This is a genomic window from Labrenzia sp. 5N (genome assembly GCF_012395805.1).
Taxonomy (GTDB): domain Bacteria; phylum Pseudomonadota; class Alphaproteobacteria; order Rhizobiales; family Stappiaceae; genus Roseibium; species Roseibium algicola.
In genome coordinates this window covers 1-56129 of the sequence record NZ_JAAZTM010000019.1, presented here as the reverse complement: position 1 = coordinate 56129, position 56129 = coordinate 1, and the positions used below count along the sequence as shown (strand labels likewise).

At 57.6% G+C, this 56129-nt stretch carries 59 protein-coding genes, 4 tRNA genes and 1 pseudogene (1 of these 64 running past the window's edge); 10 read left to right on the top strand and 54 right to left on the bottom strand.

Annotated features, from left to right (window positions below):
* The 3 genes from HEP89_RS20170 to HEP89_RS20160 form a co-directional block, all read left to right on the top strand.
* Window positions 1-782, top strand: partial view of a DUF2778 domain-containing protein gene (locus HEP89_RS20170; protein WP_168692912.1) — the 3' portion only. The gene continues 508 nt to the left of window position 1, outside the view; the window shows 782 of its 1290 coding nt (coding positions 509-1290); its start codon lies off the left edge, out of view; the stop codon is at window positions 780-782.
* A 162-nt stretch (window positions 783-944) separates the two neighbouring features.
* The gene (locus tag HEP89_RS20165; RefSeq protein ID WP_022998263.1) at window positions 945-1115 is read left to right on the top strand and encodes a hypothetical protein; all 171 of its coding nucleotides are present in this window, start codon (window positions 945-947) and stop codon (window positions 1113-1115) included.
* A 47-nt stretch (window positions 1116-1162) separates the two neighbouring features.
* Window positions 1163-1669: an ATP-binding protein gene (locus HEP89_RS20160; protein WP_168692911.1), complete on the top strand. Its 507-nt coding sequence runs from the start codon at window positions 1163-1165 to the stop codon at window positions 1667-1669.
* Window positions 1670-1695: 26 nt separating this feature from the next.
* Here HEP89_RS20160 and HEP89_RS20155 read toward each other — a convergent pair whose 3' ends face one another.
* The 6 genes from HEP89_RS20155 to HEP89_RS20130 all read right to left on the bottom strand — a co-directional run bounded on the left by HEP89_RS20155 (window position 1696) and on the right by HEP89_RS20130 (window position 8230).
* Window positions 1696-2715, bottom strand: coding sequence for an RluA family pseudouridine synthase (locus HEP89_RS20155; RefSeq protein ID WP_035909367.1), 1020 nt, complete (start codon window positions 2713-2715; stop codon window positions 1696-1698).
* 123 nt (window positions 2716-2838) lie between these two features.
* Window positions 2839-3222 carry a fluoride efflux transporter CrcB gene (gene crcB / locus HEP89_RS20150; protein WP_077292688.1) on the bottom strand — a complete coding sequence of 128 codons (384 nt, stop codon included), beginning with the start codon at window positions 3220-3222 and terminating at the stop codon, window positions 2839-2841.
* A 102-nt stretch (window positions 3223-3324) separates the two neighbouring features.
* Window positions 3325-4113, bottom strand: a complete 789-nt coding sequence (locus HEP89_RS20145; protein ID WP_077292687.1) for a sterol desaturase family protein — start codon at window positions 4111-4113, stop codon at window positions 3325-3327.
* A gap of 56 nt (window positions 4114-4169) precedes the next feature.
* Window positions 4170-4952: a sterol desaturase family protein gene (locus HEP89_RS20140; protein ID WP_031268323.1), complete on the bottom strand. Its 783-nt coding sequence runs from the start codon at window positions 4950-4952 to the stop codon at window positions 4170-4172.
* The gene (locus HEP89_RS20135; protein ID WP_055654709.1) at window positions 4949-5734 is read right to left on the bottom strand and encodes a sterol desaturase family protein; all 786 of its coding nucleotides are present in this window, start codon (window positions 5732-5734) and stop codon (window positions 4949-4951) included. Before HEP89_RS20135 ends, HEP89_RS20140 begins: the two co-directional genes overlap by 4 nt.
* A gap of 102 nt (window positions 5735-5836) precedes the next feature.
* Window positions 5837-8230, bottom strand: a complete 2394-nt coding sequence (locus HEP89_RS20130) for a patatin-like protein (RefSeq protein ID WP_168692910.1) — start codon at window positions 8228-8230, stop codon at window positions 5837-5839.
* A 476-nt stretch (window positions 8231-8706) separates the two neighbouring features.
* Between HEP89_RS20130 and HEP89_RS20125 the strand changes: the two are divergent.
* Window positions 8707-9540: pseudogene (locus tag HEP89_RS20125) on the top strand (adenylate/guanylate cyclase domain-containing protein); the annotation flags it as partial.
* A gap of 18 nt (window positions 9541-9558) precedes the next feature.
* Here HEP89_RS20125 and HEP89_RS20120 read toward each other — a convergent pair.
* The 47 genes from HEP89_RS20120 to HEP89_RS19890 form a co-directional block, all read right to left on the bottom strand.
* A complete protein-coding gene (locus tag HEP89_RS20120; protein WP_208997915.1) occupies window positions 9559-10800 on the bottom strand; it encodes a replication-associated recombination protein A in 1242 nt (413 codons plus the stop codon).
* Between the two features lie 71 nt (window positions 10801-10871).
* Entirely contained in the window at window positions 10872-12323 is a 1452-nt protein-coding gene (locus HEP89_RS20115; RefSeq protein WP_055656607.1) for a DegQ family serine endoprotease, read from the bottom strand.
* 127 nt (window positions 12324-12450) lie between these two features.
* Entirely contained in the window at window positions 12451-14553 is a 2103-nt protein-coding gene (locus tag HEP89_RS20110) for a methyl-accepting chemotaxis protein (protein ID WP_168692908.1), read from the bottom strand.
* A 261-nt stretch (window positions 14554-14814) separates the two neighbouring features.
* Window positions 14815-15240 carry a 50S ribosomal protein L17 gene (gene rplQ, locus HEP89_RS20105; RefSeq protein ID WP_055654713.1) on the bottom strand — a complete coding sequence of 142 codons (426 nt, stop codon included), beginning with the start codon at window positions 15238-15240 and terminating at the stop codon, window positions 14815-14817.
* An 81-nt stretch (window positions 15241-15321) separates the two neighbouring features.
* A complete protein-coding gene (locus tag HEP89_RS20100; RefSeq protein ID WP_006936426.1) occupies window positions 15322-16344 on the bottom strand; it encodes a DNA-directed RNA polymerase subunit alpha in 1023 nt (340 codons plus the stop codon).
* Between the two features lie 90 nt (window positions 16345-16434).
* The gene (gene rpsK / locus HEP89_RS20095) at window positions 16435-16824 is read right to left on the bottom strand and encodes a 30S ribosomal protein S11 (protein WP_006936427.1); all 390 of its coding nucleotides are present in this window, start codon (window positions 16822-16824) and stop codon (window positions 16435-16437) included.
* A 71-nt stretch (window positions 16825-16895) separates the two neighbouring features.
* Window positions 16896-17264 carry a 30S ribosomal protein S13 gene (gene rpsM, locus HEP89_RS20090; RefSeq protein WP_031268319.1) on the bottom strand — a complete coding sequence of 123 codons (369 nt, stop codon included), beginning with the start codon at window positions 17262-17264 and terminating at the stop codon, window positions 16896-16898.
* Window positions 17265-17443: 179 nt separating this feature from the next.
* On the bottom strand, window positions 17444-18040 hold the full coding sequence (locus tag HEP89_RS20085) for an adenylate kinase (RefSeq protein WP_022998251.1): 597 nt from the start codon (window positions 18038-18040) through the stop codon (window positions 17444-17446).
* Entirely contained in the window at window positions 18037-19368 is a 1332-nt protein-coding gene (secY, locus tag HEP89_RS20080; protein ID WP_022998250.1) for a preprotein translocase subunit SecY, read from the bottom strand. The genes HEP89_RS20085 and secY overlap by 4 nt, the downstream gene beginning before the upstream one ends.
* 47 nt (window positions 19369-19415) lie before the next feature.
* Window positions 19416-19883, bottom strand: coding sequence for a 50S ribosomal protein L15 (gene rplO, locus HEP89_RS20075; protein WP_077292683.1), 468 nt, complete (start codon window positions 19881-19883; stop codon window positions 19416-19418).
* A gap of 23 nt (window positions 19884-19906) precedes the next feature.
* Complete coding sequence (gene rpmD / locus HEP89_RS20070) at window positions 19907-20104, bottom strand: 50S ribosomal protein L30 (protein WP_006936433.1); 198 nt, start codon at window positions 20102-20104, stop codon at window positions 19907-19909.
* Window positions 20105-20145: 41 nt separating this feature from the next.
* Window positions 20146-20712, bottom strand: coding sequence for a 30S ribosomal protein S5 (gene rpsE, locus HEP89_RS20065; protein ID WP_006936434.1), 567 nt, complete (start codon window positions 20710-20712; stop codon window positions 20146-20148).
* A 41-nt stretch (window positions 20713-20753) separates the two neighbouring features.
* A complete protein-coding gene (gene rplR / locus HEP89_RS20060; RefSeq protein WP_022998248.1) occupies window positions 20754-21116 on the bottom strand; it encodes a 50S ribosomal protein L18 in 363 nt (120 codons plus the stop codon).
* A 12-nt stretch (window positions 21117-21128) separates the two neighbouring features.
* Window positions 21129-21662, bottom strand: a complete 534-nt coding sequence (gene rplF, locus HEP89_RS20055; protein ID WP_022998247.1) for a 50S ribosomal protein L6 — start codon at window positions 21660-21662, stop codon at window positions 21129-21131.
* 41 nt (window positions 21663-21703) lie between these two features.
* The gene (gene rpsH / locus HEP89_RS20050) at window positions 21704-22102 is read right to left on the bottom strand and encodes a 30S ribosomal protein S8 (RefSeq protein ID WP_006936438.1); all 399 of its coding nucleotides are present in this window, start codon (window positions 22100-22102) and stop codon (window positions 21704-21706) included.
* A 12-nt stretch (window positions 22103-22114) separates the two neighbouring features.
* Entirely contained in the window at window positions 22115-22420 is a 306-nt protein-coding gene (rpsN, locus tag HEP89_RS20045) for a 30S ribosomal protein S14 (protein WP_006936439.1), read from the bottom strand.
* Between the two features lie 21 nt (window positions 22421-22441).
* Complete coding sequence (gene rplE, locus HEP89_RS20040; RefSeq protein ID WP_022998246.1) at window positions 22442-22999, bottom strand: 50S ribosomal protein L5; 558 nt, start codon at window positions 22997-22999, stop codon at window positions 22442-22444.
* Window positions 22992-23309: a 50S ribosomal protein L24 gene (rplX, locus tag HEP89_RS20035; protein ID WP_006936441.1), complete on the bottom strand. Its 318-nt coding sequence runs from the start codon at window positions 23307-23309 to the stop codon at window positions 22992-22994. The genes rplE and rplX overlap by 8 nt, the downstream gene beginning before the upstream one ends.
* Window positions 23309-23677, bottom strand: coding sequence for a 50S ribosomal protein L14 (rplN, locus tag HEP89_RS20030; RefSeq protein WP_006936443.1), 369 nt, complete (start codon window positions 23675-23677; stop codon window positions 23309-23311). The genes rplX and rplN overlap by 1 nt, the downstream gene beginning before the upstream one ends.
* A gap of 69 nt (window positions 23678-23746) precedes the next feature.
* Window positions 23747-23977: a 30S ribosomal protein S17 gene (gene rpsQ / locus HEP89_RS20025; protein WP_022998245.1), complete on the bottom strand. Its 231-nt coding sequence runs from the start codon at window positions 23975-23977 to the stop codon at window positions 23747-23749.
* A 10-nt stretch (window positions 23978-23987) separates the two neighbouring features.
* Window positions 23988-24188, bottom strand: coding sequence for a 50S ribosomal protein L29 (gene rpmC, locus HEP89_RS20020; protein WP_006936445.1), 201 nt, complete (start codon window positions 24186-24188; stop codon window positions 23988-23990).
* A 21-nt stretch (window positions 24189-24209) separates the two neighbouring features.
* On the bottom strand, window positions 24210-24623 hold the full coding sequence (gene rplP, locus HEP89_RS20015; RefSeq protein WP_022998244.1) for a 50S ribosomal protein L16: 414 nt from the start codon (window positions 24621-24623) through the stop codon (window positions 24210-24212).
* A 47-nt stretch (window positions 24624-24670) separates the two neighbouring features.
* Window positions 24671-25399 (bottom strand): 30S ribosomal protein S3, encoded by a 729-nt coding sequence (gene rpsC, locus HEP89_RS20010; protein WP_006936448.1) that lies wholly within the window; start codon window positions 25397-25399, stop codon window positions 24671-24673.
* Window positions 25399-25779: a 50S ribosomal protein L22 gene (gene rplV, locus HEP89_RS20005; protein ID WP_168692907.1), complete on the bottom strand. Its 381-nt coding sequence runs from the start codon at window positions 25777-25779 to the stop codon at window positions 25399-25401. The genes rpsC and rplV overlap by 1 nt, the downstream gene beginning before the upstream one ends.
* Window positions 25780-25781: 2 nt before the next feature.
* A complete protein-coding gene (rpsS, locus tag HEP89_RS20000) occupies window positions 25782-26060 on the bottom strand; it encodes a 30S ribosomal protein S19 (RefSeq protein ID WP_022998243.1) in 279 nt (92 codons plus the stop codon).
* Window positions 26061-26072: 12 nt separating this feature from the next.
* A complete protein-coding gene (gene rplB / locus HEP89_RS19995; protein ID WP_055654715.1) occupies window positions 26073-26903 on the bottom strand; it encodes a 50S ribosomal protein L2 in 831 nt (276 codons plus the stop codon).
* 18 nt (window positions 26904-26921) lie between these two features.
* On the bottom strand, window positions 26922-27215 hold the full coding sequence (locus HEP89_RS19990) for a 50S ribosomal protein L23 (RefSeq protein ID WP_006936452.1): 294 nt from the start codon (window positions 27213-27215) through the stop codon (window positions 26922-26924).
* Window positions 27212-27832: a 50S ribosomal protein L4 gene (gene rplD / locus HEP89_RS19985; RefSeq protein ID WP_055654717.1), complete on the bottom strand. Its 621-nt coding sequence runs from the start codon at window positions 27830-27832 to the stop codon at window positions 27212-27214. The genes HEP89_RS19990 and rplD overlap by 4 nt, the downstream gene beginning before the upstream one ends.
* The gene (rplC, locus tag HEP89_RS19980; protein ID WP_031268311.1) at window positions 27832-28542 is read right to left on the bottom strand and encodes a 50S ribosomal protein L3; all 711 of its coding nucleotides are present in this window, start codon (window positions 28540-28542) and stop codon (window positions 27832-27834) included. The genes rplD and rplC overlap by 1 nt, the downstream gene beginning before the upstream one ends.
* A gap of 23 nt (window positions 28543-28565) precedes the next feature.
* Window positions 28566-28874 carry a 30S ribosomal protein S10 gene (gene rpsJ, locus HEP89_RS19975; RefSeq protein WP_006936455.1) on the bottom strand — a complete coding sequence of 103 codons (309 nt, stop codon included), beginning with the start codon at window positions 28872-28874 and terminating at the stop codon, window positions 28566-28568.
* Window positions 28875-28947: 73 nt separating this feature from the next.
* Complete coding sequence (gene tuf, locus HEP89_RS19970) at window positions 28948-30138, bottom strand: elongation factor Tu (protein ID WP_006936456.1); 1191 nt, start codon at window positions 30136-30138, stop codon at window positions 28948-28950.
* 47 nt (window positions 30139-30185) lie between these two features.
* Entirely contained in the window at window positions 30186-32261 is a 2076-nt protein-coding gene (fusA, locus tag HEP89_RS19965; protein ID WP_055654719.1) for an elongation factor G, read from the bottom strand.
* Window positions 32262-32286: 25 nt separating this feature from the next.
* Window positions 32287-32757, bottom strand: coding sequence for a 30S ribosomal protein S7 (gene rpsG / locus HEP89_RS19960; protein WP_023001588.1), 471 nt, complete (start codon window positions 32755-32757; stop codon window positions 32287-32289).
* Between the two features lie 12 nt (window positions 32758-32769).
* Window positions 32770-33141 (bottom strand): 30S ribosomal protein S12, encoded by a 372-nt coding sequence (rpsL, locus tag HEP89_RS19955; protein WP_006936459.1) that lies wholly within the window; start codon window positions 33139-33141, stop codon window positions 32770-32772.
* 676 nt (window positions 33142-33817) lie between these two features.
* The gene (locus HEP89_RS19950) at window positions 33818-34111 is read right to left on the bottom strand and encodes a hypothetical protein (protein WP_023001587.1); all 294 of its coding nucleotides are present in this window, start codon (window positions 34109-34111) and stop codon (window positions 33818-33820) included.
* A 78-nt stretch (window positions 34112-34189) separates the two neighbouring features.
* Window positions 34190-38389, bottom strand: coding sequence for a DNA-directed RNA polymerase subunit beta' (gene rpoC, locus HEP89_RS19945; protein ID WP_168692906.1), 4200 nt, complete (start codon window positions 38387-38389; stop codon window positions 34190-34192).
* A 92-nt stretch (window positions 38390-38481) separates the two neighbouring features.
* A complete protein-coding gene (gene rpoB, locus HEP89_RS19940) occupies window positions 38482-42621 on the bottom strand; it encodes a DNA-directed RNA polymerase subunit beta (protein WP_031269576.1) in 4140 nt (1379 codons plus the stop codon).
* A gap of 289 nt (window positions 42622-42910) precedes the next feature.
* Window positions 42911-43288 carry a 50S ribosomal protein L7/L12 gene (gene rplL, locus HEP89_RS19935; protein WP_023001584.1) on the bottom strand — a complete coding sequence of 126 codons (378 nt, stop codon included), beginning with the start codon at window positions 43286-43288 and terminating at the stop codon, window positions 42911-42913.
* Window positions 43289-43348: 60 nt separating this feature from the next.
* On the bottom strand, window positions 43349-43867 hold the full coding sequence (gene rplJ / locus HEP89_RS19930; RefSeq protein WP_023001583.1) for a 50S ribosomal protein L10: 519 nt from the start codon (window positions 43865-43867) through the stop codon (window positions 43349-43351).
* 324 nt (window positions 43868-44191) lie between these two features.
* Window positions 44192-44890: a 50S ribosomal protein L1 gene (gene rplA, locus HEP89_RS19925; protein WP_055654723.1), complete on the bottom strand. Its 699-nt coding sequence runs from the start codon at window positions 44888-44890 to the stop codon at window positions 44192-44194.
* 4 nt (window positions 44891-44894) lie between these two features.
* Window positions 44895-45323, bottom strand: a complete 429-nt coding sequence (gene rplK, locus HEP89_RS19920; protein ID WP_023001581.1) for a 50S ribosomal protein L11 — start codon at window positions 45321-45323, stop codon at window positions 44895-44897.
* Between the two features lie 175 nt (window positions 45324-45498).
* Window positions 45499-46029, bottom strand: a complete 531-nt coding sequence (nusG, locus tag HEP89_RS19915) for a transcription termination/antitermination protein NusG (RefSeq protein WP_006936469.1) — start codon at window positions 46027-46029, stop codon at window positions 45499-45501.
* Window positions 46030-46095: 66 nt separating this feature from the next.
* Window positions 46096-46293 (bottom strand): preprotein translocase subunit SecE, encoded by a 198-nt coding sequence (gene secE / locus HEP89_RS19910; RefSeq protein WP_006936470.1) that lies wholly within the window; start codon window positions 46291-46293, stop codon window positions 46096-46098.
* 103 nt (window positions 46294-46396) lie between these two features.
* Window positions 46397-46472, bottom strand: a tRNA-Trp gene (locus HEP89_RS19905).
* A 108-nt stretch (window positions 46473-46580) separates the two neighbouring features.
* A complete protein-coding gene (gene tuf, locus HEP89_RS19900; RefSeq protein WP_006936456.1) occupies window positions 46581-47771 on the bottom strand; it encodes an elongation factor Tu in 1191 nt (396 codons plus the stop codon).
* Window positions 47772-47941: 170 nt separating this feature from the next.
* Window positions 47942-48015 (bottom strand) — tRNA-Gly (locus HEP89_RS19895).
* A 22-nt stretch (window positions 48016-48037) separates the two neighbouring features.
* Window positions 48038-48122: transfer RNA gene (locus HEP89_RS19890), tRNA-Tyr, on the bottom strand.
* A 526-nt stretch (window positions 48123-48648) separates the two neighbouring features.
* Here HEP89_RS19890 and HEP89_RS19885 point away from each other — a divergent pair.
* The 3 genes from HEP89_RS19885 (at window position 48649) to HEP89_RS19875 (ending at window position 50459) form a co-directional block, all read left to right on the top strand.
* Window positions 48649-49071, top strand: a complete 423-nt coding sequence (locus HEP89_RS19885; RefSeq protein ID WP_168692905.1) for a MarR family winged helix-turn-helix transcriptional regulator — start codon at window positions 48649-48651, stop codon at window positions 49069-49071.
* On the top strand, window positions 49068-49571 hold the full coding sequence (locus HEP89_RS19880) for a PaaI family thioesterase (RefSeq protein ID WP_055654727.1): 504 nt from the start codon (window positions 49068-49070) through the stop codon (window positions 49569-49571). The genes HEP89_RS19885 and HEP89_RS19880 overlap by 4 nt, the downstream gene beginning before the upstream one ends.
* Before the next feature lie 72 nt (window positions 49572-49643).
* On the top strand, window positions 49644-50459 hold the full coding sequence (locus HEP89_RS19875; RefSeq protein WP_055654729.1) for an RNA methyltransferase: 816 nt from the start codon (window positions 49644-49646) through the stop codon (window positions 50457-50459).
* Window positions 50460-50484: 25 nt separating this feature from the next.
* On the opposite strand, the gene HEP89_RS19870 is transcribed toward HEP89_RS19875, so the two are convergent.
* Window positions 50485-51675 (bottom strand): MFS transporter, encoded by a 1191-nt coding sequence (locus tag HEP89_RS19870; RefSeq protein ID WP_168692904.1) that lies wholly within the window; start codon window positions 51673-51675, stop codon window positions 50485-50487.
* Window positions 51676-52353: 678 nt separating this feature from the next.
* On the opposite strand from HEP89_RS19870, the gene HEP89_RS19865 reads away from it, so the two are divergent.
* From HEP89_RS19865 to HEP89_RS19855, 3 genes are all read left to right on the top strand, one after another.
* Window positions 52354-52429, top strand: a tRNA-Thr gene (locus tag HEP89_RS19865).
* Window positions 52430-53011: 582 nt separating this feature from the next.
* A complete protein-coding gene (locus HEP89_RS19860; RefSeq protein ID WP_168692903.1) occupies window positions 53012-55060 on the top strand; it encodes an AAA family ATPase in 2049 nt (682 codons plus the stop codon).
* Window positions 55042-56007 (top strand): UvrD-helicase domain-containing protein, encoded by a 966-nt coding sequence (locus HEP89_RS19855; RefSeq protein WP_168692902.1) that lies wholly within the window; start codon window positions 55042-55044, stop codon window positions 56005-56007. Before HEP89_RS19860 ends, HEP89_RS19855 begins: the two co-directional genes overlap by 19 nt.
* The last annotated feature ends 122 nt before the right edge of the window (window positions 56008-56129 follow it).

Sequence of the window (56129 nt, the reverse complement as noted above, 5' to 3'; positions counted from 1 at the left end):
ATGACACTGCGCCGAACGTCGAGTTCGCAGCGTTACAAAGCGTCGGCACCACGGCTGAAGCAGAGACGAATGTTGCTGCAAAGCCTGAACAGACGGCCGTGAACATTGCCATGGCTGCGGGTAATCCGGCCAAACCCGGCGCCATTCTGCCGCCGACCCCGGACATGAAACCCGAACCGCCGCGCCGCAGCGCGCCTGTGGTTGCAGAAAACCGTCCTGAAGGTAGGGAAAAGCCTGAACAAGCGTCTCCCGTTCTGGCCTATGCAACGCCAGGAAATCCCGAAGAAGATGAAAACGGAGTGTTCGGCGGTCTCGGCAAATTATTCGGCAGCGCCAAGCCCGGACTTCCCGGTGCAGGCAGCAAGATCGCCGTCTATGACATCAGCGCCGCAACCGTTCACATGCCGGACGGCACCAAGCTGGAGGCTCATTCCGGCATTGGACACCGGATGGACAATCCGAAGTTTTCGCACGTGAAGATGCTCGGCCCGACGCCGCCCAATATCTACAACTTGAGAATGCGCGAACGGCGCTTCCATGGCGTGGAGGCCATTCGCATGCTGCCGCAGGACCGTGCTGCCATGAAAGGCCGTGACGGCATGCTGACCCATACGCGTCTGCTGCGCCGCTCCATCGGGTCCCATGGCTGTGTTGCCTTCAAGGACTACAACAAGTTCCTGAACGCATTCAAACGCGGCCACGTGAAGACCTTGATCGTCGTTCCGTCGATGGAAAAGCTGCCGACCTATATGGCAAAACTTCAGCGGAGCACCGGAGCCTGACCTTGCAGGCAACTGCCGGATTGGATATGCCTTCTAAACATCCCGTTTTCAGTCGAGAGCGGGATGTTTCATCGTTTTGAGGCCGCCAGCACGTTCTGGTCTGACGGCGTCAATCAGGCAACTGCCGTTGCAGCATAGCGCCCAGCCCGCCCGGAGCTTTTCTTGACCAAGATCATCCTGCTGCTGCTGTTCATGATTGCCGCGATCCAGGTGATCAAACCGCTTGGCTGGCCTGGTCTCAGGAAACGCTCGGATGCCTGGAAACTGGTGGCGGGCGTTGTGTGCATCACCTTTGCGTCGGTGATCCTGGGTGCACTGTTTCAGGGCGTTTGATTACGTCCAGCAGGTTTGCAAACATCCGACAGCGAGCTCCCCATCAAATGCTACGATCTGACGACGCTCCAACTCTTCATCTGTTTTGCGGCAAGGTTGCTTCCGGCAAGTCGACATTGGCGGATCGCTTTGCCGAACGTCCCGGCAACATTCTCCTGCGGGAAGACGTCTGGCTGTCCGGTCTCTACACCGACCAGATGTCCAGCCTCGCAGATTTTGTCCGCTGTTCGTCACTCTTGAGAAAAACGATAGCGCCGCATGTGGCAGCCCTGCTGGAAAGCGGTCTTTCCGTGGTACTGGACTTTCATGCCAACACGAAAGAAAGCCGGCAATGGATGCGCGCCATTGCCGACAAGGTCGAGTGCAAGCATCAGCTTCATTTTCTCGATGTGCCGGATGAGGTCTGCAAAGAACGCCTTCGCCAGCGCAACGCCGCCGGCAAGCACGAGTTCTCGGTGTCCGAGGCCGAATTCGACCGGATCTCAAACCACTTCCAGCCACCAGCGGAAGACGAGAGCTTCAATCTGAAGATCTATCCCGCCGCCGGCAGCTAGGCTTCTGGCAAAGCAGAGAACCACTATCAGCGCTTGTTGAGCGCGTCGTCCGGATCATCCACTTCCGGATCATAGTCCGTTGCATCAAATCCGAGCAGATTCCAGGTCTGCTGCATGTGCGGCGGCAGCGGTGCCGAAACATCGATCGTGCCATGGCCCGATGGATGCGGGATCACGATCCGGCGCGCCAGCAGATGCAGGCGGTTCTGGATACCACCCGGTAGCTCCCAGTTCTCGATATTGAAATACTTGTCGTCACCGATGATCGGATGACCGATATGAGCCGCATGTGCGCGCAACTGGTGCGTTCGGCCCGTCACCGGTTTCATCGTCACCCAGGAAAGCTTCTGCCCGGACTTTTCGAAGACGGAATAGAGCGACACGGCGTGCTGTGCCTCATCATCGCCCTGACGCACGATCTGCATGCGTTCTTCGCCGTCATTCCTTGCCAGGAAGGTGGAAATGCGGCCCTGAAACGGCTTCGGAACCCCCGCCAGGATTGCCCAGTAGATCTTTTGGGTATTCCGGTGACGGAAGGCCTTTGTCAGTTCCTGCGCGGCCTGACGTGTACGGGCAACCAGAATGATGCCGGAGGTCTCACGGTCAAGACGGTGCACCAGACGCGGCTTGTTGCCCTTGCGGTCGGTATAGGCGTCCAGCATGCCATCCAGGTGGCGCTTGAGGCCTGAACCGCCCTGAACAGCAAGACCTGCCGGCTTGTTGAGCACCATTACCTGGCTGTCTTCAAACAGCAGCATGTCCTCAATGGCCTTGCGGTCGTCAGCAATCAGCTTGGTGGATTTCGGCTTGGCATTCTTCTTGTCGTCCGCCGGAAGTTCCACCCCGAGAGGTGGAATACGGATCATCTGCCCCTTGGCGATACGGGTGTTCGTCTCGGCACGCTTGCCGTCGACGCGGACCTGCCCCGTACGCAGCAGTTTCTGCAGATGACCGAATCCAAGGCCCGGGTAATGGGACTTGAACCAACGGTCGAGGCGCATGCCCGCCTCATCGGCGGACACTTGTTTCTGTTCAATCGCGGACATGTTTTTCTCAAATTCGGCATCCGGCCTGCCGCCGTGACGCGCATCCATCGCCCCTGCATCAAGGCGGGGGGAAAATTCGTTCCGCAGCGTATAGGCGGAATCGGCCCGAAAGGGAAGGAATTCTTAAGTTGCAACCTGGCGCATGATCATCAGTCCGGCAAACACGGCAAGAATGGACAAGGCGACAGAGGCAAGAACATACACGAGTGCCAGATGCGTGTCGCCGCGCTCCCATAGCACTGAGGTGTCGAGCGAAAACGCGGAGAACGTCGTGAAGCCGCCGAGGAAGCCGGTCGCCACGAAATAGCGCAATGACTGCAGGTTGCCGGTCTCATGGCGAACCAGCCAACCGATGAAAAGCCCCATGGCCAGTGAGCCGACGACATTGACAGTAAGAGTCCCGACAGGAAAACCCGGCCCAAACAAACGGAGCGTCGCAAGCGACACCAGATGCCGTCCGCCCGCCCCCAGACCACCGCCCAGCATCACCAGCAAAAGATGTTTCAAACCGTCGCCCCGCTTCTAACTGGTCCCAGCCGTCCCTGAATACGCCGAGTTCAATCCATGCATGGGTGAACCATCACGGAATCTGCCGGGCCAGGGAAAGCCCTATTCGCCGGGAGCCGCCGGCTTTGCAGCCGATTTTTCGCCCATCTGTTCGAACACCTTGACCTGTTCATCGTACTTCGGGTCGATGGTGCCGCAGACACGGTCCCAGAACGAAAAGAAATTGGCGTAATTGTAGCGGAAGCGCGAATGGTGCTGGTCGTGAAAAGTCACGCAGACCATCGGCGAAGGCATACGCGACATCGGCGACGCCCAGAATTCGAAACCGGAATGGCCGATTGTGCCATTGAAATGGTCCCAAAGCCGGTGAACGATCAGCACGGGGATCGGGATCGGCAGGAGGATGACCGCCCACAGATAATAACTCTGCATGACAAAGGCATCGACCAGATCGTCGGAATAGGTACTCCAGACAGTCGGCGCGACCGAGCGGTGATGCTCGGCATGAAAGCGGTACATCGCCTTCGTGTGCATGAACCGGTGGCCCCAGTAGAACCAGGTGTCGAAAGCTAGGATGGAAACGACAAACATCAGGATTGCCGACCACCAGGTCAGCTCCAGCGGCGCGACCAGGGTCCAGCCCTTCATCGAAAGGAAGATGCCGCCGGCAAGACAGCCCGCGGTCACGGTCAACGAATAGACGCTGGCCCGGATTTCCTTCCACATGCGCTTTTCACCACGCCGATTCTGCTGAATACGCCGCTCCGGGTGCCGGTCCTGTATCTTCACCAGCACCCAGCCGGTCGCAAAATACAGGAACACGTTCACAGCGTAGCACGCCGCGTAAATCGGCAGGAATTCAAGCAATATCGTCAGCGCCTGATCGAGCATATCTCTTCATACATCCATTTGGTCGGTTGGCTGACACATGTTAGTACTGTGCGGGCTTACCCGGTTGCCTTGACTTTCGTTTCTTCCGAATCCGGAATTTCCCCGGTCTCTTCCATGGACCGTACCAGCACATCGTACTTCGGATGCACCGTTCCGCAGATCCGGTCCCAGAACGAGAAGAAGTTACCGTAATTGTAGTGAAACTGCGAATGATGCAGATCATGGAACGTCGTGCAAATCAGCGGCGAAGGGAATCGCGACGACTTGGACGCGAAATATTCAAAGCCCGAATGGCCGACCATGCCTGAAATCTGGTCGAACAACCGAAGGGCAAAAACGCTCAAGGCCGGCACCGGCAGCACGAACCAGACCAGAAAATAGAAAAAATGCTCGATCAGGGTGTCGACCGTGGTCGAGCTGTCGTTGCTCCAGACCGTCGGTGCGATCGAGCGGTGATGAGGTACGTGGAATTTGTAGAGCGACGGCCAGTGAAGAATCCGGTGCCCCCAATAGAACCAGGCATCAAACAGGACGAAGCAAACGGCGAACATCAGCGGAAACGACCACCAGCTGAGTTCCAGCGGAGCGAACAGCGTCCAGCCCTGGGTCTGAGCGAAATATCCGGACGACAGCAGGACGGAAGATGTCGCCAACGCCTTCATGGAGGCACGGATTTCCTCTGCCTGTCGTTTCATGCCGTCACGGTGTTTCTGGATCCGCCGGTCAGGATGACGGGCATTTATCGCGATCATTGTGAACCCGGTCGCAAAATAGACCGCAACCATGGCCGCATAGGTGAGCGCCAGAACGATGAGGTAATCGACGAGTAGCCCCATCATGATTTTTCCTGTTTGCCGGTGCCGGCATAAAGCGCTTCGAACCCTTCCACCCGCTCGTCATAGGTCGGATGGATGGTGCCGCAGAACCGGTCCCAGAAGGAAAAGTAGTTGGCGTAGTTGTAGACGAAATACTGGTGATGCTGGTCGTGGTAGAGCGTGCACAGCAGTGGCCAGGGTTTGCGTGCGCTCGGGCTTGCGAAATGCTCATAGCCGCAATGGCCGATGGCGGCCGACACCTGGTCGAACAACCTGTGGCCCAGGAAAACCAGCGGCGGAATTGGCACAACAAAAAGCACAAGCGCATAATAGGAATGGGCGAACAGCGTATCCACACTGGAGCCTGCATCGTTGGACCAGACTGTTGGTGTCACTGTCATGTGGTGCGGCTTGTGGAACCGGTAGAACATCTTGGTGTGCAGGATCCGGTGCCCCCAGTAGAACCAGGTATCGTGCAGGGCCAACGAGATCACGAAGAACAACGGCACAGACCACCAGGACAACGCAACAGGGTCGAACAGCGTCCAGCCACGCAGCTGGGCATAGAGGCCGATGGAAAGGCAGCAGCTCGTGATCGACAGCTGCCCCATGGAAGATTTGATATCGCGCAGGGCATCGTGGGTCGGCTGGCGCTTCTGGATCTTGCGGTCAGGGTGACGCCTGTTCATCACCGTCATGGTCAGACCGGTCGTGAACAGCACGATCAAGCTGGAAGCGTAAAGCACCAGAAAGAAACCCAGAAACACCTCTGGGCCGGTCCCAAAATGTTCGGCAATAAAAGTCATCAACTCAAATATCCACGCGCAATTCCCTGGCCACTTTTGTGCGTAGCGAAAGAGCGGACCTCACGTCAAGGAATGACTTGCCAAATTATGAATATTACCCGGTCAGACGCTTTCCGTCACATGAGCGAAATCGGGATAGATCGACCGGACCAGCTTGTCGACCCGGTCTATTTCCTCTGGAATATCAGAAAGTTTGCCCCGTTCTTCTTCCAGAACCGCCAGAAAGATCCGCGCGCGTGCCTGGTTTACCTGGATCTGCGGCAAAGTGCCCTCGCCTGCCGCAGACAGCACGATGCTGACCAGCCTGTCGGCGGCGTTGAGACGTCCCCACAGATAATCATGTTCCCGCCAACCGCGATTGAAGAAGGCACCGAACGTATTCAGAGACTTGCCCTTTAGGTCGAATCCTTCCGTATAAAGGCTTGCCGCATCGGTCGGGCTGATGCGGTCGACCAGGATTTCCGTCACCTCCGAGAAGTCGTTGCGCTGCAACACGGGAAAGGTGATCAGATCAAAAAAACCGAACCCGATATAGGTTCCCATCAGGGATGTGTGACGGCTCTTGTCGAGAAGGTTTCGGGCCGTCTCGGCAAAGAGTTCGTCCTGAAGCCTGTCCAGATCGGCAAGCCCCATCATCTGTGTCAGGGATTTCAACATTGGCTGGACATGCTCGGCAGCATCCGGACCGCCCGCTTCCGCAGCCCGAACGAACGTTTCGGCGAGTTCCCGGCTGCGGCCACCGAAAAAGCGTTCATTCCAGCGCCAACCCAGATGATCGATCTGCTCGTAAAGCAATCCCTTCATCTGATCGAGCGCCTCGAAATTGGGCGGCGGTAAGTCGGACCCCGGACGATAGTGATAGAAGCCGTTGAGCTTGCGCACCGCAAAGCGAAGCCGGCGTATCCGGTAGTCGACATCCAGCCCGCGCAACAAGGCAACAACATGCGGGTCCGTACGCCCCAGGATGTCCTTGCTCTCGGCTGTCAGGCGGCTGGTGTGACGCGAGTACAGTCCCAAAAGGGCTTCTTCCTGGCCACGCGCACTGTCCAGCCCACTGAGCCGCGCCGTCAGGCCTGCCAGCCGCTCAGCCAGGGAATGAAGTTTCAGGGACTGATAATTGAGAAAGGCGAACCCTGCCTGCTCGAATGCGGCCACGGTTGCCTGCTTCCGGCATAACGAAAGAATGTCAGGTGTGACCCGGCGCCGCTTTGGCAAAATGCCCGCCACCGCCTTTTCCACCATCGGCCCCGCATCATCGATCAGTTGCGAGAGCCAGCGGCTGCGCCGGTTGTTCTGTTCAAGCTCTTTCAGATCATCGCCGATGGGTTCATTGCGCGGGATATGAGCGAGCGAAGCAAGAATCACGCGGAAGAACCCGGGCAGTTCCGAAACGGTGCTATCCGTTTCGACCGGAACCACCGGTGACGGATCCACATAGATCAGCCGCCGGGCAACTTCGCGCACCGCCGGCCGATCCTGAATAACGTCAATCACCGGCGCAAAGGGCTTGTTCATGACGACGCTGCCATCGACAAAACAATGCTGGCCGGCCGTCTCGGACGTCAGGTTCAGCCCTCTTGCAAGAAACGCATCCCGGTTGTGCCACGTCAGGTCGTGATCGACCAGCACCCGCTCCATTTCCGCAACCGTTGCAGGAGGGAACGCCCCTGGAAACGAGGACGTCGCACGAGCCGCAAAGACAATTTCCGGAATGCTGTCGGCATCGAACTGGCTTTCGATATCTCCTGGCATTCTGTGCGCGGCATGGAAACTCAGGATCCGGCGATGATCCCACTCCTCGACATAGTCCGGATCGTCCAGGTGAATGCGTCGCTTGATACCGTTGTAATCGGTGATCGTCACGAACAGGTCGAGCGTCTGACCACGCGGGATAAGACTGCGGCCGGGCACGGCACCGTCCTCCATCTTCTGGCAGGCATCCAGCATCCAGCTGATGAACCGTTCACCGGAAAACGGTGGGGTGAACCACCGTGCCTGCATGAACAGTCGCAGCTTCTCGCGCGTTTCCGCGCTTTCTATCTGCTTTGTCAGCCGTGTGGAAATCAGCTGATCCAGGACCGGCGAAATGGAAATCTTCAGGTATCGGGACAAACCGGCCTGTGGCCGGGCCAAACGCGTAACATCGGCATTCTCCAGCCACATCTCGCTGTGGCTGTCGAGTGGTAGGTCGTGGGTGATGGCCCGCGCAAGCATGATGCCGTTGACGCCACCTGCAGACGCACCGGCAATTGCGTCAACCACCACCCGGATGTCGGCAACGGAGGACAACAGATCGAGCAGATCCTTGTAGGCACTTTGAACCGGAGGAAGCTCCTGATCGGGTACTTCCTGGGCAGAACCGTTCGATTTGCGGTCGAGGCGAACGCTCGACGCCCGAACAAGATTGAGGATTTCCCGGCTTACGCCATGCATGTAGATGGCAAGCGAAACGCCGCCATAAAACACCAGCGCCAATCTGAGTTCGATTTCCTTCATGAGGTCACCGTGGGGAACATGTTGAAGTCCTAACACGAAAGAATGGCTACTATCTTTATGCGGCGGACCTTTCCATTCGCCAATCAAGACATGGCGGAACTATGCTCCCGCCCGATCACTTCTATGCAAACATGGTTTGACGACGAGGCTTGCCGGGAACTTGGCGCTCTGAAGCCTGCTACGATTTTCCCCCGCCTGACCTGTATATTCCGCTAAGATAGTTCATGGATCCGACAGTGATTCTTTAAAGTTCAGCATTATAAAACAGACAATGAGACCAGACCTTTTCGACGCGGAATGAAATGGCCAAGAGTGTAGATACAGCTGCCCAAAGCTCCGATGATACCGGGCAAGCCGAACAGACGACCTCGCTGCAATCCCTGCAGGAAGAGAACGACTATCTGCGATCCGAGTTGGAAGATCTGCGCCTCCTGTACGAGGCGACCATCGAGCATGGCGAAGCGGTCGAGGACCAGCTGGCGGATCAATCCACCAAGCTCGAGGCACTTTCGCGGCAGCTCGCCAAATACCTTTCACCTCAGGTCTATCAATCCATTTTCGAAGGCCGTCAGGAAGTCAAGATTGCGTCCACACGCAAGAAACTGACGGTTTTCTTCTCCGATATAGCCGACTTCACCGAAACGGCAGACCGGCTTGAATCTGAAGAACTCACGGCAATCCTCAACCAGTATCTGACCGAGATGTCGAATATTGCGCTGCGTTACGGCGCGACCATCGACAAATACGTCGGCGACGCCATCCTGATCTTTTTCGGTGACCCGGAAACACGTGGTGTGACCGAGGACGCGCTTGCCTGCGTACGCATGGCCATCGACATGCAGGACCGGATGAAGGCGCTCCAGGGTGCCTGGCGGGAAGCCGGTATCTCCAAACCGATGAAATGCCGCATGGGGATCCATACGGACTATTGCACAGTGGGCAATTTCGGCAGCGAAGACCGGTTGGACTACACCATCATCGGACGTGGCGTGAACACGGCCTCCCGCCTGGAAAGCCTTGCCACACCGGGCTCTATCCTGATCTCCTTCGAAACCTATTCGCAGGTGAAAGAGCAGATCAAATGCGCTGAAAATGGTGAAGTCAACGTCAAGGGGATTGCCTATCCGGTCTCCACCTACGAGGTAATCGGCCTGAAGGACCCCGTACCGGTCAAGGATGATCTGGAAGTCGACCTGGTGTCTCGCCAGCTGGACAAGATTTCCGACACGATGGCACCGGAAGACCGGGACAGGCTGATCGCCACACTCAAGAGCGCCCTCGACCGTCTGACATCCACCGAAACCGCCTGATCTTTCAGGCTACCGAGCTCAGCCTCGTTCCTTGCGCCGCTTGTCCCAGAACTCAAGACGTTTTCTCAGTTCCCGCTCAAACCCTCTCTGGGGTGGGTCGTAATAGGTCTTGCGGCCCAACTGCTCTGGAAAATAATCCTGACCGGAAAAGCCGTCGGGAGCATCGTGATCGTATTGATAGCCGTCGCCGTACCCTTCCTGCTTCATCAGCTTGGTGGGCGCGTTGAGGATATGCTTGGGCGGCAGTAGAGAGCCGCTGGATTTGGCATCCCGCATCGCCGCCTTGTAGGCCACGTAAGCACCGTTCGATTTCGGCGCCGTTGCAAGATAGATCACCGACTGCGCAAGCGCCAATTCCCCTTCGGGCGACCCTAACATCTGGTAAGCGTCACGGGCTGCGTTGGCTTGCACCAGTGCATTAGGGTCGGCCAGCCCGATGTCCTCAACCGCCATGCGGATAAGACGCCGGGCAAGATAGAGCGGGTCCTCCCCGCCATCCAGCATCCGGCAGAACCAGTAGAGGGCGGCATCGGGATCGGAACCCCGCACGGACTTGTGCAGCGCGGAAATCAGATTGTAATGGCCGTCAGCACTCTTGTCGTAGATCGGCGCCCGCCTCTGGACAATTTCCTGCAGGCGCTCGGCATCGAAGACCTCGTCCTCTCCTGCGGCGCGCCAGACATCTTCTGCCAGGGTCAGAGAAGAGCGGCCGTCGCCATCGGCCATGCGGATCAGCACCCGTCGGGCTTCCTCGTCAAGCGGCAGCTTACGCTCTTCCAACTCCTCTGCCCGCGCCAGCAGTTTTTCGATCGCATCCGCGGAAAGGGAATGGAACGTCATGACGTGAGAGCGCGACAGCAAGGCCGCGTTAAGCTCAAAGGACGGGTTTTCCGTGGTCGCACCAACCAGCGTGATCGTGCCGTCCTCCATCACCGGAAGGAAGCTGTCCTGCTGCGCCCGGTTGAACCGATGGATCTCGTCTACGAAGAGCAGCGTTGCCCTGCCGCTCATGCGCCGGGCGCGAGCCGTTTCGAACACCTTCTTCAGGTCCGAAACACCGGAAAAGATCGCCGAGATCTGTTCGAACGCAAGGTCCGTTTCATTGGCCAGCAACCGGGCAATGGTTGTCTTGCCGGTACCCGGTGGCCCCCAGAAGATCAACGAACCAAGCGTCCGCGTCTTAAGCATGCGCGACAGCGTGCCTTCCGGCCCGAGCAGGTGATCCTGCCCGACCACATCGGCAAGTTTGGTCGGTCGCATCCGGTCCGCAAGTGGCCGCGGGCCGGACTGGCTTAGTCCGGAAGCTTCGAACAGATCGCTCACACTGTCTCCTAACCGCGCAGGATGAGCTGTGAAACCTTGCCGTCCCGCTCGATATCGAGCTGCCAAACACGCGGTGGCTTCTTGGTGATACCTTCCAGCATTTCGGTGGTTTCGACGGTTTGCCGGTTGATCCCCCGGATGATGTCACCCGGGCGAAGCCCAACACGGTCCGCGGTGCTGCCGCGCTTCACTTCGGCAATCACGACACCGTCGAAAATCCCTTCCATTCCAAGTTCCTCGGAAACGGCAGGCGAAAGGTTCATGACCGTCGCGCCTTCGAAGGGCGAATAGTCGACAAGTTCACGCGTATCCCGTGGAATGGTTTCGGGAGCCGGCTGCAGCGACACGGTCACATGCTCTTCCGCACCGTCCCTCAGGACAACAAAATCGGTCTGTTCGCCAATCATCTTTGTTGCAAAACGATAGCCGAAGGAATTGGGATCGGTCACTTCCTTGCCGTCAACCGCAATCACCAGATCGCTGACCCGAAGCCCGGCCTCAAAGGCAGGAGACCCATCAAAGACTGCCGTCACAAGCACACCGCGTGGCCGGTCGAGAGACAGCGCTTCGGCGATTTCGGCATTCACCAGCTGCACGGTCGCCCCCAGCCAGGGCCGCTGCACCTTGCCGCCATGATCGGCAGCTTTCGCTACGAAACGCGCCATATGCGCCGGAATGGCAAAGCCGATACCGTTGGAGCCGCCGGAGCGAGAATAGATGGCCGAGTTGATGCCAACCAGCTTGCCGGTCATATCGACAAGCGCACCGCCGGAGTTGCCCGGGTTGATTGCAGCGTCGGTCTGGATGAAGAACTGAAAGTCCGTTACGCCGACCTGCGTGCGAGCCGTGGCCGAGACGATGCCCTGGGTAACCGTCTGGCCGACACCGAACGGGTTACCGATGGCAAGCACGATGTCGCCGACTTCAAGGCTGTCGGAATCCGCAAAGTCGATGCTTTCGAAAGGTCCATCACCCCGGATCTTCAGCACCGCGAGGTCGGTACGTTCGTCCATGAGAACAATATCGGCATCGAATTCACGACGGTCGTTCAGGGCGACGCGAACGTCGTCCGCGTCCTTGATCACATGATGGTTGGTGATCACCGTACCATCACTCGAAATGATGACGCCGGATCCAAGGGACGATTCAACCCTCTGCCGTGGCCTGTCGTTCCCGCCGGGCTGGCCGAAGAACCGGCGAAAGAAGGGATCGTCCATAAAGGGTGACACTTGCCGACGCTGCACCACCTTGCGGCTGGCATAAACGTTGACCACCGCCGGCGCGACCTTTTTCACGATTGGCGCGAAGGAGAGTTTGATCTGCGCATCGCTTTGCGGAACAAGCCGAAGATCGGCCGGAGACGGCTGCACGGTCTGCGAAAGCGCAGCAGACATACCGATCAGGCCGGCCAGGCCCGCTATGACAAGGGAACGCGTAAAGCTGGTCAGAACCAGGCGCATGGCGGGTGCCTCTTTTTCGAATCTTCTCATATCCATCGCGATACATGGCAGATAGGGAGGAAAAGAGGCAAATACAAAAGGGGCCGCCGGATTTCCGGCGGCCCCTTTTTCATCATGCAGGCTTACTTCAGGCCGAACGAACCTGCGCAAGGAAGCTGCGCACTTCGTGATCCAGTTCTTCAGCTTTCGATGCCATGTCCGCTGCTTCTTCGGAGAAGTTCTGTGCAGCCATGTTGGTATCGTTCGACAGAGAAGAAACGTTGCGGATGTCCTCGGTAACCTTGGAGGTTCCACCGGCGGCCCGTTGAGTGTTCTCTGCAATGCCCTGCGTCGCGTAGCTCTGCTCGGTAACGGCTGCAGCAACTTCGCTCACCGACTTTGTAATCTCGTCGATGGTCTTCTGGATGTCGCCGATGGCATCAACCGCATCGTCGGTCGCCCCGCGGATGGCATCGATCTGCTGCTGGATTTCGCCGGTTGCCTTGCCTGTCTGGGACGCAAGATCCTTGACCTCGGAGGCAACCACCGCAAAGCCCTTGCCGGCTTCACCGGCACGTGCGGCTTCGATGGTGGCGTTGAGGGCCAGAAGGTTGGTCTGGTCGGCGATATCGGAAATCAACGTGACGACTTCGCCGATCCGGTTGGCAGCTTCCGCAAGCGAGCGCACCGTATCGTTGGTCGTTTCCGCACGTTTGGTTGCTTCGGCAGCAACGCTGGAAGAGCGTTCGATCAGCGTCGAGATTTCCTGGATCGAGCTGGAAAGCTGATCGGAAGCTGCTGCGATCGATTCCACTTCGGCCAGAGTTTCTTCCGACATGGTGGCCGCATTGGCAGATGTTTCGCCTGCCATGTCGGTCATGCTGCGCATCTTGTTCGCCGATTCGCGCAAGGTTGCAGCGGTATGGGCAACCTTGTCGACGACGGTGCCGACGGTCGCTTCAAAGTCGCCGGCAAGGCTTGCCAGCATCTCCTGACGCTGTTCGGCCTGGCGCCTTGCATCATCGGCTTCCTCGGCTGCACGACGCTCGTTTTCTTCAGCCGCGTTCTGACGGATCTGAAGAACGGCCCGGCCGATGTCGCCGATTTCGTCCTTGCGGTTCGCTGCCTTGATCTCCGCGCCAAGATCACCGGAGGCAATCGCGTTGAGAGCCCCTACAAGCGTGGTGAGAGGACGGGTGATCGACTGGGAGAAGAACAGGGCAATGACGGCTGCAACGGCAATTGTTGCAAGCGACCAGAGGAACATCTGATCGCGCATGCGAATGACGGCAGACAGCGTTTCTTCAACGCTCTTCTCTGCAACGATGGCCCAGTTCTGCCCCTGGAAGGCTAGCGGACGCGCAACGACAAGATCATCAACGCCATCAGCCCCCTGAACGATACCGGCTGAAGCGGTGCCGGCGGCAGCTTCAATCGCCGGTCCGCTGGAAACGCTGGTGCTGAGCGCGGTCGGCGCACCTGCAAGCGGCATGTCGCTGAGCGCGAGGCCGTCCTGGTTGATCACGTAAACCTGACCGGTTTCCCCGAGGTCTTCACGGTTCGCGACAACTTCACTCAGGAAATCGGAATCGATCCGCATGACCGCAACACCGCTGAGGCTGATCGTACCGAACGAATTCATGAACACGGGCGATGCCAGGAACAGAGAGCCCTCGCCGCCGGCAGGGGTATAGGGTGCAAAGACACTGGCAGCGATCTCCCCCTCACCCAGCTCCTTGGCAGCATTGTAGACCATCTCCAGGCCGGTCCCTTCGGCAACACTGCCTTCGCCAAGCTTGGACAGGAATTCGTCACCCTTGGTGACCGAATAAAGAATGAGACCGGCGTTATCGAGCAGATAAAGATCTGCGAAGCCGCCGTTCTTCCAGACATTGTAGAAGGCCGGGTGCGCCTCGGTGTGGCGCCAGGCATACATTGTCTTCTGTTCCTTGCCTGTGACCGCTGCACGTTCTTCAGGGCTCTGCGGCGCCTGGAACAGGCCGAGAATTTCGTCTTTTTCCTTGGCAAGGTTCATGGTCGCGTTGCCAAGGTTGCTCAACGGATCCGACACGCTGGACGCCAGGTTCACGATCTGGGATTCAGCTGCGTGCAGGCGCGACTGCAGGAGCGCGTTACGCGCTGTGATGACCATGCCAAGTTCGGCTTCTGCCGCTTGTTGCAATCCGTCGCGACCGGTCATGTAGCCGATGACACCCACCGCCGCACATGCGGCGACTGTAATCACGATCATCAGAGCCGGAATAACAAAAGAAAGTCGAAGAGAAGGCGACCTCTTCTTAGAAGCGGAATTCGTTTTGGCTATCACAGTAAATCTCCCCAGCCTCTCCCACTAGTCCAGGAGGCATGGCTAGAAGCTAGGCAGTTTTCCTTAAATCATTGATAATTGCGGTCTCATTATTCGAAACGAATACATTTGGGCCGACAGTCACCAAGACAACAAAAAAAGGCGGGCAAATCTGCCCGCCTTTCCCGATTGCCATTGAGGCAATTTTTACGCTGCGTTTTCAGCTGCTTCTTCAGCTTCAACGCGAGCACGGTCTTCAGCACCGCGTGCTTCCGGATCACGGTCGACCAGCTCGATAACAGCCATCGGAGCGTTGTCGCCATAGCGGAAGCCGGCTTTCAGCACGCGGGAGTAACCGCCGCTGCGGTCCTTGTAACGCTCACCGAGCGTTTCGAACAGCTTGGCAACCATTGCCGCATCGCGAATCTGCGAAATGGCCTGGCGGCGTGCATGCAGGTCACCGCGCTTGCCCAGGGTGATGAGCTTGTCGATGATCGGCTTCATTTCTTTAGCCTTCGGCAGGGTCGTTACGATCTGTTCGTGTTTGATCAGCGACGCTGCCATGTTCGCGAACATAGCCTTACGGTGGCTAGAGGTCCGGTTGAGCTTGCGGCCGGATTTACCGTGGCGCATGGCCCTCTCCTTTTTCTTTCAGGCAGTCAGTTCTTCTCGTTGAACTCTTGCCCGGTTGATCCTCACAGGACGCGTACGCCCTTAGTACTGATGGTCTTCGTAGCGCTTGGCGAGATCATCGATGTTCTCAGGCGGCCAGTTGGCAACTTCCATGCCGAGATGGAGACCCATCTGGGCGAGAACTTCCTTGATTTCGTTCAGCGACTTGCGGCCGAAATTCGGGGTCCGCAGCATTTCCGCTTCGGTCTTCTGAATGAGATCGCCAATATACACGATATTGTCGTTCTTCAGGCAGTTTGCAGACCGTACAGACAGTTCCAGCTCGTCGACCTTCTTCAGAAGCGCAGGGTTGAAAGCCAGTTCCGGGACGCTGTCCTCGGCGACTTCACGCTGCGGCTCTTCGAAGTTGACGAAGATGGAGAGCTGATCCTGCAGAATGCGTGCAGCGAATGCCACGGCGTCTTCCGGCTTGACGGAACCATCGGTTTCGACAGTCAGGGTCAGCTTGTCATAGTCAAGAACCTGGCCTTCACGGGTGTTTTCCACCTTGTAGGAGACCTTCTTGACCGGAGAGTAGAGGCTGTCGACCGGGATCAGGCCAATCGGCGCATCTTCCGGACGGTTCCGATCGGAAGAATGGTAGCCCTTGCCGGTGTTGACGGTGAATTCCATGCGGATTTCAGCGCCTTCATCCAGCGTGCAGAGCACCAGTTCCGGATTGAGAACCTCGACGTCGCCAACAGTCTGAATATCGCCGGCGGTGACAACACCCGGACCCTGTTTGCGCACGACCATGCGCTTGGGACCCTCGCCTTCCATGCGGATGGCGATTTCCTTGATATTCAGCACGATGTCGGTGACATCTTCCCGGACACCCGGGATCGACGAGAACTCATGCAGAACGCCATCGATCTGAACGGCAGTCACGGCGGCACCCTGCAGAGAAGACAGCAGGATACGGCGCAGCGCGTTGCCAAGGGTCAGACCGTAGCCACGCTCGAGCGGCTCGGCAACGACGGTTGCCAAGAAGCGCGGGTCTTCACCCGGCTTGATCTCGAGTTTGGTCGGCTTGATCAGTTCTTGCCAGTTTTTTTGAATGGTCACGTTTTCGTCCCTTCGGCTATCCCGCCCGGCGGATCAGCGCCAGGCCATTCTTTGCCATTTGGAGAAACAAGTACCTAAAGCTGGGAAGCCTTAGACGCGGCGACGCTTGCGCGGACGGCAGCCGTTGTGCGGAATCGGCGTCACGTCACGGATGGACGTGATCAGGAAACCGGCGGCCTGCAGGGCACGCAGAGCAGATTCACGACCGGAACCCGGACCGCGCACTTCCACTTCCAGGGTGCGCATGCCGTGCTCGGCAGCTTTTTTCGCAGCATCTTCCGCAGCAACCTGGGCAGCATACGGAGTGGACTTACGGGAACCTTTGAAACCGAGTGCACCGGCGGACGACCAGGAGATCGCGTTGCCCTGTGCGTCGGTGATCGTGATCATGGTGTTGTTGAACGTGGAGTTCACATGCGCGACGCCAGAAGAGATGTTCTTGCGTTCGCGGCGACGCACGCGCGTCGTGTCTTTAGCCATTCTCTTATCCTTGTTTTGATCTCGTCACTGCCGTAATGCCGGCAGCTCCACCACCAATCGAGGCAGGGTAATTACTTCTTCTTACCAGCGATCGGTTTAGCCGGACCCTTGCGGGTACGTGCGTTCGTGTGCGTCCGCTGACCGCGAACCGGCAGGCCGCGACGGTGACGCAGGCCGCGGTAGCAGCCAAGGTCCATCAGACGCTTGATGTTCATCGCGGTCTCACGACGCAGGTCACCTTCAACGAGGTAATCGCGGTCGATGGTTTCGCGGATGGACAGAACTTCTGCGTCGGAAAGCTCGTTCACACGGCGGGCAGCATCGATGTTGTTCTTCTCGATGATTTCCTGCGCGAACTTCGCGCCGATGCCGTGAATATACTGAAGCGCGATGACAACGCGCTTGTTCGTCGGGATGTTAACGCCAGCAATACGTGCCACGTTCGTCTCCATGATTACGCAGCGAGACCATGGTCTTGCCGCAGGTTGTAATGCCCGCGTCCGGTGGAGTCCGGCCCTTGCGGGTACGAAAATGCCGGGGTAACCCCGGCACAGAGAATGCCGGCCCCACTTACATGGAACCGGCTTAACTGTAAGGTAGAGCGGGTCGTTTAACGGCTCTAAACCTTTTCGTCAAGTCCTTGAAGAACGGAATCTATTGAAGCCGTCACTTCATCAATGGACTGCATGCCGTCAATCACGGAAAGAAGACCTGTCTTCTCGTAATACGGCACAACAACTGCGGTATCGCGGTTGTAGGCTTCAAGGCGTTGCTTGAAGACTTCCGGATCATCGTCCTTGCGCACCGGCTGACCCGCAGCCTGTGCATCAGCAGCGCGCTTGATGATCCGATCGACCAGCTTCGACTGGTCAACACGCAGTTCGATAACAGCGTTCAGCTTGAGGCTGTTTGCTTCCAGCATCTCGTCAAGCGCTTCGGCCTGGGCGAGCGTGCGGGGAAAACCATCAAGAATGAATCCGTTCCTGGCATCTTCTTCGGCGATCCGGTCGCGGATGATACCGACAACGATCTCATCCGACACGAGCCCACCTGCGTCCATGACTTCCTTGGCTTTAACGCCTACCGGGGTCTGGGCGGCCACTGCGGCCCGCAGCATGTCTCCGGTGGAGAGCTGCGGGATCGCGTATTTCGCAACGAGGTGCGCGGCCTGTGTCCCCTTCCCCGCTCCTGGCGGTCCAACCAGAATAAGCCTCATCGACGCCTCCCACTTAATTTCGCTTTTTTCACCAGACCCTCATATTGGTGCGCAAGCAAATGCCCCTGGATCTGTGACACGGTATCCATCGTCACGCTTACGACAATCAACAAAGAGGTGCCACCGAAATAGAACGGAACGCCTGTCGCCGAAATAAGGAATTCGGGTAATAGACAAACGACGGTGATGTAAATTGCACCGACCACCGTAATGCGCGTCAGAACGTAGTCGATATACTGCGCTGTACGCTCGCCGGGACGGATTCCGGGAATGAAACCGCCGTGTTTCTTCAGGTTGTCCGCAGTGTCGCTCGGATTGAAAACGATCGCGGTATAGAAGAAACAGAAGAACACGATCATCGCTGCGTAGAACACCATGAATAACGGCTGGCCGTGACCAAGCGCCGCAGTGATATACGTCAGCCACTCATTGCCCGAACCCTGACTGAAGCCGCCAATGGTGGCAGGAACCAGCAGGAGGGAAGAAGCGAAGATCGGCGGAATCACACCGGCAGTATTGAGCTTGAGCGGCAGGAACGAGGTGTTGCCCTCGAACATGCGATTGCCCATCTGGCGCTTAGGATACTGAATCAGCAGTCTGCGCTGAGCCCGTTCCATGAACACGATCAGTGCGATCACCACAACAGCCAGTATCAGGATGCCGAGAATCAGGATCGTCGACATCGAGCCCTGGCGACCGAGTTCAAGCACATTGACCAGCGCGACCGGCAGACCGGCGACAATGCCGGCAAAGATGATCAGCGAAATACCGTTACCGATACCGCGCGATGTGATCTGCTCACCGAGCCACATCAGGAACATGGTACCGCCGACAAGCGTCAGGACAGTTGATGCGCGGAAAAACCAGCCCGGATCGGCGACCACATTGGTCGCTCCTTCCAGACCGACTGCGATACCGTAAGCCTGGAAAGCCGCCAGGATTACAGTACCGTAGCGCGTGTACTGGTTGATGACCTTGCGGCCCTGCTCGCCTTCCTTCTTCATCTGCTCGAGCGTCGGTACGACGGTCGTCATGAGCTGCATGATAATGGAGGCGGAAATATACGGCATAATGCCGAGAGCGAAGATCGCCATGCGCTCGACAGCACCGCCGGCAAACATGTTGAACATGCCGATGATGCCGGACTGGGCCTGATTGAAGGCCTGCGCAAAGGCGTCCGGATTGATGCCGGGCAAGGGAATGTAAGTGCCCAGTCGATAAACCAAAAGCGCCCCCAGTGTGAACCAGATGCGCTTTTTGAGTTCTTCAGCCTTGGCGAAAGCTGAGAAATTGAGATTTGACGCCAGTTGCTCGGCGGCCGATGCCATGCCCTACTCCGGAATGCTTGCCCAAGAAATGGGTGAAGCCCAGGCTGTTAAGCCTGAGCTCCCAGAACGGCAACCTTGCCGCCTGCTTTTTCGATCGCTGCGATAGCGCCCTTGGAGGCACCGGCAACTTCAAAGGTCACTGCAGTGGTGAGTTCACCGTTGGCAACGATGCGCACACCGTCACGGACCCGCTTGACAACGCCTGCTGCCTTCAGCGCTTCGACGGTAACCGTCTCGGACGCATTCAGCTTGCCTGCATCAATCGCCTTCTGAACACGGCCAACGGACACAGTGTTGTAGTCCTTGGCAAAAATGTTCGTGAAGCCGCGCTTCGGCAGACGGCGGTGAAGCGGCATCTGACCGCCTTCAAAGCCTTTGATAGCAACGCCGGAACGGGACTTCTGACCTTTGACACCACGGCCACCAGTCTTGCCCTTGCCGGACCCGATGCCACGAGCCACACGCATGCGGTCTTTTACGGCACCTTCGTTGTCACGAAGTTCATTGAGCTTCATGTTCGTTTCTCCTCACCCCGTTCTTACGCGTTGTCTTCGACGACGCGAACGAGATGCTGGACCTTATTGATCATGCCGCGCACTTCAGGAGTATCCTTCAGTGTGGAACGGCGGTGCATCTTGTTCAGGCCGAGACCGACGAGCGTCGCGCGCTGGTCCTTAGGACGGCGCAGCGGGCTGCCGATCTGTTCGACCGTGACAGTCTTTTCGGTGTTCGCCATGGAACATACCCTCTCTCAGCTGGGGACCGGAGCCGCTAAGGTCAAGCCTCAGCGGCAGCCGAAGCCGCCTCATCGTTGTTGTCACGACGGCGGGACTGCAGCACAGAGACCTTCAGGCCACGGCGGGCAGCGACGGAACGCGGGCTGTCTTCCTTGGTCAGCGCAGCAAAAGTTGCACGCACCATGTTGTAGGGGTTGGAAGTCCCCAGAGACTTGGCCACAACGTCCTGGACGCCGAGCGTTTCGAAAACGGCACGCATCGGACCGCCTGCGATGATTCCGGTACCGGCCGGAGCTGCACGAAGCAGAACCTTGCCAGCGCCGTGACGGCCTTCCACATCGTGGTGGAGGGTCCGGCCTTCGCGAAGCGGTACACGGATCATCGTGCGCTTTGCTGCTTCAGTTGCCTTACGGATGGCTTCCGGCACTTCACGCGCCTTGCCATGACCGAAGCCGACGCGGCCCTTCTGGTCACCAACCACAACGAGTGCTGCGAAGCCGAAACGACGGCCACCCTTGACCACTTTCGCAACGCGGTTGATGTGAACGAGCTTGTCGACGAATTCGCTGTCTCGCTCGTCGCGATCGCGATTTTCTTGTCTCGCCATATTATACGTCTTCCGTTCTTAAGAGCGCCAACGGGCGCTGGTCAGAATTCAAGTCCACCTTCACGGGCTGCATCAGCAAGCGCTTTTACGCGCCCATGATACTGGTACCCGCCACGGTCGAACACGACCTGCTTTACGCCAGCGGCAGCAGCACGCTCGGCGACAAGCTTGCCAACGGCTGCGGCTGCAGCGACGTCGGCGCCCGTTTTCAGGCTGCTCTTGAGATCTGTTTCGATCGTTGAAGCAGAGACAATCGTATGTCCCTTCGCATCGTCGATGATCTGGGCGTAGATCTGCTTCGACGAGCGGAAGACAGAAAGGCGCGGACGACCGTTCGCGGCTTTCTGAATCGAACGGCGCACGCGATCGCGGCGGCGCTCGAAAGCTTGTTTGCTGTTCGCCATGATCTGGGTCCGTTACTTCTTCTTGCCTTCTTTGCGGACGATGAACTCGCCTGCATAACGAACGCCTTTGCCCTTGTAGGGCTCCGGCGGGCGGAATTCACGAATTTCAGCAGCAACCTGACCGACGCGCTGTTTGTCGGTACCGGTGATGTTGATTTCCGTGGGTTTCGGGCACACGATATCGATACCATCCGGGATCGGATAGACAACGTCATGAGAGAAACCGAGCGCCAGCTGAAGGTTCTTGCCCTGGACCTGAGCGCGATAACCGACACCGGTGATGGCGAGGTCTTTCTTGAAGCCCTCGGTTACGCCAGTGATCAGGTTCGCGACCATGGTGCGGCTCATGCCCCACATGGAGCGAGCCGGCTTGGAGCTGTTGCACGGATCGATTTTGATCCCATCATCCGTCATTTCGGCCAGAACAAGATCATTGAGCACGAAAGACTTTTCGCCTTTCGGGCCTTTGATCGTAACAGTCTGACCGTCGATCGATGCCGTTACCCCGCTTGGCACGGGGACTGGCTTTTTGCCAATACGAGACATATGACCAACCTTGTCGTTGTTTTAAAAGTGAAGATGCCGCATCAGAAGACGCGGCAAAGAACCTCACCACCTACGTTTTCGTCCCGCGCCTGATGGTCGCTCATGACACCACGCGGAGTCGAAATGATCGACACGCCCAGGCCATTAGAGACATGCGGGATGTTTTTCACCGACGAGTACACGCGGCGGCCCGGCTTGGACACACGTTCAATCGTGCGGATAACCGGTTCACCGTCGAAATACTTCAGTTCGATTTCCAACTCGGACTTACCGCCCTCGTATTCAACCGTGGTGTAGCCACGGATGTACCCCTCTTTTGCGAGCACATCAAGTACATGTGCGCGCAATTTGGAATTTGGTGAACTGACCTTGTTCTTGCGACGCATCTGCGCGTTGCGAATGCGGGTCAGCATATCCCCCAACGGATCAGAAATTGCCATCGGAGTTTCTCCTTACCAGCTCGACTTGACCAGGCCCGGGATCTTACCCAGGGAGCCCAGTTCACGAAGCGCAATACGCGACATCTTCAGCTTGCGGTAAAAACCGCGCGGACGGCCGGACACTTCGCAACGATTGCGAACGCGGTTCGGCGCGGAATTCCGCGGCAATTTTGCCAGCTTCAGGCGTGCGTTGTACCGCTCTTCCAGGGACAGGCTTTCATCTTTAGCCAGTGCCTTCAGGGCAGCGCGCTTCTCAGCGTATTTCTTTACAAGCTTCTCGCGGCGCTTGTTCTTCTCGATTGCGCTTTTCTTCGCCATCGTCGATCCCTTCCTTGCCCGTTACTTCGTGAACGGGAAGTTGAACGCGCGCAGAAGCTCGCGTGCTTCGTCGTCATTCGGCGCCGTGGTGCAGATGATCACGTCCATGCCCCAGATCTGGTCGACCTTGTCGTACTCGATTTCCGGGAACACGATGTGTTCTTTGATACCCATGGCGTAGTTGCCGCGACCGTCGAAGCTCTTCGGGTTCAGACCACGGAAGTCACGTACGCGCGGCAGCGCGATGGTGATCAGACGGTCCAGGAATTCGAACATCTGCTGGCGGCGCAGGGTAACCTTTGCACCAAGCGGCATGCCTTCGCGAACCTTGAAGGTTGCGATCGACTTTTTCGCCTTGGTGATCACCGGCTTCTGACCGGCAATCAGTGCCAGGTCGTCAGCTGCGATACGCGCCTTCTTGGAATCGCTGACCGCTTCGCCGACACCGACGTTGAGGACAATCTTTTCCAGCTGCGGAACCTGCATGACGTTCTTGTACTGGAACTTCTCCAGAAGCTGCTTGCGCACAACTTCGTCATAATGCGTCTTGAGACGCGGCACGTTAGTGGTCTCAGCCATCGATCAGGTCTCCCGAACGCTTGGCCACACGGACCTTGGTGCCATCGTCCTGCACTTTGAAGCCGACGCGGGTCGCCTTGCCGTCCTTCGGATCGGCCAGTGCAACGTTGGAAAGGTGAATCGGGGCCTCCTTGGCCACGATGCCTGCTTCCTGCGTCTGGGTCTGCTTCTGGTGGCGGCGAACCATGTTGATGCCGCGGACCAGGGCCTTGTTGTCAGCCGGCAGCATCTGGATGACTTCGCCGGACTTACCCTTGTCACGGCCGGTCAGCACAACCACCGTGTCGCCTTTTTTAATTTTCGCAGCCATCAGAGCACCTCCGGCGCGAGCGAAATGATTTTCATATGGTTCTTTGCACGGAGTTCACGCGGTACCGGTCCGAAGATACGGGTGCCGATCGGCTCCTTGTTGTTGTTGACCAGCACGGCCGCATTGCGGTCGAACCGGATCACGCTGCCATCGGGACGGCGGATATCCTTTGCCGTGCGCACGACGACAGCCTTCATCACGTCGCCCTTCTTAACGCGGCCCCGCGGAATTGCCTCTTTCACGGAGACGACGATGATGTCGCCTACCTGGGCATATTTACGCTTGGAGCCGCCGAGCACTTTGATGCACATGACACGACGAGCGCCGGAATTATCCGCGACGTCGAGGTTTGTTTGCATCTGAATCATGACTGGCTGCCTTGTTCTTCTGATGGCGCTCGGGTCACGGGCGCCTGATGCTCACTGAATGGAGCGCGGTCACTGAGCGACCACGGTCCAACGTTTGTTTTTAGAGATCGGCGCGCATTCTTCGATCTGAACAATGTCGCCAACCTTGTACTGGTTGGTTTCGTCGTGTGCGCGGTACTTCTTGGTCCGGCGCACAGTCTTCTTCAGCAGCGGGTGCGTGAAGCGGCGCTCCACATTCACCGTCACCGTCTTGTCATTGGCGTCGCTGACAACGGTGCCCTGCAGGATACGCTTCGGCATGGCCGTCTCCTTACGCGTTCGCCGACACGCGCTTTTCGCGCATGATCGTCTGGATACGCGCGATATCACGGCGGATCTGCCGGACACGCGCAGTGTTTTCAAGCTGACCCGTAGCCCGCTGGAAGCGCAGGTTGAACTGCTCTTTCTTCAGGCCTTCAAGCTCACTGCGGAGCTCGTCGAGGGTCTTAGCCCGTACATCGGTAGCCTTCATGGCTCTAACTCCTCGCCTGCCCTACTCGCCGATACGCTGAACGAAGCGGCACTTGATCGGCAGTTTGGCTGCAGCAAGACGCATGGCTTCACGCGCAATGTCTTCCGGCACACCGTCGATTTCGAACATGATCCGGCCTGGCTTGACACGGCAAGCCCAGTAATCCGGAGAACCCTTACCTTTACCCATGCGGACTTCAGCAGGTTTCGAGGAAACCGGGACGTCCGGGAAGATGCGGATCCAAACACGACCCGCACGCTTCATGTGGCGGGTCATAGCACGGCGGGCCGCTTCGATCTGACGTGCCGTAACACGCTCCGGCTCAATCGCCTTCAGACCGAATGCGCCGAAGTTGAGGTCAGTGCCTCCCTTCGACAAGCCGTGGATGCGGCCCTTGTGCTGCTTGCGGAACTTTGTGCGCTTCGGTTGCAGCATCGTTCTTCTCTCGTCTTTCTTAAGTTACGAGCGGCAGGCAGCTTGAATTAAGCTGCGCGCTCGCGGCCCCGATCCCGGCGTCCGCCGCGATCACCCTGGTTGCCTTCGGAAGCAGCGGTCGCACGGCGCTCAGACGCCATCGGATCGTGTTCCAGAATTTCACCCTTGAAGATCCAGACCTTCACACCGCACACGCCGTAAGCCGTGTGAGCGCTTGCAACACCGTAGTCGATGTCTGCACGCAGCGTGTGAAGCGGGACGCGGCCTTCGCGGTACCATTCGATACGCGCAATTTCCGCACCGCCGAGACGGCCACCGCAGTTGATACGGATGCCCTGTGCACCGAGACGCATGGCGGACTGAACGGCCCGCTTCATGGCGCGACGGAAAGCAACGCGGCGTTCCAGCTGCTGGGCAATCGACTGGGCGACCAGGGTCGCGTCGATTTCCGGCTTGCGCACTTCAACGATGTTGAGATGCACTTCGGAATTGGTGATGTCGGCGATCTTCTTGCGAAGACGCTCGATATCGGCACCCTTTTTACCGATGACCACGCCCGGACGACCGGAGTGAATGGACACGCGGCACTTCTTGTGCGGGCGTTCGATAACAACCTTGGACACGGCAGCCTGCTTCAGTTCCTTCAGCAGGAGCTCACGGATGCGGAAATCTTCGTGCAGAAGATCGCCGTATTCGTTCTTGTTCGCGTACCAGCGGCTGTCCCAGGTGCGGTTGATCCCGAGGCGCATGCCGATCGGGTTTGTCTTATGTCCCATCAGGCAGTCTCCTCAACTTCGCGCACGACGATGGTCAGGTTCGAGAACGGCTTCTCGATCCGGCCAACATGACCGCGTGCACGGGCCTGGAACCGCTTGATCACAAATGCCTTGCCGACATGTGCTTCAGCAACCACCAGGTTGTCGATGTCCAGGTCATGGTTGTTTTCCGCGTTCGCAATGGCAGACATCAAGGTTTTCTTGACGTCCTGCGCAATGCGCTTGCGGGAGAATGTCAGGTCCGCGATCGCGGAACCGACTTTTTTGCCACGGATCGAAGCCGCAACGAGGTTCAGCTTGCGCGGGGAAACGCGCAGCATGCGGGTCATTGCCCGGGCCTCATTGTCAGCGAGCGTCCGCTCACGCTTCGGCTTGCCCATCGTTACTTCCTCTTCGCCTTCTTGTCGGCGCCGTGTCCATAATAGGTCCGGCTCGGCGAGAACTCACCGAACTTGTGACCGATCATTTCCTCAGACACCAGCACCGGAACGTGCTTTTGACCGTTATAGACGCCGAAGGTCAAGCCGACGAACTGCGGCAGGATGGTAGAGCGGCGGCTCCAGGTCTTGATGACCTCGTTCCGGCCGGACTCACGGACCTTGTCCGCTTTCTTCAGCAGATACCCGTCGACAAACGGACCTTTCCAGATCGAACGTGCCACGATCCTTGCCCTTTACTTCTTCGCGTGACGGCTGCGGACGATAAACTTATCAGTCTGCTTATTGCGCCGCGTACGCTTACCTTTGGTCGGTTTACCCCAAGGAGTAACCGGATGACGACCGCCGGAGGTCCTGCCTTCACCACCACCGTGCGGGTGGTCGATCGGGTTCATGGCAACACCGCGAGTATGCGGACGAATGCCAAGCCAGCGGGAACGGCCTGCTTTACCCAGGTTAACGTTGGCGTGGTCCGGGTTGGACACGGCGCCAATGGAAGCCATGCAGGTTCCGAGCACACGGCGCTGCTCGCCAGACATCAGGCGCAGCGTGGTGTAGCCCTGGTCGCGGCCGACGATCTGAACGAACGCACCTGCCGAACGAGCGATCTGGGCGCCTTTGCCCGGCTTCAGCTCGACATTGTGCACGATCGTACCAACCGGAATGCGAGCCAGCGGCGCGGCATTGCCCGGTTTCACGTCGACGGATTCACCGGCGATGACGGTATCGCCAGCAGCCAGGCGCTGCGGCGCCAGGATGTAGCTCAGTTCACCGTCTTCGTAACGGATGAGTGCAATGAATGCGGTCCGGTTCGGATCGTATTCAAGGCGCTCGACCGTTGCCGGAACGTCCCATTTACGGCGCTTGAAGTCGACAAGACGGTAAGACCGCTTGTGACCGCCACCGCGGTTCGGAGACGTCAGGCGGCCGGCGTTGTTGCGGCCACCGGACTTGGACAGGCCTTCGGTCAGGGTCTTGACCGGCTTGCCTTTCCACAGACCAGAGCGATCAACTTGAACCAGCTGACGGCGGCCTGGGGACGTCGGGTTGAATGTCTTAAGTGCCATTTTTCTTAAGTCCCCGTCTTAGAGCCCGGTGGTCACGTCGATTGCGTGACCTTCCTGCAGCGTAACGACGGCCTTCTTGTAGTCGGACTGACGGCCGATGCGACCGCGGAAGCGCTTGACCTTGCCCTTGCGGACCAGGGTGTTCACTGCCGTGACCTTTACACCGAACAGCGCTTCGACTGCGGCCTTGATTTCCGGCTTCGTTGCATCGTTAGCAACTTTGAAGACAACCTTGTTCTCTTCGGAAGCCATCGTCGACTTTTCGGTGATTACCGGGCCGACGATTTTGTCGTAGTGAGGAAGTTTGCTCATTTAAAGCGCTCCTCAAGTGCGGACACCGCAGCCTTCGTCAACACCAGGGTGTTGGCACGCAGGATGTCGTAAACGTTGATGCCCTGAACCGGCAGCACATCCAGATGCGGAATGTTGCGGGATGCCAGAGCGAAGTTTGCATCGACCTCGGCGCCGTCAATGATCAGAGCGCTGGTCAGGCCGAGCTTGGTCAGCTGTGCCTTGAGCGCCTTGGTCTTTGCTTCGGCTGCCTTGGCGTCTTCGACAATAACGATGCTGTCTGTCTTGGCTTTCGCCGACAGGGCATGCTTCAGGCCGAGGGCGCGAACCTTCTTCGGCAGGTCATGGCTGTGATCGCGAACGATCGGGCCGAATGCCTTACCACCACCGCGGAACTGCGGGGCCTTCTTGTTGCCGTGACGTGCACCGCCGGAACCTTTCTGACGGACGAATTTCTTCGTCGTGCCGGAAACTTCCGAACGGCCCAGTGCCTTGTGGGTACCTGCCTGGCGCTTGGCCAGCTGCCAACGCACCACACGGTGGATCAAATCGGTGCGCGGCTCGAGACCGAAGATCTCGTCAGACACCGTGATCGAACCGGCCGCCCCACCTTCGAGGGTCTTGACCTGGAGTTCCATCACTCACTCTCCTTCCCGGCGGCCGCAGTCGCTTCGGTTGCTTTGAAAGCACCCGGAACCGGAACGTTTTCCGGCAGCGCCTTTTTGATCGCGTCGCGGACCAGGATCCAGCCGCCCTTGGCGCCCGGAACAGAGCCCTCGACCATGATCAGGCCACGCTCAACATCAGTGCGCACAACCTTCAGGTTCTGCGTGGTCACGCGGGCATCACCCATGTGACCGGCCATTTTCTTGCCCTTGAACACGCGGCCCGGGTCCTGACACTGACCGGTAGAACCGTGCGAACGGTGCGAGATCGAGTTACCGTGCGATGCACGGCCACCACCGAAGTTGTGACGCTTCATGGCACCGGCAAAACCCTTACCGATAGAAGTGCCGGTCACGTCGACAAACTGGCCTTCGACGTAGTGGTCAGCGGTCAGTTCCGCGCCAACGTCGATCAGGTTTTCCGCAGAAACGCGGAATTCGGCCACGGTCCGCTTCGGCTCAACCTTTGCAACAGCAAAGTGGCCACGCAGTGCCTTCGGCGTATTCTTTACTTTACGGGTACCTGCACCGAGCTGCAGCGCAGTGTAACCATTTTTTTCGTCAGTGCGGTGGGCAACCACCTGGCAATTTTCCAGCCGCAGAACGGTGACCGGAACATGCTCGCCTGCATCGTTATAGATGCGGGTCATGCCCACTTTCTGAGCGATCACTCCAGAACGCATGGATGTGTCCCCTTCGACCCGGCTTAGAGCTTGATCTCGACGTCGACACCAGCGGCGAGGTCGAGCTTCATGAGCGCGTCCACCGTCTGGGGCGTCGGATCAACGATATCGAGAAGGCGCTTATGCGTACGCATCTCGAACTGATCGCGGCTTTTCTTATCGATATGCGGCCCGCGAAGCACCGTGTACTTCTCGATCCGCGTCGGCAGCGGCACGGGACCCCGTACCTGAGCACCGGTCCGCTTGGCCGTATTGACGATCTCCTTGGTGGAGGCGTCGAGAATACGGTGGTCAAACGCCTTCAGGCGGATCCGGATATTCTGACCGTTCATTGTTGTTGTTCCCAATAAGACTGCGGGCCTGCCCGCGTTTCACTTGAAAGTCACCGGCAGGCCCGGCTGTCGATTATTCGATGATGGATGCGACGACGCCAGCGCCGACGGTACGGCCACCTTCGCGGATAGCGAAGCGCAGGCCTTCTTCCATGGCGATCGGCACGATCAGCTCAACCTCGACGGAGACGTTGTCGCCCGGCATCACCATTTCCGTGCCTTCCGGCAGGGACACCACACCGGTCACGTCCGTCGTACGGAAGTAGAACTGCGGGCGGTAGTTGGTGAAGAACGGGGTGTGACGACCACCTTCTTCCTTGGTGAGGATGTAAGCCTCAGCCTTGAACTTCGTGTGCGGGGTAACAGTACCCGGCTTGCAAAGAACCTGGCCACGCTCAACGTCTTCACGTGCGATACCGCGGATCAGCGCGCCGATGTTGTCGCCTGCTTCGCCGCTGTCCAGCAGCTTGCGGAACATTTCAACGCCGGTGACCGTGGTCTTCTGCGTGTCCTTGATGCCGACGATTTCGACTTCTTCGCCAACCTTCACGATGCCACGCTCAACACGACCGGTCACAACCGTACCACGGCCGGAGATCGAGAAGACGTCTTCGATCGGCATCAGGAACGGAAGGTCCTTCGGACGCTCCGGGGTCGGGATGTACGCGTCGACCTGAGCCATCAGCTCACGGATCGCATCGCGGCCGATGGCCGGATCGCGGTTTTCAACGGCTGCCAACGCAGAACCCTTGACGATCGGAATGTCGTCGCCCGGGAATTCGTAGGAAGACAGCAGTTCGCGGATTTCCATTTCGACGAGCTCGAGAAGCTCTTCGTCGTCGACCTGGTCAACCTTGTTCATGAACACGACCAGAGCCGGAACACCAACCTGGCGAGCCAGGAGGATGTGTTCGCGGGTCTGCGGCATCGGGCCGTCAGCGGCAGAACAGACCAGGATCGCGCCGTCCATCTGCGCTGCACCGGTGATCATGTTCTTGACGTAGTCGGCGTGACCAGGGCAATCGACGTGTGCGTAGTGACGGTTTTCCGTCTCATACTCAACGTGTGCCGTGGAGATGGTGATGCCGCGAGCCTTTTCTTCAGGCGCGCCGTCGATTTCGTCGTAAGCTTTTGCAGTCGCACCGCCGGTTTCAGCCAGCGTCATGGTGATTGCTGCGGTCAGCGTCGTCTTGCCGTGGTCAACGTGGCCAATCGTGCCAATGTTAACGTGCGGCTTGTTGCGCTCAAATTTTTCTTTCGCCATCGGATTACTCCGTTTCTCTAGTTCTTCTTGACGTTAAGAGGATGGGCTCAGGCGTATTTCGCCTGAACCTCTTCGGCGACAGCCTGCGGCACCTGCTCGTAGTGATCGAACACCATCGAGTACTGTGCGCGGCCCTGAGACATGGAACGCAGGTTGTTCACGTAACCAAACATGTTGGCCAGCGGGACCATTGCGGTGATGACAGTAACGACGCCCCGGTTCTCCGTACCCGCGATCTGGCCGCGGCGGGAGTTCAGGTCACCAATCACGTCACCCATGTAGTCTTCCGGTGTGACAACCTCGACCTTCATGATCGGCTCGAGCAGTTTCGGGCCGGCCTTTGCAATACCTTCGCGGAAACCGGCACGGCCGGCGATTTCGAAGGCGAGAACCGAGGAGTCAACGTCGTGGTAGGCACCATCGATCAGGGTTGCCTTGATATCGAGCATAGGGAAGCCTGCCAGCGGACCGGAAGACATGACGCTTTCGATACCTTTGGTAACGCCCGGGATGTATTCCTTCGGAATGGACCCGCCGACGATCTTGCTTTCGAAGACGTAGCCTTCGTTCGGCTCGGCCGGCTCGATGACCAGCTTGACGCGAGCGAACTGACCGGAACCACCAGACTGCTTCTTGTGGGTGTAATCCACTTCAGAAACCTTGGTGATGGTTTCGCGGTAAGCCACCTGCGGCGCACCGATGTTGGCTTCGACCTTGAATTCGCGCTTCATGCGGTCGACGATGATGTCCAAGTGCAGCTCGCCCATGCCGGCGATGATGGTCTGACCGGATTCTTCGTCGGTTTTGACGCGGAAGGACGGATCTTCAGCAGCCAGGCGGTTGAGCGCAAGGCCCATCTTTTCCTGGTCGCCCTTGGTCTTCGGCTCGACAGCGATCTCGATGACCGGCTCCGGAAATTCCATGCGCTCCAGGATCACCGGCTTCAGCGGATCACACAGGGTGTCGCCAGTCGTGGTGTCCTTCAGGCCTGCGATAGCAACGATATCGCCTGCATAGGCTACATCAATGTCTTCGCGGGAGTTGGAGTGCATCTGCATCATCCGGCCGACGCGCTCACGCTTGTCTTTCACGGTGTTCAGCAGGGACACGCCCTTGTTCAGAACGCCGGAATAGATGCGGCAGAACGTCAGGGAACCAACAAACGGGTCATTGGCGATCTTGAACGCCAGCAGGCCGAGCGGCTCTTCGTCGGAAGACTTGCGAATAATTTCGCTTTCGGTCTTCGGGTCGATACCCTTGATGTCCGGAACTTCAACCGGGCTCGGCAGGTAGTCGACAACTGCGTCGAGAAGCGGCTGAACGCCTTTGTTCTTGAACGCGGAACCGCAGAAGACCGGAACGAATTCGGTGCTGATCGTACCCTTACGGATAAGCTTCTTGAGCGTCTCGATGGAGGGCTCTTCGCCTTCCAGATAAGCTTCCATGACAGCTTCGTCGACCTCGACAACAGTCTCGATCAGAGCGTCGCGAGCTTCCTGAGCGCGATCTACGAGATCGGCCGGGATGTCGACAACGTCCCAGGCAGCGCCAAGGTTTTCGGACTGCCAGATCAGAGCCTTCATTTCCAGAAGGTCGATACAGCCAGCGAATTCGCTTTCAGCGCCAACCGGAAGCTGCATGACCAGCGGAGTTGCGCCGAGGCGTTCCTTGATCATCTTGACGCAGCGATCGAAATCGGCGCCCAGCTTGTCCATCTTGTTGACGAAGATCATCCGCGGGACATGATACTTGTCGGCCTGACGCCAAACAGTTTCAGTCTGCGGCTCAACGCCAGCGTTTGCATCCAGAAGGGCGACGGCGCCGTCGAGCACGCGCAGGGAACGTTCAACTTCAATGGTGAAGTCAACGTGGCCCGGGGTGTCGATGATGTTCAGGCGCTTTTCTTTCCAGAAAGCGGTGGTTGCAGCAGAGGTGATCGTGATGCCACGCTCCTGCTCCTGCTCCATCCAGTCCATGGTGGCTGCGCCGTCATGGACTTCGCCGATCTTGTGGCTCTTACCAGTGTAGAAGAGGATCCGCTCAGTCGTAGTGGTCTTTCCAGCATCGATGTGAGCCATGATGCCGAAGTTGCGGTAGTCCTCGATTTTATGCGTGCGCGCCATTGCGTCAGCCCTTCGAAGTCACAAATTACCAGCGATAGTGCGAGAATGCGCGGTTGGCGTCTGCCATCCGGTGCGTGTCTTCGCGCTTCTTGACTGCGGTACCACGGTTGTTTGCTGCATCGAGCAGCTCGCCGGAAAGACGGTCAACCATCGTGGTTTCGTTACGATTGCGAGCCGCAGTGATCAGCCAGCGAATTGCCAGCGCCTGACGGCGGTCGGTACGAACCTCGACCGGGACCTGGTAGGTCGCACCACCAACACGGCGGGAGCGAACTTCCACTTGCGGCATGACGTTTTCAAGAGCAGCGTGGAACACTTCAATCGGGTTCTCGCGGGTCTTGTTTTCGACGACGTCGAAAGCACCGTAAACGATGCGCTCGGCAGTCGACTTCTTACCGTCGTACATGATGGAGTTCATGAACTTCGTTACGACGATATCCCCGAACTTCGGATCCGGGTTAATTTCGCGTTTTTCAGCGCGGTGACGACGGGACATCTGATGTGCTCCTTACTTCGGCCGCTTCGCGCCGTACTTCGAACGGCGCTGCTTACGATCCTTGACGCCCTGGGTATCGAGCACACCACGGATGATGTGGTAGCGCACACCCGGCAAGTCCTTTACGCGACCGCCGCGGATCATAACCACCGAGTGTTCCTGAAGGTTGTGACCTTCACCCGGGATGTAGCCAATGACTTCGAAGCCGTTGGTCAGGCGGATTTTGGCCACCTTACGCAGAGCCGAGTTCGGCTTCTTCGGCGTCGTCGTGTAAACGCGGGTGCAAACACCACGCTTCTGGGGGCAGGCCTCCATGGCCGGCACCTTGTTCCGCTTCGGCGGATCTTTCCGCGGCTTGCGGATCAACTGGTTGATGGTCGGCATTCTTTGCCCTTTACCTTGTCCATCCAAAAATTCGTATGCAACTGCAGTCCCCCGCTGACCTTGACCCCTCCTCGGCCTGAGCCGTGAAGACATGCAAAATCGCGCCCGCGCGCTCAATGAAGAGCGGCCGGCGCTGCGAAAAACCAGAGGACCACGAGTTACCCCGCGGTCATGCAATCGACGCGTATTCGCCTATATAACCCGGCAGCGTTTAAGAGGACTGGGTCCTGCGCCTTGGTGGCGCTGGACGGGTTCGCACTTACCGCCTGCCCTTGGGATGCGCGGAAACTACTCATATGCACCCATTGCGTCAAGTGCTTTGTCGAAAAAACAGCGTTTGTGCGGGTTACAGATCCGCCATCTGAATTTCCGACATGATTTCCGCTACTTACCAGCGCCAAACGATAGTTTTCAGCAGCTTTTCGGTAATATTATTGCGCTGGCGGATTCCGCATTCCGGCGGAATTCTGAATCAACTCTAACCGGAATGACTCAAATCAGGTCAGATCGGTGGCGTTTGCCAGGTGATCGGGCAACGCAGGCCCTTGATTCATGGGACCGATTCCAGGCGGACCCGCCATAAACGCATTCCGGATTCGCCGGCCATAGCCCCTCACCCGCCGATATGCGCCTGATGCACGGCAGGTATTTGCGGGCGAGTGTTCTTCCAGCCTCCTCAGGCCGTGAAAGTCACGATCGCAACGTTTCCGGCAAGCGCGTCCTGGTAGGCACCTTCGTAAACCGGATCATCCGGTTCGCCATCCATCACGCCGATCTGGTCGAGCTCGGCTTCCGCAAACCCCTGAGCAGAGAGAGATTCAAGTGTCTTGCGAACCGCGTCGTCGTCATCCGGCGCTGTCAGCAGCGCGTGAATGGTGATGGCGTCATCCGGCGAAGCGTCTTCGTTTTCCCAGACCCTGCCAATGACGATGTAGACCACCGGGTCCAGTTCAAGTTCATTGTCGTTCATATCATCAGGCCTCTTTTGCCTCATTATACAAGAAAGGCCGCCCGAGGGCGGCCTTTCGACAGTTCGACGGGAAACCGATTACTCGGCTGCACCGGTCATATCTTCCAGAAGGCCTTCCGCTGCACTGTCCGAAGACTGCTGACGTTGCGCTTCCTGGATCAGGTCGTCGCGATGCGTCGCGATCTGACGGATCCGCTTCATCACTCCACCGGTACCGGCCGGGATCAGACGGCCGACGATGACGTTCTCCTTGAGGCCGACCAGCGGGTCGGTCTTGCCGTTGACAGCCGCATCGGTAAGGACGCGGGTCGTCTCCTGGAAGGAGGCGGCGGAGAAGAACGAACGCGTCTGCAGCGATGCCTTGGTGATGCCGAGCAGAACCGGCACCCCCTTGGCAGGATCGCGTGCATTGTCGATCGCCCGGCGGTTGGCTTCCTCGAAGTCGATCTTGTCGATCTGTTCGCCGGAGAAGAACTCCGTATCGCCCGGATCGGTGATCTCGACCTTCTGCAGCATCTGGCGGACAATCACTTCAATGTGCTTGTCGTTGATGGTCACGCCCTGCAGGCGGTAGACTTCCTGGATCTCATTGACGAGGTAAGCCGCAAGGGCCTCTACGCCTTTAACTGCCAGGATGTCGTGCGGAGCCGGGTTGCCGTCGAGGATGTACTCACCCTTTTCAATGGCATCGCCTTCCTGAAGATGGAAGTGCTTGCCTTTCGGGATGAGGTATTCGACGGGCTCGACACCTTCTTCCGCCGGCTCGATGATGACGCGACGCTTGTTCTTGTAATCGCGACCGAAGCGGATCGTACCATCGATTTCGGCGATGATCGCATGATCCTTCGGACGGCGAGCCTCGAACAGTTCCGCAACACGCGGCAGACCACCGGTGATGTCCTTTGTCTTGGCGCTTTCCAGCGGGATACGGGCCAGAACGTCACCAGCCTTGACCGAAGCTCCCGGCTGAACGGACAGAACCGCGTCAACTGAAAGCATCAGACGGGCATCGGAGCCACGATCGGTCTTGGAAATGCTGCCTTTTTCGTCCTTGACGACGATAGCCGGCTTGAGATCCTGACCACGCTGCGAAGAACGCCAGTCAATGACGACACGCTTGGTGATGCCGGTCGCTTCGTCGGCCGTTTCCTGAACGGACGCACCATCGACCAGATCCTCGAAGTCCACGATACCATCGACTTCAGCAAGCATCGGACGGGTATACGGATCCCACTCGGCAATCCGCTGTCCGCGCTTGACCGCATCGCCTTCATCGACATGCAGCTTGGAACCGTAGGCCACACGATGCACGGCACGCTCGTTGCCGTCGCTGTCGATGACAACGATGGACATGTTGCGAACCATGGCAATCAGGTTGCCGTCGCTGTCGCGATTGACCGAACGGTTCCGGATCTTGATCGTGCCGTCGACGTTGGACTCGATGAACGAGCTGTCGACAACCTGTGCGGTACCACCAATGTGGAAGGTACGCATGGTCAGCTGCGTGCCAGGCTCACCGATCGACTGTGCGGCGATGACGCCGACAGCTTCACCCATGTTCACGGGCGTACCGCGAGCAAGGTCACGACCATAGCAGGTCGCGCAGACGCCGGTTTCGGTTTCACAGGTAAGAACCGAGCGGATCTTGATCTGCTGAACCTTGGCAGCCTCGATGGCATCAACATCCTTCTCGTCGATCAGCGTGCCCTTGGGGACAAGCAGTTCGCCGGTCTGGTTGTTGTAGACATCTTCCGCAGTCGTACGGCCCAGAACGCGCATGCCGAGCGAAGCGATGACGTTACCGGCATCGACGATCGGAGCAACGGTGATGCCGCGCGTGGATCCGCAATCCGGTTCCAGGATGATGGAATCCTGGGCGACGTCCACCAGACGGCGGGTCAGGTAACCGGAGTTTGCGGTCTTCAGAGCGGTATCGGCCAGACCCTTACGGGCACCGTGGGTGGAGTTGAAGTACTCCAGAACCGACAGGCCTTCCTTGAAGTTCGAGATGATCGGGTTCTCGATGATGGAACCGTCCGGCTTGGCCATCAGGCCGCGCATGCCGGCCAGCTGCTTCATCTGCTGTGGCGAACCACGAGCACCGGAGTGCGACATCATGTAGACCGAGTTCATCGGCTTCTGACGACCGGTTTCCTCATCGATCTGGACCGCCTTAATGCGGGCCATCATCTCGTCAGCAATCTTGTCGGTACATTTCGCCCAGGCATCGACAACCTTGTTGTACTTTTCGCCCTGGGTGATTAGACCGTCGTTGTACTGCTGCTCGTATTCGGTCGCGAGCGACGAGGTTTCGGCCACCAGCTTGTGCTTGGTGTCCGGAATGACCATGTCGTCCATGCCGAAGGAGATGCCGGCGTTACAGGCGTTCTTGAAGCCAAGCTGCATGATCCGGTCACAGAAGATAACCGTCTCCTTCTGACCGCAGGCACGGTAAACCGTGTCGATCATCTTGGAGATGTCCTTCTTGGTCATCAGCTTGTTGCAGACCTCGAACGGCACTTCATGGTGCTTCGGCAGAAGCTCCGCGATGAGCATGCGGCCCGGAGTGGTCTCGATGATTTCGGAAGTCGGATTGCCTTCCGCATCGATGGACCGATACCGGCCCTTCACCTTGGTGTGCAGCGTGATGACCTTGTTGGCCAGCGCATGGTGGATCTCACCAGTGTTGCCGAAGACCATGCCTTCGCCCGGCTCACCTTCTGCCATGATGGACAGATAGTAGAGACCCAGAACGATATCCTGCGAAGGAACGATGATCGGGCCACCGTTTGCCGGATGCAGAATGTTGTTGGTCGACATCATCAGCGTACGCGCTTCGAGCTGGGCTTCCAGCGAAAGCGGTACGTGAACAGCCATCTGGTCACCGTCGAAGTCGGCGTTGAAGGCCGAGCAGACGAGCGGGTGCAGCTGGATGGCCTTGCCTTCGATCAGCGTCGGTTCGAAGGCCTGGATACCAAGACGGTGCAGCGTCGGCGCGCGGTTCAGGAGAACCGGGTGCTCACGGATGACTTCGTCGAGGATGTCCCAGACTTCCGGACGTTCCTTTTCAACCAGCTTCTTGGCCTGCTTGACGGTCGAGGAGAAACCCTTGGCGTCGAGGCGCGAATAGATGAACGGCTTGAACAGCTCAAGCGCCATCTTCTTCGGCAAACCGCACTGGTGCAGCTTCAGTTCCGGACCCATGGTAATAACCGAACGGCCGGAATAGTCGACGCGCTTGCCGAGCAGGTTCTGACGGAACCGGCCCTGCTTGCCCTTCAGCATGTCGGACAGCGACTTCAGCGGACGCTTGTTGGCGCCGGTGATGACGCGGCCGCGGCGGCCGTTGTCGAACAGGGCGTCAACGGACTCCTGAAGCATGCGCTTTTCGTTCCGGATGATGATATCCGGAGCACGCAGTTCCATCAGGCGGCGCAGACGGTTGTTACGGTTGATCACGCGGCGGTAGAGATCGTTCAGATCGGACGTCGCGAAACGGCCACCGTCAAGCGGTACCAGCGGGCGCAGATCCGGCGGGATAACCGGAACCACGGTCATGATCATCCACTCCGGGCGGTTGCCCGATTCCATGAATGCTTCGATAACCTTCAGGCGCTTGGCAAGCTTCTTCGGCTTCAGTTCGGTGGTCGCCTCGGCGATCTCCTGACGCAGCTTCTCGCTCTCGCGTTCCAGATCCATGCTCATCAGGATCTCGCGGATCGCCTCGGCACCGATCATGGCGGTGAAGGCATCTTCGCCATACTCGTCCTGAGCGGCGATGAAGTCTTCTTCCGACAGAAGCTGGTGCTGCTTGAGCGGGGTCAGGCCCGGCTCGAGAACAACATAGTTCTCGAAATACAGAACGCGTTCCAGGTCCTTCAACGTCATGTCGAGCAGAAGGCCGATACGGCTCGGCAGGGACTTCAGGAACCAGATGTGCGCAACAGGCGCAGCCAGTTCGATGTGGCCCATGCGCTCACGGCGAACCCGCGACAGGGTGACTTCAACGCCACACTTTTCGCAGATGACGCCTTTGTATTTCATGCGCTTGTATTTGCCGCAAAGACATTCGTAGTCCTTGATCGGGCCAAAGATGCGCGCGCAGAACAGACCGTCGCGCTCAGGCTTGAACGTACGGTAGTTAATGGTCTCCGGCTTTTTGATTTCGCCGAAAGACCAGGACAAGATCTTTTCCGGGCTCGCAAGCGAAATCCGGATATTGTCGAAGGTCTGTGCGGGAGCCTGCTGATTGAACAGGTTCATGACCTCATGATTCATGATGCATCTCCTTCGATGCGCGGTGGGGGAGCGAGCTCTTGCGCCCCTCCCCGCAACCGGCATTCCAAGTCATTTGTGGTCCGTAGGCGGGGTTATTCTGCGGCGTCCGCAGTTTCTTCCTCGCCGATCACGGGGACATCGGTTCGTTGCAGTTCAACGTTGAGACCCAGGGACCGCATTTCCTTCACAAGCACGTTGAAGCTTTCCGGAATGCCTGCCTCGAAGGTGTCGTCGCCACGAACGATGGCCTCATAGACCTTCGTACGGCCGGCGACGTCATCCGACTTGACGGTGAGCATTTCCTGCAGCGTGTAGGCTGCACCGTAAGCTTCAAGCGCCCAGACCTCCATTTCCCCGAAGCGCTGGCCACCGAACTGTGCCTTACCACCGAGCGGCTGCTGGGTGACGAGCGAGTACGGGCCAATGGAACGGGCATGGATCTTGTCGTCGACAAGGTGGTGGAGCTTCAGCATGTAGATGTAGCCCACGGTAACCTTGCGGTCGAACTCTTCACCGGTCCGGCCATCGTACAGAACGGACTGGCCGCTCGGGTCGTAGCCGGCAATGTTGAGCGCCTCGACGACATCGGGTTCACGAGCACCGTCGAAGACCGGCGTCGCGATGCTGACGCCCTTCTTCAGCTGCTCCGCCAGGCGTACGATACCTTCGTCATCGTATTCCTTGACGTTGTCGCCCTTCATGTTGTCGCCGTAGATCTCGACAATCTTGCCGCGCAATTCGCCGATCTCGCCTGACTTCCTGTACTCGTCGTACATTTCGCCGATCCGGTTACCCATGCCGCGGCAGGCCCAACCCAGGTGGGTTTCAAGGATCTGACCGACGTTCATGCGCGACGGAACGCCGAGCGGGTTCAGCACGATGTCGACATGCGTGCCGTCTTCAAGGAACGGCATGTCTTCGCACGGGTTGATCTTGGAGACCACACCCTTGTTGCCGTGACGGCCGGCCATCTTGTCGCCCGGCTGAAGCTTGCGCTTCACGGCAACGAAGACCTTGACCATCTTCATGACGCCCGGCGGCAGTTCGTCACCGCGCTGCAGTTTCTCGACCTTGTCGATGAAACGCTGCTCGAGACGCTTGCGGCTGTCGTCATACTGACCACGCAGAGCTTCGATTTCGGACATGAACTTCTCGTCGTCGGTGGCAAACTGCCACCACTGCGAGCGCGGGAAGTCGTTGAGAACGTCCCCGGTCAGTACGGTGTCCTTCTTGGAGCCCTTCGGGCCGGCAATGGCGGTCTTGTCCATCAGCATCTCGGCCAGACGGCCATAGACGTTGCGGTCGAGGATCGCCTGTTCGTCGTCGCGGTCCTTTGCGAGACGCTCGATTTCCTCGCGCTCGATCGCCATCGCGCGTTCGTCTTTTTCAACGCCATGGCGGTTGAAGACGCGCACTTCGACAACGGTACCGGAAACCCCCGGCGGCAGGCGCAGGGAAGTATCGCGAACGTCGGACGCCTTTTCACCGAAGATGGCGCGCAGAAGCTTTTCTTCCGGCGTCATCGGGCTTTCGCCCTTCGGAGTGATCTTGCCGACCAGGATATCGCCCGGGTTCAGCTCGGCACCGATGTAGACGATACCGGCTTCGTCGAGGTTCTTCAGCGCTTCTTCCGAAACGTTCGGAATGTCGCGGGTGATTTCTTCCGGCCCAAGCTTGGTATCACGCGCCATCACTTCGAATTCCTCGAGGTGGATGGAGGTGAACACGTCATCGGAGACGATGCGTTCGGACAGGAGGATGGAATCCTCGAAGTTGTAGCCGTTCCAGGGCATGAACGCGACGAGCACGTTCCGGCCGAGCGCAAGATCACCGAGATCGGTCGACGGACCGTCGGCAATGATGTCGCCCTTGTGGATCCGGTCACCGACACGAACCAGCGGACGCTGGTTGATGCAAGTGTTCTGGTTGGATCGCTGGAACTTCTGCAGCCGGTAGATATCGACGCCGGACTTGCCCGGATCGAGGTCTTCGGTCGCACGGATAACGATACGGGTCGCATCCACCTGGTCGACAACGCCAGCACGGCGGGCACCGATGGCAGCACCGGAATCGCGTGCCACGATCGGCTCCATGCCTGTACCGACGAACGGTGCTTCGGCACGAACCAGCGGAACGGCCTGACGCTGCATGTTCGAGCCCATCAGTGCGCGGTTGGCGTCATCGTTCTCAAGGAACGGAATGAGCGCGGCCGCGACGGACACGAGCTGTTTCGGCGAAACGTCCATGAGGTCGACCTTGTCGGACGGAACCATCATGTTTTCACCGGCATGACGGCAGGTGATCAGCTCTTCGGTGAACCGGCCCTCGTCGTCGTAGACGGCGTTGGACTGGGCCACGTAGTGCTTGGCTTCTTCCATGGCGGAAAGATAAACGACTTCGTTGGTAACGGCGCCGTCTTTCACTTTCCGGTACGGGCTTTCGATGAAGCCGTACTTGTTCACACGGGCAAAGGTCGCCAGCGAGTTGATCAGACCGATGTTCGGGCCTTCCGGCGTTTCAATCGGGCAGATACGGCCGTAGTGCGTCGGGTGAACGTCGCGGACTTCGAAGCCTGCGCGTTCGCGGGTAAGACCGCCCGGGCCAAGTGCCGACAGGCGGCGCTTGTGGGTGACTTCCGACAGCGGGTTGGTCTGGTCCATGAACTGCGACAGCTGCGAAGAACCGAAGAATTCACGAACGGCGGCAGCAGCCGGCTTCGCGTTGATCAGGTCCTGAGGCATGACCGTGTCGATTTCGACAGAGCTCATGCGTTCCTTGATCGCGCGTTCCATGCGCAGCAGACCGACGCGGTACTGATTTTCCATCAGCTCGCCGACTGAACGAACACGGCGGTTGCCGAGGTTGTCGATGTCGTCGATTTCGCCCTTGCCATCGCGCAGTTCAAGAAGAACCCGAATGACTTCCAGGATGTCGTCCTTGCGCAGCGTGCGAACGGTGTCGGCACACTCCACGTCGAGACGCATGTTCATCTTCACGCGGCCAACGGCGGACAGGTCATAGCGCTCTTCGTCGAAGAACAGCGACTGGAACATCGCCTCGGCAGTGTCGATGGTGGGCGGCTCGCCCGGACGCATCACGCGGTAGATGTCAAACAGAGCATCTTCGCGAGACTCGTTCTTGTCGACCGACAGGGTGTTGCGGATGTACGGACCGGTGTTGACATGATCGATGTCGAGCATCGGCAGCTCGTGGTAACCACGATCGACCAGTTCTTCCAGCAGCTTGCCGGAAATCTCGTCGCCTGCTTCAGCGTAGATTTCACCGCTCTTCATGTCGACGATGTCTTCAGCCAGGTACTGGCCATGAAGGTCTTCGTCGGTCACTTTCAAGGCGGTGACGCCTTTTTCCTCAAGCTGCTTGATGGTGCGCTGAGTGATCTTCCGGCCACCCTCGATCACCACTTCGCCGCTGTCAGCGTCGATCAGGTCGTAGGACGCCTTGGTGCCCTTCAGACGGTTGCCGTCAAACGGCATGCGCCAGGAGCCGTCCTTCTGACGGGTGTAATCGATACGCTTGTAGAACGTGTTGAGGATTTCCTCACCATCGAGGCCAAGCGCCATCAGCAGGGACGTAACCGGGATCTTGCGGCGACGGTCGATGCGCGCATGCACGATGTCCTTGGCGTCGAATTCGATATCGAGCCAGGAACCGCGATACGGGATCACGCGTGCTGCGAACAGCAACTTGCCGGAAGAATGGGTCTTGCCCTTGTCATGGTCGAAGAACACACCCGGAGAACGGTGCATCTGGGAAACGATGACGCGCTCGGTGCCGTTGACGATGAAAGTGCCGTTGTCGGTCATGAACGGCATGTCGCCCATGTAGACATCTTGTTCCTTGATGTCTTTCACGGACTTCGCGCCGGTGTCTTCATCGACATCGAACACGATCAGGCGCAGGGTAACCTTCAGCGGAGCCGCAAAGGTCATGTCGCGCTGGCGGCACTCATCGACGTCGTATTTGGGAGCTTCAAATTCGAAGGAAACAAATTCCAGAAGGGAAGTGCCCGCAAAATCGGAGATCGGAAATACGGACTGGAAGACCGCTTCAAGGCCTTCATTCTTGCGGCCACCGCCCGGCATCTCGTCGACCTGCAGAAACTGGTCGTAGGATGCTTTTTGAACCTCGATGAGATTAGGCATAGCCGCGACATCGCGGATCGATCCGAAATATTTACGGACCTTTTTGCGACCGTTGAACGTTTGGGTCATTGTCGCTCCTCGTATCGGCCGGGTAACGGCTTCCCGAAACGCCCCTTTTCCAATCGGGCGAGCGCCCGGGCGCTTCGGAAAACCGTCCCCCCTGGATCAACCTGCTTCAGGTGCCCTCACCTGAAACCAGACAAGTTGACCGGTCTTAGGGGCCTAGAACATCTTCATCTGCCGTCTTGCGAAAGCAGGATGCCCTAGTGGTACGTTTGCCCCGGAAACGGGACAATCCCGCCGGGGCTAGGTACGGTCCCGGTTGCCCGGGACCGTTCAAAAGGCCGGTAGGCCCTTATTATTTCAGCTCGACAGATGCGCCAGCTTCTTCGAGCTTCTTCTTCAGCTCTTCTGCTTCGTCTTTGCCAACGCCTTCCTTGACCGGCTTCGGAGCGCCTTCGACGAGCTCCTTAGCTTCTTTCAGGCCAAGACCGGTGATTGCGCGGACTTCCTTGATGACGTTGATTTTCTTGTCGCCGGCAGAAGCCAGGATAACGTCAAATTCGGTCTTTTCTTCAGCAGCAGCTGCATCGCCGCCACCAGCAGCAACAGCAGCAACTGCGACCGGAGCAGCAGCAGAAACGCCCCACTTTTCTTCCAGAAGCTTGCTGAGTTCAGCAGCTTCCATAACGGTCAGTGCGGACAGTTCTTCAACGAGCTTTTCAAGATCAGCCATTTTTCAGTACCTTAAGTTCGAACCAGTTTTGGTTACGTGAGACAGTGTGTTTTGGACGCCTTATGCGGCCTCGTCCTTCTTGGCGTAAGCGCCGAAGACGCGGGCAAGCTGCCCGGCCGGAGCGTTGACAACCTGTGCAATCCGGGAAGCCGGGGTCTGGATCATGCCAACCAGTTTCGCACGCAGCTCATCGAGCGACGGCATGGTTGCCAGAGACTTGACCCCATCCGGGTTCAGGTTGGTCGAGCCAAGAGCACCACCAAGGATCGCAAACTTTTCGTTTGCCTTGGCGAAATCGACGGCTGCTTTCGGAGCGGCTACCGGATCGTCGGAATGGACGATAACGGTCGGGCCCTGAAACAGGTCGGAGATGTGCTCAAGGTCGGTGCCTTGAAGGGCGAGTTTGACAAGGCGGTTTTTTGCGACTTTTACAGTGCCGCCGGCTTCGCGCACGGATGCCCGCAGTGCGGTCATCTGAGCTACCGAAAGGCCTGCATAGTGCGCGACGACGACAACACCGGTGTTACCCAGCTCGGCGTTGAGGGCCGACACGAACTCGTGCTTTTCCGCTCTTTCCACTTGCCTTCTCCATTTGGCGGCTGTGACGCCGCCGGTTTACCTTGCCGCCTGGCAGATGGTCCCGAACCCGGTAACCGCCTGTCCTGGCGACGCTCAGGGTCCTGTCCCCTCACCTTCGCGCCAGAAGCGCTCGGCAAGGTCTGGTTCGAACCAGGTTTTCCACCGGATCGGTGGGAAATTCGGTTCTCACCCATCTATGCAGGCCTTGTTCGGCTTAAGCCGGTTTCCCGGCACCTGCAGTCTCGGACAGGGCAACCCGGCAGCAAGCCGCCGGGTCTATTCGGCCTTTCAGCCGAAATCTCGTATCAATCCGGAAAGACCGGATTATTCGCCAGCAACGGTGGCGAGATCGACCTTTACGCCCGGGCCCATCGTGGAGGACACGGCGATGCGCTTCAGGTAGGTGCCTTTTGCGCCAGTCGGCTTGGCTTTCTGAACGGCGTCCAGCAGAGCCTTGACGTTCTGGGTGATCGCTTCTTCAGAGAAGGACACCTTGCCAACGCCGGCGTGAACGATACCGGCCTTTTCAACGCGGAACTGAACAGCGCCGCCCTTGGCGTCGTTGACGGCGGACTTGACGTCCGGGGTCACGGTGCCAACCTTCGGGTTCGGCATCAGGCCGCGCGGGCCGAGAACCTTACCGAGACGACCGACGAGCGGCATCATGTCCGGAGTTGCAATGCAGCGATCGAAGTCGATCTTGCCGCCCTGAACTTCCTGAACCAGCTCTTCTGCACCGACGATGTCGGCGCCAGCAGCCTTGGCTTCTTCGGCCTTGTCGCCGCGAGCGAACACAGCAACGCGAACGGTCTTGCCGGTGCCGTTCGGCAGGATGCACACGCCACGGACCATCTGGTCTGCGTGACGCGGATCAACGCCGAGATTGATCGCAACTTCAACGGTTTCGTCGAACTTGGTCTTGGAACGGTCCTTCACGAGGCCGATGGCTTCGTTCAGGGAATACAGCTTGTTGCGGTCGATACCTTCACGAGCTGCCTGGATGCGCTTTCCAACCTTCGCCATGATCTTACTCCGTTACCTCGAGGCCCATGGAGCGGGCGGAGCCTTCGACCATCAGCATAGCTGCGTCGATGTCGTTGGCGTTCAGGTCCTTCATCTTGGCTTCGGCGATTTCCTTCACCTGCGCCTTGGTCACAGAACCAACCGTGCCACGGCCCGGGGTCTGGGAGCCCTTCTGCAGCTTGGCAGCTTTCTTCAGGAAGAAGCTGACCGGAGCCGTCTTCACTTCGAACGTGAAGGACTTGTCGGAGTAGTAGGTGATCACGGTCGGGCACGGTGCGCCCTTTTCAGCATCCTGCGTAGCGGCGTTGAAGGCCTTGCAGAATTCCATGATGTTCAGACCACGCTGACCGAGCGCCGGACCAATGGGCGGCGACGGAGTAGCGGAACCTGCCGGCACCTGAAGCTTCAGGAAACCTTCGATTTTTTTCGCCATGTTTCTCTCCAGTCATTAACAGCTGAATGGCTCTTCAGCTGATTGGGAGTTGGTGGTTCGGCCCTGTTGGAACCCGGCGAAGAGTTCCGGAACCTTCCACCCTTTCATCCCGGATGCCTCATCCTTGCAGACACTGCGACCGGGCTCTCAAGCCACCCCTCGAGGCGGCATACGATCAGAGCTTGTCGACCTGACCGAATTCCAGTTCCACCGGCGTTGCACGGCCGAAGATGGACACGGCCACCTTCAGACGCGCACGCTCGTCGTCCACTTCCTCGACAAGGCCGGAGAAGGACGCGAACGGACCGTCGGAAACACGCACCTGCTCGCCAACCTCGAAAGTCACGGACGGCTTCGGCCGGTCCACGCCTTCCTGCACCTGGTTGATGATGCGCATTGCTTCTTTTTCCGGGATCGGCATCGGCTTCTGATCCGCGCCCAGGAACCCGGTTACCTTCGGAGTATCCTTGATGAGGTGGAAAGCCTCGTTGGTCATTTCCATCTTCACCAGGACGTAGCCCGGGAAGAACTTGCGCTCTGCATCGACCTTGCGGCCACGGCGCACTTCAACGACCTTTTCCATCGGAACGAGAATCTCCTCGAACAGGTCGGACAGACCCTTCTGCTCGGCCTTTTCGCGGATGGACTCGGCGACCTTCTTCTCGAAATTGGAGTAGGCGTGCACAATGTACCAGCGCTTGGCCATGGATCTCAGTTCCGTTTCTTGTTCTTTGTCTTCAAACCGGACAGTCGCCCGGGCGGCTGACTGAAATTAGCCGCCGACACCCAGAAGATAGCCGATCCCGAAGCCCATCAACTGATCTGCCACGAGAAAAAAGATCGCCGCGATCACAACCATGATGAAAACCATGACAGTGGTCACTGCTGTTTCTTTGCGCGTCGGCCAAGTTACCTTGGACGTTTCCGCGCGTACTTCCTGGATGAATTTAAAGGGATTGGTCTTCGCCATTCCGATTCCGGTCTGTTAAATACGAGTGGGCGCGCGAAAAACTTCGCGCGCCTCACTCGAGGAAACTCTTTAAGCCCTCGAGGCAGATTAATCAAGAGCAAATTGGCAGGGGCAGCAGGGTTCGAACCCGCGACCTACGGTTTTGGAGACCGTCGCTCTACCAGCTGAGCTATACCCCTTCAGAAGTCCGCCTGGGCGAACTTGCTCCTGATACCCTCTGAAGCCGCACATCGCAAGACTTAAGAGGCGGGACTGCCGGGCACAAGGCCCGGCAGCCCGAAATCATCTTATTCGATGATGGATGCGACGACGCCAGCGCCGACGGTACGGCCACCTTCGCGGATAGCGAAGCGCAGGCCTTCTTCCATGGCGATCGGCACGATCAGCTCAACCTCGACGGAGACGTTGTCGCCCGGCATCACCATTTCCGTGCCTTCCGGCAGGGACACCACACCGGTCACGTCCGTCGTACGGAAGTAGAACTGCGGGCGGTAGTTGGTGAAGAACGGGGTGTGACGACCACCTTCTTCCTTGGTGAGGATGTAAGCCTCGGCCTTGAACTTCGTGTGCGGGGTAACAGTACCCGGCTTGCAAAGAACCTGGCCACGCTCAACGTCTTCACGTGCGATACCGCGGATCAGCGCGCCGATGTTGTCGCCTGCTTCGCCGCTGTCCAGCAGCTTGCGGAACATTTCAACGCCGGTGACCGTGGTCTTCTGCGTGTCCTTGATGCCGACGATTTCGACTTCTTCGCCAACCTTCACGATGCCGCGCTCAACACGACCGGTCACAACCGTACCACGGCCGGAGATCGAGAAGACGTCTTCGATCGGCATCAGGAACGGAAGGTCCTTCGGACGCTCCGGGGTCGGGATGTACGCGTCGACCTGAGCCATCAGCTCACGGATCGCATCGCGGCCGATGGCCGGATCGCGGTTTTCAACGGCTGCCAGTGCAGAACCCTTGACGATCGGAATGTCGTCGCCCGGGAATTCGTAGGAAGACAGCAGTTCGCGGATTTCCATTTCGACGAGCTCGAGAAGCTCTTCGTCGTCGACCTGGTCAACCTTGTTCATGAACACGACCAGAGCCGGAACACCAACCTGGCGAGCCAGGAGGATGTGTTCGCGGGTCTGCGGCATCGGGCCGTCAGCGGCAGAACAGACCAGGATCGCGCCGTCCATCTGCGCTGCACCGGTGATCATGTTCTTGACGTAGTCGGCGTGACCAGGGCAGTCGACGTGTGCGTAGTGACGGTTTTCCGTCTCGTACTCAACGTGTGCCGTGGAGATGGTGATGCCGCGAGCCTTTTCTTCAGGCGCGCCGTCGATTTCGTCGTAAGCTTTTGCAGTCGCACCGCCGGTTTCAGCCAGCGTCATGGTGATTGCTGCGGTCAGCGTCGTCTTGCCGTGGTCAACGTGGCCAATCGTGCCAATGTTAACGTGCGGCTTGTTGCGCTCAAATTTTTCCTTCGCCATCGGCGTCGCTCTCTGTCCAATACTCGGTTCGGTCGAATTAGGTCGAGGCGGGACGCGTTCCGGCGCCTTGGACAGATCCGCGAGCGACGAATTGCTTCCCGTTGAACTTCTTGTCAGGATTTCCGGGCGAAAGAGCCTTCCGTTCCGGACACTCCGATCAGCACCCATGATGGAGCGGGTGAAGGGAATCGAACCCTCGTCGTCAGCTTGGAAGGCTGCTGCTCTACCATTGAGCTACACCCGCACAACGAGAGAACCAGGAACGATGGTGGAGGAGGTTGGATTCGAACCAACGTAGGCATAGCCAACGGATTTACAGTCCGTCCCCTTTAGCCACTCGGGCACTCCTCCATCTCGTCCTGCTTCACGCCGAAGCGATCAGGATGGCTTACCGAAGAGCCCGCCCGGAAGGGGCGAGCAATCCCGTGGCGCGTGTTATGCAGATAGGGCCCCGCCCTGTCAACGTCGATTTTGCAAAGAATTGAACAAAATCAGCAGGACGCTCGAAACAGACGCTTCGAACGTGAGCTATTGCCAAGGCCGACGGCACCACCAGATTGCCGCAGCACAGCTGTGATGTCACGGTTCCCCTGCGTTTTGCTGAAAATCCGGCATCACGCGACCCCAGCCTGTGGACAACTTTCATCAACGAGCCCGTTCCTTTGACGAGGCCATTTGTGCCAATGCCTGCACCTGCTGCTCTTTTGAAAAACCAGTCGGACACAACTGCACCCTTGTGCAGATTCTTTGGTTGTTGTATCTACAACAAATGCCATCTTCTCTCAAAGATATCGATTTCCAGCACATGGGCCGAACCTGCCTCGGTCACGCTGCCCGGCGCACCGCCAATCTTCTGACCCGTCATTATAATAGGCACATGGCAGTTCTTGGCCTTGAACTGACCCAGGCCCAGCTTTTGGCTGCCATAGCCGACGGGTCTGCAAGTTCGGCGGCAGAGATCGCCCGTTTTCTCGGCATCGACCGATCCACGCTGGCCCGAAACCTCAAGCCTTTGGAAGTTGCCGGTCTTGTAACCCGGCAAGATGGCAAAGGCCGAAAGGTTCTTCCAGTGCTGACACAACTGGGCGAGGCAAAGGTGATTGAGATCCACCGCACCTGGCTCAAGGCGCAAGAAGAGGTCAGCGCATTGCTTGGCCCGGACGGCGCTGATGCCGTTCGCACCCAGATGTCCACGTTGCGCAAGGCGGTTCACATTCTGGAAAGCCAGGAAAAACCTGCCGCAGACACTGCCTCCCAATCAGACCCCGACGAGACCACCCTTTCAGGACACCAATCATGAGCGATCCCCAGACCCTGACCGAAAACGGCAAGACCCACACCCTTGGCGCGCTTCCAAAGGCAGCCTTTGCCACCATGACCGGGCTTGATATCTTCGAGCGCATGATGGCAGGTGATCTGCCTGCCCCGCCGATCATGGTACATTCCAATATCAGGATGAAGGAATTCTCCGAAGGCCGGGCCGTCTTCACCGGCCAGCCAGCGCGCGAGTTCCTGAACCCGCTCGGTACGGTACATGGTGGCTGGATTTCGACGCTGATCGACACGGCGCTGAGCTGCGCGGTACACACCACGCTGCAGCCCGGCGAATTCTACACCACCACATCGCTCAACGTGAACATGGTTCGCCCGCTGCTTGAAACCAGCGGCGAAGTGGTTTGCGAGGGTCGGATCGTCCACCGCGGCTCCCGCCTGGCGACCTCCGAAGGCGATCTGCGGGACGCGAACGGCAAACTGATCGCCCATGGCACCGTCAGCTGCATGATCCTGAAGCCCTCTTGAGGCAATGGATATGAAACAGTCGCACTGTCTTTCCCTCTTTTCCTGACGTGGAAATCCCGGTAGAGCTGCGCCATGAGTGACGACAAGAAACCTTCGCGCCCTGCCGGCAAGCCGGGCTTTCGTGGCAACAAGAAGTTCGGTGGCAAACCTGCGCCGCGCCGTCCGGGCCTCCCCCCGGAAGGCCCGGTGCTTCTCTATGGCCTCCACACCGTTGAAGCAGCCTTTGCCAACAAGGATCGCAAGCGGCTGAAGCTGTTCGCAACGGACAATGCCGTTCGCCGCCTCGAAGAACGTGGCGTGAAGATCGATGTTCCTGTCGAATCCATGATGCCCCGCGCGCTGGACCGGATGGTGACGAAGGATGCTGTCCATCAGGGCATGATCCTGGAAGCCGATCCCCTGCCCGCTTATGGCGCCGAGCATCTGAAAGGTGCGCGGCTCGTCCTCGCACTTGACCAGGTCACGGATCCGCACAATGTCGGCGCAATCCTGCGCTCGGCTGTCGCGCTCGATGCCGATGCGGTGGTAACAACCGAACGCCATGCGCCGGAAGAAGGCTCCGTTCTGGCGAAATCCGCTTCCGGTGCACTCGACATGATCAAACATGTCCGGGTGAAAAACATGGCCCGCTTCATTGCCGAGATGAAGGACGAAGGCTTTTCCTGCATTGCCCTCGACAGCGATGGCCCGGCAAGTCTTGAAGAGACACCGTTCAGCGACAGGACAGTTCTGGTGCTGGGCTCGGAGGGAAAAGGCGTGCGTCAGGGTGTGCGCGAAGCCTGCGGCCTGACGGCCCGCCTCGACATGCCGGGCGAGATTCGCTCGCTCAATGTTTCAAATGCCGCTGTACTGTCACTCTATGTGGCGCGGATGAAAATGGGGCTGTAAGACCCCTCTCCTTTCACCATCCGTTTCAAAGCGCCTCTCCGCGCGCTGCAGTCCCGGAGCCGGCGGCAGTTCTGTTCGCCCGCGTCGCCTCCGACCGGGTCAGGCAAGGCGCCAATAGCAGACTGATACCGATCATTGGTGCCAGCACCATGAGCGCCGCCCGAATACCGAAGGCATCGGCGAGCGGCCCGATGGTGAGCGGCCCGACCAGAAAGCCAAGCAGGGCCACAAAGGAAAGCACGGCGACATTGGAAGCTGCACTTCCTCCTGGCGCTGCGGATGCCGCGGTCACTCCAAGGGGAAACGCGAGCGCTGCTCCCGATCCCAGAACTCCCAGACCGAGAAGTGCAATGGGCGCGTTCGGTGCAAGCCATATCAGGCTCAGACCAATCAGTCCGATGAGCGCAAGCACCTGCCCCAGGCGTCCTGGCGCCGCAACCTGGCGCAAGCGGTCTCCCATGAGCCGGGTCGAAGCCAGACACAGCGAAAAGATCGAGATGCCCAGCCCGGCGAGGCCTGGATTGGCGGCAAAGGCATCCCGGAGATAGACCGCAGCCCAATCCGCAACGGCCCCTTCCACCAAGGTCGTTCCAAAAGTGAAAAAACAGACGCCAAGCAAAACCGGATGTGGCAACCGGAAACCGCGCTGCTCGGGTTTGGTCGACTGCCCTTCGGGAGGCAAAGGCAACCGCAGGATTACAGGCAGCACCAGGGCCTGAACCAGGATCGCGATCGCGATACCGGCCACAAGGGGCGACAGGGCAAAACCCGCCACAGCCGAGCCAATCAGCGTTCCAGACAGAAGTCCGAAGCTCCAGCAGCCATGGGCTCTGCTCATGATCTTGTGATGGGTGCGCGTCTCATAATCGTCAGCCAGAACGTTGAGCCCGAGTTCCAGGATGGACATCGATCCGCCGACAAGCGCGAGCGCGGCCATCAAAAGCCACTGGGTTGTCGCCATGAAGGGCAACAGCATGGCGAGAAGAAAGACCGGATAAAAGACCAGCGTGATCCGCTTGGCACCGATCCAGCCTGCAATGCGCCCCGCGATCATCAAGGTTGTCAAAGTACCGACCGGCGCCCCGACAAGCGCAATCGCCAACTCGCTGTTGGTCAGTCCAAGCGTGGTCTGGACGCCTGGAATATGCGGCAGCCAAGCCCCGAGTGCGATCGGCTGCAGATAGAAAATGAGGCAGATGCGCTGCGCTTCAGTCATTTAAATCGATCCAATTGGCGCACATGATTTCGGGCAGAACCACATGTGTCACGGCAGATTTTCCACTGAGGGTGAAACGGAAGTGATGACAGGACCGAACAGTGTTTGGTCTATCCAGCCTGCCTTCCGGTAAAACCAGAGGAGCCCGCGCAGAAAGCGACAGGCTGATATTCAGAGTGCGCATTTATGGGTGCAAAACCCGGTTCATGCAAGCTGCCGCCCCCTCTTCGCAGAGCCCCTTCAGCGCTTGCGAACGCTGGATTGGCGGATGCCGCAGTTTGGACGTCGCCAAGCGTCCACCTTGATCAGGGGCACATCGGCTATGCGGATCAGTGCTTGATGTGCTGCGCGAGCTTATTATGCCAAGGCAAGGAAATGATTCCGTTCCAGGGAACTGGCAAGATGGCCGCGCGGTGCCCCTCTGACCGAGAAATATGCCTCTTGATTGCGCCTACGCCACAACTGCTTCCCTAAATTTGCAGGAATGACATTGGAATCGAGACGTCGCGATACTGAATTTCTGGGTCGCAGAAACTCTGCACACGCGAAACTATCCACAGCGGCTACCCAATTTTCGAAATTATCAGAGAGGTTTAGCTGGTTTTCCGGAATCAGAATCGAAAAATGCAAATCAGGGCATGGACAAGTGCGCCCAATCTGGTAGAAGCCATCCCCGGCGCCGGTATAGCTCAGCTGGTAGAGCACGTGATTTGTAATCTCGGGGTCGCGGGTTCGAATCCTGCTGCCGGCACCATTTTTCTCAATAACTTAGCCTGTGGATAATTTTCCACCTGCATCACTGGCGTCCTAATGGCGTCCAAGCGTACCGAGACGCATTCGCGCCGGTAAATAACTCCCCCTGCCCCGCTCGTTACACCGATCTGCGACCGATGCTTAATTTCTCGCAGCGTTGCAATTTCAGAATGACCTGTTGGGGGCCGACTGCGGACTGGCGGCTTCATGGCGATGAATTCAAATAGGGGGACATCCCTCTTTGCCATGGTTCGGTCCTCCCGAAAATCTACACCTAGGGAGCGGTCCATTGGACTGCCCCCTTCCCGGTAGACAAACCCCACCTCATGAGGTGGGTTTGGTTAGGTGTGGCTGGTGTCTTGCTTTTGTCGCTTGGTGACATTCACGCCTTTGCGAGCATCAGTTTTGTGTCAACCGGCGACGAATTCTGGAAAGGGGTGAGTTTTCGAGGCCCTCAGCCACTGATCAATAAGGCACAACTAAAGAGAGCGACTAACCTTTGCTCCACCCAACTCCGAGTGCTATTGTAAGTTGAATCAAATATATTAAAGCGCTTCGGCGAGAAAAATATTGCGTTAGAGACATGCATATCGAGCAGATTAAAATTGAAAATTTCCGATTGCTGCAGGATTGCTGCATTGATTTGCGAGAAAAAACCACTTTGCTCGTAGGCAAAAACAATACTGGAAAGACATCGTTCGCAGTATTGCTGGAAAAATTTCTCGAAAGACCGGACACGTTTTCATTCACAGACTTCCCGCTTAGCCTGCGCGAAGCTATTTTCAAGATAGACGCCGAGACGAACGTCGAAGAACTCGCAATAAGGATGGTCCTTCGCATTGCCTATACCGAGAGAGATGATCTGGGAATTCTTTCCGAGTTTATGCTGGACCTCGATCCAGACAGGCGACACGCGAACATTCTTTTCGAATGCACCATTGAAAAGAAAAAGCTTCTTCGCGTTCTCCCGGCAGACGAAACAGAGCGCAAGAAGTTCATCGAAAACAACCTTTCCGGAAAATTCCTCGACGTGAAAGTCTATGCATTTGACGATGACGGACATGAGGGTGAACAAGCGTACTATTTGTCTCACCGCAATCAGCTTGAGGAGAAGGAGCGCACCAGCCTTCGCGCCCTCTTAAATTTCCAAGTCATCCACGCCCGTCGGAACGTTGCAAGCTCAGAAGATGCCGGGCGTGGTTCAAAGCCGCTTTCTGCCATATCGACCAAATTCTTCCGTAAGCGAGATATTGAAGCAGATGCAGACGATGAGGCTGAAGAGGACGCCAGCGCAGATAAGCCTGAAGCTGGGAGCATAGAAAAGCTTAGATCGATTTTGGCTGATATCGACACGCAGCTAGGCAAGCAGTATGAGGAGGTTTTCGGCAGCTTTCTAAAGAATTCACGCGATTTTCTAGACCTCGGCGACTTGAAAGTGGTCTCCAATATCCAGTCGCAGTCTCTTATCGAGAGTTCATCGCAGGTCATCTACGGCGACACAGACAACTTTCTTCCGGAGCACTATAGCGGCCTTGGCTATCTGAATATCCTGTATCTGCTCCTGCAAATCGAGCTTTGCCGCGACGACTTCGCAAGGCGTAATGCGCCGTTGAACCTTTTGTTGATTGAGGAACCCGAGGCTCATACGCACCCGCAGATGCAATATGTGTTTGCGGACAAAATCCATGGCCTCGTATCAGCCATACCCAGCTTACAGGCTCTCGTAAGCACGCACTCCTCACATATCGTATCCAAATCCGATTTTGAGGACATTCGCTATTTATCAAGATCGCCCGTCACAGGGCCGGTCTCTATCAAGAACTTTCACACTGATCTCAGCAAGGAATACGATAAGCTTGGGGCAGATGGAAAAGCATTATTCAAGTTCTTGAAGCAATATCTTACGATTAACTCAGCAGAGCTGTTTTTCGCGAACAAGGCAATTTTTATCGAAGGTACAACCGAACGCATCCTCCTTCCATTGTTTATTGAGAAGCACGATCAAGAGAGTGAAGAGGCTGCCGAGACAGGTGGACTGTCCTCTCAGAACATCTCGGTACTGGAGGTTGGTGCGAACGCAAGAGCGTTTGCGCCATTTCTTGAGTTCATCGGTGTCCGTACTCTTATTATTACGGATATCGATACGACCAAAGCCACACCCAATGAAAAGACTGGAAAGCTGAGCTATCCAGCCCATAAGGTTGACGGCTCCACACACACCTCGAATGAGACTCTCAAACACTTTCTTTCAGCTCCGGCGATTGACAAGGCCGATGAATACCAAGAATGGCACAAGCGTCTGCTAAGTGGCGAAGCCGCATCTAATGACGGGCAAATCAAACTTGCCTACCAAATGGAAGAGAGCGGCTATCACGCAAGAAGCTTCGAAGACGCTTTCATCGCAAAAAACTTTGAGAAAATAAAAAATAGAAAAGACGACTTGGCAGGGCTCAAGAATGTCCAAGAAATCGATGATTTTGATGGTGGCGATTATTACGCTCTCACGGAAAAAATTCTAAGTAAGAAATCTGATTTTGCGGGATCGCTGCTATATGCGGCGCTGGTTGAAAGTGAAACCTGGGAAACGCCAAAATATATAATGGATGGTCTAAAATGGATTCACAAAAATTGAGTCCGGTAGATCGAATTGCCGAACTCGTTTTCGGTGGTGAGAACTTTCTCCTTCAGGGCGGCGCGGGAAGCGGTAAAACCGAAAGTCTTAAAAGAGTCGTCCAAAAGGTGCTCTCTGTCGATCAGAAGCTCAAAATCGCATGTATAACGCATACGAATAAAGCTGCCGACGAGATCGCCGAGCGTATTTCGGCTGACATAAAGGTCTCAACCATCCACTCATTTCTGGGCGGAATAATCTCGCCATACAAGCGGAACATTCAGCATGTTTTTCCGGCCCTGTTCGAGCTTCCTGTTTTTGTTGGCTTAGGGGACGAGCACTATGGCGGAGACGAAAAGCTCAGAAAGTCCGAGGAACACGGGCGGTACAAGAAGGCTTACGAGAAATTGGAGAGCCGCCGCCAAACGGTACTAAGCGAATTAACTCCGAAGGTAACCGGGAAGCGGGATTACGATAAGGATCCGGAGACGTACATCGCACAGATGAACAAATTGATCGCTGAGTTGAACAAAGAAATCCGCACAAAACTCGCGGCTCGAAAACCTGATGAGTTCTTCTACAACGAAACGAAATTTGACAATTTCAACGAGCCATCATTCGGGCATGACGGCTTAATCGCTATTGCCTGCAGGATGTTCGATGAGTTCTCGGTGTTAGGAAAAATTGTTTCGGATCGGTATGATTGCGTCTTCATTGATGAGTATCAGGATACGAACGCGGACGTTATTCGCGTGTTACTACGCTGCCTACCCAAAGAAAAAAGAGCAATTATTGGATTGTTTGGAGATTCCGAGCAAGCAATTTACTCAGACGGCATAGGGAGCGCTCAAGAACACATCGACGCAGAGGAAGTCGTTCTTGTGGAGAAGGACGACAATTACCGTTGCTCCCCGCAAGTCATAACCTTCGCTAATCAGTTTCGCACAGATGGATTAAAGCAAGGGTAATCATCCCCGCAAACCATTGGGTTGAAAATTGGACTTCTCCGGCCTTTTATACGCTTGGAGAACGACATGAAGAAATCGAGATTTACGGAAAGCCAGATCCTGTCAATTTTGAAGCAGGGTGA

Excerpts from the sequence above, each read along its gene's own strand:
- HEP89_RS20160 (WP_168692911.1), top strand. The coding sequence starts at position 1,163 with ATGCTACGATCTGACGACGCTCCAACTCTTCATCTGTTTTGCGGCAAG.
- HEP89_RS20155 (WP_035909367.1), bottom strand. The coding sequence starts at position 2,715 with ATGTCCGCGATTGAACAGAAACAAGTGTCCGCCGATGAGGCGGGCATG.
- HEP89_RS20145 (WP_077292687.1), bottom strand. The coding sequence starts at position 4,113 with ATGCTCGATCAGGCGCTGACGATATTGCTTGAATTCCTGCCGATTTAC.
- HEP89_RS20140 (WP_031268323.1), bottom strand. The coding sequence starts at position 4,952 with ATGATGGGGCTACTCGTCGATTACCTCATCGTTCTGGCGCTCACCTAT.
- HEP89_RS20135 (WP_055654709.1), bottom strand. The coding sequence starts at position 5,734 with ATGACTTTTATTGCCGAACATTTTGGGACCGGCCCAGAGGTGTTTCTG.
- HEP89_RS20130 (WP_168692910.1), bottom strand. The coding sequence starts at position 8,230 with ATGAAGGAAATCGAACTCAGATTGGCGCTGGTGTTTTATGGCGGCGTT.
- HEP89_RS20120 (WP_208997915.1), bottom strand. The coding sequence starts at position 10,800 with ATGCGACCGACCAAACTTGCCGATGTGGTCGGGCAGGATCACCTGCTC.
- HEP89_RS20115 (WP_055656607.1), bottom strand. The coding sequence starts at position 12,323 with ATGCGCCTGGTTCTGACCAGCTTTACGCGTTCCCTTGTCATAGCGGGC.
- HEP89_RS20110 (WP_168692908.1), bottom strand. The coding sequence starts at position 14,553 with ATGATCGTGATTACAGTCGCCGCATGTGCGGCGGTGGGTGTCATCGGC.
- rplQ (WP_055654713.1), bottom strand. The coding sequence starts at position 15,240 with ATGCGCCACGGTAAATCCGGCCGCAAGCTCAACCGGACCTCTAGCCAC.
- rpsK (WP_006936427.1), bottom strand. The coding sequence starts at position 16,824 with ATGGCTAAAGACACGACGCGCGTGCGTCGCCGCGAACGCAAGAACATC.
- HEP89_RS20085 (WP_022998251.1), bottom strand. The coding sequence starts at position 18,040 with ATGAGGCTTATTCTGGTTGGACCGCCAGGAGCGGGGAAGGGGACACAG.
- secY (WP_022998250.1), bottom strand. The coding sequence starts at position 19,368 with ATGGCATCGGCCGCCGAGCAACTGGCGTCAAATCTCAATTTCTCAGCT.
- rplO (WP_077292683.1), bottom strand. The coding sequence starts at position 19,883 with ATGAAGCTCAATGAACTTCGTGACAACGAAGGTGCCGTAAAAGACCGC.
- rpmD (WP_006936433.1), bottom strand. The coding sequence starts at position 20,104 with ATGGCGAACACCGAAAAGACTGTCACGGTCGAACAGATCGGCAGCCCG.
- rpsE (WP_006936434.1), bottom strand. The coding sequence starts at position 20,712 with ATGGCGAGACAAGAAAATCGCGATCGCGACGAGCGAGACAGCGAATTC.
- rplR (WP_022998248.1), bottom strand. The coding sequence starts at position 21,116 with ATGGCGAACAGCAAACAAGCTTTCGAGCGCCGCCGCGATCGCGTGCGC.
- rplF (WP_022998247.1), bottom strand. The coding sequence starts at position 21,662 with ATGTCTCGTATTGGCAAAAAGCCAGTCCCCGTGCCAAGCGGGGTAACG.
- rpsH (WP_006936438.1), bottom strand. The coding sequence starts at position 22,102 with ATGGCAATTTCTGATCCGTTGGGGGATATGCTGACCCGCATTCGCAAC.
- rpsN (WP_006936439.1), bottom strand. The coding sequence starts at position 22,420 with ATGGCGAAGAAAAGCGCAATCGAGAAGAACAAGCGCCGCGAGAAGCTT.
- rplE (WP_022998246.1), bottom strand. The coding sequence starts at position 22,999 with ATGGCTGAGACCACTAACGTGCCGCGTCTCAAGACGCATTATGACGAA.
- rplX (WP_006936441.1), bottom strand. The coding sequence starts at position 23,309 with ATGGCTGCGAAAATTAAAAAAGGCGACACGGTGGTTGTGCTGACCGGC.
- rplN (WP_006936443.1), bottom strand. The coding sequence starts at position 23,677 with ATGATTCAGATGCAAACAAACCTCGACGTCGCGGATAATTCCGGCGCT.
- rpsQ (WP_022998245.1), bottom strand. The coding sequence starts at position 23,977 with ATGCCGAAGCGTATCCTGCAGGGCACCGTTGTCAGCGACGCCAATGAC.
- rpmC (WP_006936445.1), bottom strand. The coding sequence starts at position 24,188 with ATGAAGGCTACCGATGTACGGGCTAAGACCCTCGACGAGCTCCGCAGT.
- rplP (WP_022998244.1), bottom strand. The coding sequence starts at position 24,623 with ATGCTGCAACCGAAGCGCACAAAGTTCCGCAAGCAGCACAAGGGCCGC.
- rpsC (WP_006936448.1), bottom strand. The coding sequence starts at position 25,399 with ATGGGACATAAGACAAACCCGATCGGCATGCGCCTCGGGATCAACCGC.
- rplV (WP_168692907.1), bottom strand. The coding sequence starts at position 25,779 with ATGGGCAAGCCGAAGCGTGAGCGGACGCTCGCTGACAATGAGGCCCGG.
- rplB (WP_055654715.1), bottom strand. The coding sequence starts at position 26,903 with ATGGCACTTAAGACATTCAACCCGACGTCCCCAGGCCGCCGTCAGCTG.
- HEP89_RS19990 (WP_006936452.1), bottom strand. The coding sequence starts at position 27,215 with ATGAGCAAACTTCCTCACTACGACAAAATCGTCGGCCCGGTAATCACC.
- rplD (WP_055654717.1), bottom strand. The coding sequence starts at position 27,832 with ATGGAACTCCAGGTCAAGACCCTCGAAGGTGGGGCGGCCGGTTCGATC.
- rplC (WP_031268311.1), bottom strand. The coding sequence starts at position 28,542 with ATGCGTTCTGGAGTGATCGCTCAGAAAGTGGGCATGACCCGCATCTAT.
- rpsJ (WP_006936455.1), bottom strand. The coding sequence starts at position 28,874 with ATGAACGGTCAGAATATCCGGATCCGCCTGAAGGCGTTTGACCACCGT.
- tuf (WP_006936456.1), bottom strand. The coding sequence starts at position 30,138 with ATGGCGAAAGAAAAATTTGAGCGCAACAAGCCGCACGTTAACATTGGC.
- fusA (WP_055654719.1), bottom strand. The coding sequence starts at position 32,261 with ATGGCGCGCACGCATAAAATCGAGGACTACCGCAACTTCGGCATCATG.
- rpsG (WP_023001588.1), bottom strand. The coding sequence starts at position 32,757 with ATGTCCCGTCGTCACCGCGCTGAAAAACGCGAAATTAACCCGGATCCG.
- rpsL (WP_006936459.1), bottom strand. The coding sequence starts at position 33,141 with ATGCCGACCATCAACCAGTTGATCCGCAAGCCGCGGAAAGATCCGCCG.
- HEP89_RS19950 (WP_023001587.1), bottom strand. The coding sequence starts at position 34,111 with ATGAACGACAATGAACTTGAACTGGACCCGGTGGTCTACATCGTCATT.
- rpoC (WP_168692906.1), bottom strand. The coding sequence starts at position 38,389 with ATGAATCATGAGGTCATGAACCTGTTCAATCAGCAGGCTCCCGCACAG.
- rpoB (WP_031269576.1), bottom strand. The coding sequence starts at position 42,621 with ATGACCCAAACGTTCAACGGTCGCAAAAAGGTCCGTAAATATTTCGGA.
- rplL (WP_023001584.1), bottom strand. The coding sequence starts at position 43,288 with ATGGCTGATCTTGAAAAGCTCGTTGAAGAACTGTCCGCACTGACCGTT.
- rplA (WP_055654723.1), bottom strand. The coding sequence starts at position 44,890 with ATGGCGAAGGTTGGAAAGCGCATCCAGGCAGCTCGTGAAGGTATCGAC.
- rplK (WP_023001581.1), bottom strand. The coding sequence starts at position 45,323 with ATGGCGAAAAAAATCGAAGGTTTCCTGAAGCTTCAGGTGCCGGCAGGT.
- nusG (WP_006936469.1), bottom strand. The coding sequence starts at position 46,029 with ATGGCCAAGCGCTGGTACATTGTGCACGCCTACTCCAATTTCGAGAAG.
- secE (WP_006936470.1), bottom strand. The coding sequence starts at position 46,293 with ATGGCGAAGACCAATCCCTTTAAATTCATCCAGGAAGTACGCGCGGAA.
- tuf (WP_006936456.1), bottom strand. The coding sequence starts at position 47,771 with ATGGCGAAGGAAAAATTTGAGCGCAACAAGCCGCACGTTAACATTGGC.
- HEP89_RS19885 (WP_168692905.1), top strand. The coding sequence starts at position 48,649 with ATGGCAGTTCTTGGCCTTGAACTGACCCAGGCCCAGCTTTTGGCTGCC.
- HEP89_RS19880 (WP_055654727.1), top strand. The coding sequence starts at position 49,068 with ATGAGCGATCCCCAGACCCTGACCGAAAACGGCAAGACCCACACCCTT.
- HEP89_RS19875 (WP_055654729.1), top strand. The coding sequence starts at position 49,644 with ATGAGTGACGACAAGAAACCTTCGCGCCCTGCCGGCAAGCCGGGCTTT.
- HEP89_RS19870 (WP_168692904.1), bottom strand. The coding sequence starts at position 51,675 with ATGACTGAAGCGCAGCGCATCTGCCTCATTTTCTATCTGCAGCCGATC.
- HEP89_RS19860 (WP_168692903.1), top strand. The coding sequence starts at position 53,012 with ATGCATATCGAGCAGATTAAAATTGAAAATTTCCGATTGCTGCAGGAT.
- HEP89_RS19855 (WP_168692902.1), top strand. The coding sequence starts at position 55,042 with ATGGATTCACAAAAATTGAGTCCGGTAGATCGAATTGCCGAACTCGTT.